Origin of the sequence: Catalinimonas locisalis, assembly GCF_038039535.1 — a bacterium.
GTDB lineage: Bacteria > Bacteroidota > Bacteroidia > Cytophagales > Cyclobacteriaceae > Catalinimonas.
In genome coordinates this window covers 1-57,671 of the sequence record NZ_JBBPHP010000004.1, presented here as the reverse complement: position 1 = coordinate 57,671, position 57,671 = coordinate 1, and the positions used below count along the sequence as shown (strand labels likewise).

36 protein-coding genes (1 of these 36 running past the window's edge) are annotated in these 57,671 nt (G+C 41.9%); 29 read left to right on the top strand and 7 right to left on the bottom strand.

All coding sequences use genetic code 11. The annotated features are described in order from the left end of the window. Positions 1-1,070: the 5' portion of a ligand-binding sensor domain-containing protein gene (locus WJR50_RS07545; protein ID WP_341292638.1), read on the bottom strand. The gene continues 22 nt to the left of window position 1, outside the view; only the first 1,070 of its 1,092 coding nucleotides appear in the window; the start codon lies at positions 1,068-1,070; the stop codon falls past the left edge of the window. A gap of 591 nt (positions 1,071-1,661) precedes the next feature. After that, complete coding sequence (locus WJR50_RS07540; protein WP_341292637.1) at positions 1,662-3,029, bottom strand: NAD-dependent succinate-semialdehyde dehydrogenase; 1,368 nt, start codon at positions 3,027-3,029, stop codon at positions 1,662-1,664. 239 nt (positions 3,030-3,268) lie between these two features. On the opposite strand from WJR50_RS07540, the gene hemE reads away from it, so the two are divergent. The 12 genes from hemE (at position 3,269) to WJR50_RS07480 (ending at position 25,393) form a co-directional block, all read left to right on the top strand. Next, positions 3,269-4,309 carry a uroporphyrinogen decarboxylase gene (gene hemE / locus WJR50_RS07535; RefSeq protein WP_341292636.1) on the top strand — a complete coding sequence of 347 codons (1,041 nt, stop codon included), beginning with the start codon at positions 3,269-3,271 and terminating at the stop codon, positions 4,307-4,309. A 24-nt stretch (positions 4,310-4,333) separates the two neighbouring features. Further along, positions 4,334-5,431: a glycoside hydrolase family 113 gene (locus WJR50_RS07530; RefSeq protein WP_341292635.1), complete on the top strand. Its 1,098-nt coding sequence runs from the start codon at positions 4,334-4,336 to the stop codon at positions 5,429-5,431. 107 nt (positions 5,432-5,538) lie between these two features. Further along, positions 5,539-5,844, top strand: coding sequence for a carboxypeptidase-like regulatory domain-containing protein (locus WJR50_RS07525; RefSeq protein ID WP_341292634.1), 306 nt, complete (start codon positions 5,539-5,541; stop codon positions 5,842-5,844). A gap of 578 nt (positions 5,845-6,422) precedes the next feature. Then, entirely contained in the window at positions 6,423-9,605 is a 3,183-nt protein-coding gene (locus WJR50_RS07520; RefSeq protein ID WP_341292633.1) for a SusC/RagA family TonB-linked outer membrane protein, read from the top strand. Positions 9,606-9,616: 11 nt separating this feature from the next. Next, entirely contained in the window at positions 9,617-11,134 is a 1,518-nt protein-coding gene (locus tag WJR50_RS07515; RefSeq protein WP_341292632.1) for a SusD/RagB family nutrient-binding outer membrane lipoprotein, read from the top strand. Positions 11,135-11,163: 29 nt separating this feature from the next. Next, complete coding sequence (locus WJR50_RS07510) at positions 11,164-11,496, top strand: hypothetical protein (protein WP_341292631.1); 333 nt, start codon at positions 11,164-11,166, stop codon at positions 11,494-11,496. 557 nt (positions 11,497-12,053) lie between these two features. Next, positions 12,054-15,242, top strand: a complete 3,189-nt coding sequence (locus tag WJR50_RS07505; protein ID WP_341292630.1) for a SusC/RagA family TonB-linked outer membrane protein — start codon at positions 12,054-12,056, stop codon at positions 15,240-15,242. A 17-nt stretch (positions 15,243-15,259) separates the two neighbouring features. Further along, positions 15,260-16,738 carry a RagB/SusD family nutrient uptake outer membrane protein gene (locus WJR50_RS07500; RefSeq protein ID WP_341292629.1) on the top strand — a complete coding sequence of 493 codons (1,479 nt, stop codon included), beginning with the start codon at positions 15,260-15,262 and terminating at the stop codon, positions 16,736-16,738. 208 nt (positions 16,739-16,946) lie between these two features. Next, on the top strand, positions 16,947-17,405 hold the full coding sequence (locus WJR50_RS07495) for a hypothetical protein (RefSeq protein ID WP_341292628.1): 459 nt from the start codon (positions 16,947-16,949) through the stop codon (positions 17,403-17,405). Between the two features lie 1,790 nt (positions 17,406-19,195). Continuing rightward, positions 19,196-22,621 (top strand): SusC/RagA family TonB-linked outer membrane protein, encoded by a 3,426-nt coding sequence (locus WJR50_RS07490; RefSeq protein WP_341292627.1) that lies wholly within the window; start codon positions 19,196-19,198, stop codon positions 22,619-22,621. 60 nt (positions 22,622-22,681) lie between these two features. Continuing rightward, a complete protein-coding gene (locus WJR50_RS07485) occupies positions 22,682-24,424 on the top strand; it encodes a SusD/RagB family nutrient-binding outer membrane lipoprotein (RefSeq protein ID WP_341292626.1) in 1,743 nt (580 codons plus the stop codon). A gap of 12 nt (positions 24,425-24,436) precedes the next feature. After that, positions 24,437-25,393, top strand: coding sequence for a hypothetical protein (locus WJR50_RS07480; protein ID WP_341292625.1), 957 nt, complete (start codon positions 24,437-24,439; stop codon positions 25,391-25,393). 153 nt (positions 25,394-25,546) lie between these two features. Here WJR50_RS07480 and WJR50_RS07475 read toward each other — a convergent pair whose 3' ends face one another. After that, positions 25,547-26,809: a monooxygenase gene (locus WJR50_RS07475; RefSeq protein ID WP_341292624.1), complete on the bottom strand. Its 1,263-nt coding sequence runs from the start codon at positions 26,807-26,809 to the stop codon at positions 25,547-25,549. A 173-nt stretch (positions 26,810-26,982) separates the two neighbouring features. Between WJR50_RS07475 and WJR50_RS07470 the strand changes: the two genes are divergently transcribed. The 3 genes from WJR50_RS07470 (at position 26,983) to WJR50_RS07460 (ending at position 32,750) form a co-directional block, all read left to right on the top strand. Then, positions 26,983-27,555, top strand: a complete 573-nt coding sequence (locus WJR50_RS07470) for a redoxin domain-containing protein (RefSeq protein ID WP_341292623.1) — start codon at positions 26,983-26,985, stop codon at positions 27,553-27,555. A gap of 540 nt (positions 27,556-28,095) precedes the next feature. After that, positions 28,096-31,347, top strand: a complete 3,252-nt coding sequence (locus tag WJR50_RS07465; protein ID WP_341292622.1) for a SusC/RagA family TonB-linked outer membrane protein — start codon at positions 28,096-28,098, stop codon at positions 31,345-31,347. Positions 31,348-31,376: 29 nt separating this feature from the next. Beyond that, complete coding sequence (locus WJR50_RS07460) at positions 31,377-32,750, top strand: SusD/RagB family nutrient-binding outer membrane lipoprotein (RefSeq protein WP_341292621.1); 1,374 nt, start codon at positions 31,377-31,379, stop codon at positions 32,748-32,750. 39 nt (positions 32,751-32,789) lie between these two features. Here the strand turns inward: WJR50_RS07460 and WJR50_RS07455 are convergent, their stop codons facing one another. After that, positions 32,790-34,484 carry an amidase gene (locus WJR50_RS07455; protein WP_341292620.1) on the bottom strand — a complete coding sequence of 565 codons (1,695 nt, stop codon included), beginning with the start codon at positions 34,482-34,484 and terminating at the stop codon, positions 32,790-32,792. 86 nt (positions 34,485-34,570) lie between these two features. After that, positions 34,571-37,207, bottom strand: a complete 2,637-nt coding sequence (locus WJR50_RS07450; protein WP_341292619.1) for a M14 family metallopeptidase — start codon at positions 37,205-37,207, stop codon at positions 34,571-34,573. A 341-nt stretch (positions 37,208-37,548) separates the two neighbouring features. Between WJR50_RS07450 and WJR50_RS07445 the strand changes: the two genes are divergently transcribed. Together WJR50_RS07445 and WJR50_RS07440 are read left to right on the top strand one after the other, a co-directional pair. Further along, positions 37,549-38,883 (top strand): sensor histidine kinase, encoded by a 1,335-nt coding sequence (locus tag WJR50_RS07445; protein WP_341292618.1) that lies wholly within the window; start codon positions 37,549-37,551, stop codon positions 38,881-38,883. 135 nt (positions 38,884-39,018) lie between these two features. Next, positions 39,019-39,501, top strand: coding sequence for a YybH family protein (locus tag WJR50_RS07440; protein ID WP_341292617.1), 483 nt, complete (start codon positions 39,019-39,021; stop codon positions 39,499-39,501). 125 nt (positions 39,502-39,626) lie between these two features. Here the strand turns inward: WJR50_RS07440 and WJR50_RS07435 are convergent, their stop codons facing one another. Then, on the bottom strand, positions 39,627-40,271 hold the full coding sequence (locus tag WJR50_RS07435; RefSeq protein WP_341292616.1) for a PQLLE family protein: 645 nt from the start codon (positions 40,269-40,271) through the stop codon (positions 39,627-39,629). Between the two features lie 600 nt (positions 40,272-40,871). Here WJR50_RS07435 and WJR50_RS07430 point away from each other — a divergent pair. The 8 genes from WJR50_RS07430 (at position 40,872) to WJR50_RS07395 (ending at position 47,649) form a co-directional block, all read left to right on the top strand. After that, positions 40,872-41,681 (top strand): hypothetical protein, encoded by an 810-nt coding sequence (locus WJR50_RS07430; RefSeq protein WP_341292615.1) that lies wholly within the window; start codon positions 40,872-40,874, stop codon positions 41,679-41,681. Positions 41,682-41,873: 192 nt separating this feature from the next. Continuing rightward, the gene (locus tag WJR50_RS07425; protein WP_341292614.1) at positions 41,874-42,884 is read left to right on the top strand and encodes a TraB/GumN family protein; all 1,011 of its coding nucleotides are present in this window, start codon (positions 41,874-41,876) and stop codon (positions 42,882-42,884) included. A 132-nt stretch (positions 42,885-43,016) separates the two neighbouring features. Continuing rightward, on the top strand, positions 43,017-43,874 hold the full coding sequence (locus WJR50_RS07420) for a carboxypeptidase-like regulatory domain-containing protein (protein ID WP_341292613.1): 858 nt from the start codon (positions 43,017-43,019) through the stop codon (positions 43,872-43,874). A gap of 169 nt (positions 43,875-44,043) precedes the next feature. Then, the gene (locus WJR50_RS07415; RefSeq protein ID WP_341292612.1) at positions 44,044-45,051 is read left to right on the top strand and encodes a gliding motility protein GldB-related protein; all 1,008 of its coding nucleotides are present in this window, start codon (positions 44,044-44,046) and stop codon (positions 45,049-45,051) included. Between the two features lie 142 nt (positions 45,052-45,193). Then, positions 45,194-45,442, top strand: coding sequence for a hypothetical protein (locus tag WJR50_RS07410; protein WP_341292611.1), 249 nt, complete (start codon positions 45,194-45,196; stop codon positions 45,440-45,442). 146 nt (positions 45,443-45,588) lie between these two features. After that, positions 45,589-46,167 carry a hypothetical protein gene (locus tag WJR50_RS07405; RefSeq protein ID WP_341292610.1) on the top strand — a complete coding sequence of 193 codons (579 nt, stop codon included), beginning with the start codon at positions 45,589-45,591 and terminating at the stop codon, positions 46,165-46,167. A 240-nt stretch (positions 46,168-46,407) separates the two neighbouring features. Further along, the gene (locus WJR50_RS07400) at positions 46,408-47,247 is read left to right on the top strand and encodes a metallophosphoesterase (protein ID WP_341292609.1); all 840 of its coding nucleotides are present in this window, start codon (positions 46,408-46,410) and stop codon (positions 47,245-47,247) included. Positions 47,248-47,313: 66 nt separating this feature from the next. Next, positions 47,314-47,649: a DUF3291 domain-containing protein gene (locus tag WJR50_RS07395; protein ID WP_341292608.1), complete on the top strand. Its 336-nt coding sequence runs from the start codon at positions 47,314-47,316 to the stop codon at positions 47,647-47,649. A 57-nt stretch (positions 47,650-47,706) separates the two neighbouring features. On the opposite strand, the gene WJR50_RS07390 is transcribed toward WJR50_RS07395, so the two are convergent. Further along, positions 47,707-47,841 (bottom strand): hypothetical protein, encoded by a 135-nt coding sequence (locus tag WJR50_RS07390; RefSeq protein ID WP_341292607.1) that lies wholly within the window; start codon positions 47,839-47,841, stop codon positions 47,707-47,709. 607 nt (positions 47,842-48,448) lie between these two features. On the opposite strand from WJR50_RS07390, the gene WJR50_RS07385 reads away from it, so the two are divergent. The 4 genes from WJR50_RS07385 to WJR50_RS07370 all read left to right on the top strand — a co-directional run. After that, entirely contained in the window at positions 48,449-50,965 is a 2,517-nt protein-coding gene (locus tag WJR50_RS07385; protein WP_341292606.1) for a M14 family metallopeptidase, read from the top strand. Positions 50,966-51,607: 642 nt separating this feature from the next. Further along, positions 51,608-54,979 (top strand): PAS domain S-box protein, encoded by a 3,372-nt coding sequence (locus WJR50_RS07380; protein WP_341292605.1) that lies wholly within the window; start codon positions 51,608-51,610, stop codon positions 54,977-54,979. Between the two features lie 109 nt (positions 54,980-55,088). Then, positions 55,089-55,730 carry a response regulator gene (locus tag WJR50_RS07375; protein ID WP_341292604.1) on the top strand — a complete coding sequence of 214 codons (642 nt, stop codon included), beginning with the start codon at positions 55,089-55,091 and terminating at the stop codon, positions 55,728-55,730. Positions 55,731-56,364: 634 nt separating this feature from the next. After that, positions 56,365-57,671, top strand: a 1,307-nt coding sequence (locus WJR50_RS07370; protein WP_341292603.1) for a PAS domain-containing protein, incomplete at its 3' end; no start/stop codon positions are given.

Sequence of the window (57,671 nt, the reverse complement as noted above, 5' to 3'; positions counted from 1 at the left end):
ACGCTCTGATCTGAGAAATTGATATCTGTAAAACTGGTAAAGGCTTCTCCATCATATCGGAATAAACCCGTATTCCTTGTGCCCACCCATAGATTTCCGGATTTATCCTCCAAAATTGACCAAACACCTTCATTGAGTAACCCATCTTTTGCTGTTAAACAGGTGAAAGTTTTTCCATCGTAACGACAAATTCCACGGCCTCCTCCTCCAAACCAAAGATTGCCTTTTTTATCTTCTACAATTTGGGTAGTAGGACCATAAGGTAATCCATTAATTCTTGTAAATGATTTTCCATCATAAACATAAGCACCATCCCAATTGCTGAACCAAATATCTCCTTTTTTGTCAACCAAAGCAGGCCAGGCCCAATCGTCACCGTTAAGTTTAAGATTGGTTATGGATTTGCCATCGTAACGAAATACACCGGAGTTAACCCGGCCACCAAACCAAATATTACCTGCTTTATCTTCTAAAATTCTTTCTACATTATGGTTACTGCTCATAAAGCCACCTCCATCTTCATTAATAATGAATGGAGTAAAGGATTTTCCATCGTAGACATACACACCATCAATCGTAGCAAACCATAGTTTCCCACTATTGTCTTGCATGATGTCAAATACATTATGAGTGGCGTGATACTTATTGGGCGGTAAATCAGGGGGTAAAGGGATTTGAATATGGTTAAATTTGTCACCATCGTAAAGACAAATTCCTGCGGCTGTGCCTATCCAAATCTTACCATCTTTATCTTCCAAAATACAGTGAATCGTATTACTATTGAGCCCATTTGTTGTGGTATATTGTATAAATGATTTTCCGTCATATTGATAAAGGCCTTCGCCTGTTGTGCCGAACCAAAGATTCCCTGCTTTGTCCTGAAGACTAGTGTTAACATTGTCACCTTTCTGTGAGCCTTGGGTTTTTATAAGTTTGGGCTGTCCAACAGATATTACTTTTGATTCACTTACCATCTCTTTGGGTAAGTCTTTTTTGATTTGTCCGTCACAGGAAGTGAGCTCAACTGCCAAGGAGAAAAAAAGAGTCAAGTTGAGTAGCTTTCGTGTCATGCTGTTACTTTTAAATTGATGCTATTAGCTATATAACCTCAACATACTGCCTTTACATACAATATATCAAATCAAGATAATACAATTTAATATACTTTTAGTGGGTGGTCGTATCAAAATGCGACTGGCAGTAGTATACTGAAGCTAATGAAATAGAGCAGAGAGAGTAATTAATTATCCTTTCAACCGATAGAATAATATTTTTGCGGTGCCAAAAGACATCGGACTAACTTTTAGCCATTTTAGGGTATGAAAAAATAACGTATCGCCGCGGTAAATAACAAATCATGAGAGAGGAATAACATACCCCTGTGTGTGATTAAATTTTTGTATGATTGAGGTAATAAAACAGATGTGGTATTCATTTGTAGCAGGCGCACAATAACATATTACTACGATAAGTTATTGCACGCTAACTTTTAGCCCTCAAAACCGAGTATGGAATAATAAAGAGCTAACGATAAGTTATTTGCTTCTACTTTTTACGCTGCTCAGAGTCACCTGCAAGCGGCCTCCGCTGTAGGGACTCTGAGGAAGCGTAGAAGAGAAATGACTACCAATCATTCCTCATTATTCATTAATCATCTAACATCATTTCTCCAGCCACACCGTCTTCTGGTTCACAAACTCACGTATACCCAGGTGAGAGAGCTCTCTGCCGTAGCCCGATTTCTTTACACCCCCAAAAGGAAGTGCCGGATGTGAGGCCGTCATTTTGTTGATGTACACTGCCCCGGATTCTACCTGACGTACAAAGTGTTTACCCTTCTCAATGTCTTTCGTCCATACACAGCCGCCTAGTCCGTAAGGAGAATCGTTGGCAATGAGTATGGCTTCTTCCTCGTCTTTTACCTTAAAGACTGAGGCTACCGGCCCAAACATTTCCTCATCATAGGCAGGCATTCCCGCTTTCAGATTACCTAAAATAGTTGCGTTGAAGAAAGCACCTTCTTTATCAGGTCGGTCGCCACCCAGTAGTACTTCCGCACCTTTTTCAACAGACTTTTTTGTCTGTTCCAATAGTTCGTTTGCCAGATCCTCACGGGCCATAGGTCCATAATCCACGCCATCTTCATTAGGGTCGCCCTGCTTAAGCGCTGACATCTTTTGTTTAAATATCTCTATAAACTGATCGTACACTTCCTGCACCACAATGAAGCGTTTGGCAGCAATACAGCTTTGTCCGCAGTTGATCATTCGGGCTTTGACAGCTGTAGTCGCAGCTTTTTCAATGTCCGCATCGGCCAGCACAATAAAGGGATCGCTACCCCCCAGTTCCAGTACTGTCTTCTTTAATTCTTTCCCGGCTTTGGCAGCTACTTTACTCCCTGCCCCTTCACTACCGGTCAGTGTAGCTGCTTTAATACGTTCGTCGGCCAGCAGATGGTCTACCTTTTTGCTGGGAATCAGCAGGGATTGAAAACAGCCCTGGGGGAAGCCCGCTTCACGGAAGACTTCTTCCAGCGCCAAAGCACACTGAGGAACATTAGAGGCATGTTTCAGTATACCCACATTGCCCGCCATCAGGGTAGGAGCGGCAAAGCGGATCACCTGCCAGTAAGGAAAATTCCAGGGCATGATCGCCAGGACAGTACCTATAGGATCATAGGCAATATAGGCTTCTCCTTGATCAATCTTCAGCGGTTCATCAGCCAGAAACTGAGCGGCATTATCGGCATAATAATCACAGCAGAGGGCGCATTTCTCTACCTCAGCTATGGCTTCTTTCTTGGTTTTGCCCATTTCATCAGTCATGATCTGGGCATACTTGTTTTTATTGGAGCGCAACACATCGGCTGCTTTATGCATGAGCTTGCTCCTTTCTTCAAAAGAAAACTTGCGCCATTTGCGGTAAGTACTGTCTGCGGTCTGCAGCACTTCTTCTATCTGTGCATCGCTATGTTCCTCAAATTCTTTGAGTAGTTTATTATTTAGAGGATTGATACTTTGTATTGACATAAAAAAATAAGTTTGTTGTTAAAAATGAGATGCTAAACAGTGAGCAATATATAATGTACAGAGAACAATGAACAAAGAACAATGTTGGAAGAGACTGTTATAGTTTCTGGTGTTATAGTTCTTTCGTTTTAAACCATAACACCATAACACCATAACACCATAACACCATAACCCTAAAACACAAAGAACTCTTAAACTCCGAACTTTGAACTTACAACTTTGAACTAATATCTTTGAGCATGCAATTAAAGAACGACTTATTACTCAGAACCATCCGGGGAGAGCAAACGGAGCGCACGCCGGTATGGCTGATGCGGCAGGCTGGAAGAATATTGCCGGAATACAGAGCTGTCAGAGAAAAGATGAATGGCTTTGTAGAACTGGTCAAAAACCCGGAACGTGCCGCGGAAGTGACCATACAACCGGTAGATATTCTGGGGGTAGATGCTGCGATCATCTTCTCGGATATACTCGTGATTCCTGAAGCGATGGGGCTTCCTTATGAAATGGTGGAGAAAAGAGGTCCCTACTTTCCTAAAACTGTGAACTCCGCTGCGGATATTGATCGCCTTAAGGTAGCTGATATTTCCGGCGACCTGGCTTATACACCAGAAGCCATTAAAGTGACCAAGCGTGAGCTGGATGGGCGGGTGCCTATCATTGGCTTTGCCGGTGCACCCTGGACGATTTTTGCCTATATGGTAGAAGGCTCAGGAAGCAAAACTTTTTCCCAGCCCAGGGCCATGCTGTACAAAGAACCGGAACTGGCCCATCGTCTCTTGCAGATGATTACCGATAGTACCATTGCCTACCTCAAAGCTCAGATAGAAGCGGGAGCTAACCTGGTGCAGGTATTTGATTCCTGGGCAGGTATTCTTTCTACCCGACAATATGCAGACTTTTCACTATCTTATATCTCTCAGATTTGCGACGCGATTACTGAAGTGCCGGTAACCGTTTTTGCCAAAGGCGCATTTACCAGTATGCCCGCCATGCCCCGGCTATCCTGTGAGACGATAGGTCTGGACTGGAATATGGATATAATGCAAATGCGTTCTCTCTTTGGTGAGACAAAAGTGTTACAGGGCAATCTTGATCCGGCTACGCTCTACGCAGATTATGCAGTGATTGAGCAGGAAACAAAGAGGATGCTGGATGCTTTTGGCCCTTATCGCCATATCGCAAACCTGGGGCATGGAGTATATCCTGATATTGACCCTGAAAAGGTAAAACACTTTATAGAGGTAGTCAAAGAATACAGCACCCATATGCGCAGCTAATATTTACGCTAATGACTGTCTGATATGCAAAAGAAAGAAGTAAGTACACTGACTAGCTGGCCTGGGTTTTTGGATCAACCATTCCCTGCTGGCATGAGGCAAATACAAATTATGCGCTTATTTCTTTATTTGATCTTTCCCTTTTTCCTGGCTTGTGAAAGTGTATCCCAGCACTACCTGGGAGATAAGATTAACGGGGTATGTTTTGTGGCTCCCCGAGATTCAGTGGGGGAGCAGACGATGGTTTCAGTGAAGTCTATCAGTGCGGGCTGGGTGGCTATCGTACCCTACGCATTTTCTCTGGAAGAAGATCCTATAGTCAACTACCGACTGGAAGGTAAATGGTGGGGTGAAACCAAAGAGGGTGTAGAGCATACCGTCCGTTATGCCAAGAGCCTGGGGCTTAAAGTGATGCTCAAACCTCACGTATGGATCAGGCGTCAGGGCTGGCCGGGAGATTTTAACCTCAAGACCGAGGAAGAGTGGCAGCAGTGGGAGCAATCCTACACCGAATACCTGGATATCATGACGGATATTGCTGTCAGTGAAAATGTGGAGATGATATGCATAGGGACAGAGTATCGCATACCTGCTCGTGAGCGGCCTGACTTCTGGCGAAAACTGAGTAAGAGAATCAGAGAGCGATATGCGGGAAAGCTAACCTATGCCGCCAACTGGGATAATTTTGAGTACATCACCTTTTGGGATGAGCTGGACTTTATAGGCATAGATGCTTACTTCCCCCTTTCTGACAAGAAAAACCCTTCTGTCAAAGAACTTCTGAATCATTGGGAAGAACCTCTGGAACTTATAGAAGAAGTGAGAGAAGAGTATAATAAGCCCATATTATTTACAGAATACGGGTATCGTAGTGCGGACTTTGCTTCACGCGGCCACTGGCATAACGAGGAAGAAGGCTTGGTGAAAAACATGGAAGCACAAAAAACAGCCTATGAAGCACTATATCAGACTTTCTGGCATCAGCCCTGGTTTGCCGGAGGCTTCCTCTGGAAATGGTACCCCTTTGTGAACCGTGAGAGCCGCTGGGATCGCTGGGAAACAGATTTCACTCCCCAGGAGAAATCAACGGAAGAAGTAATCAAACACTATTATTCACGATAGCCTGATATACTTAAAAATTGCTTTCTCTGTAAAAAATTGAACATTTTTGTGATCATCCTCCTTACCTAACTAGTAGTATTTACTTTTTAAACTTAATCCAGGAAAACATGAAGAAGTCGGTGAATATTTATTCTATAGCATTGGTCGTTGTATTGGTTGGTATTTTTGCTTTCACCATGATACCCGAGGCTACAATAAGTGGTAAAGTGACCTCTGGAGGAGATCCTCTGCCGGGGGTAGATGTGAGCGTACAAGGCTCCAACCAGGGAACTGTTACCAATATGCAGGGTAATTATAGCCTGGAAGTGGGAGGAGAGGCTGATACGCTTGTCTTCTCTAGTCTGGGATACAGAACCCAAAAGATTGGTATCGGAGGGCAAAGCACAATTAATGTTCAGCTACAGGAAGAATAAGGCAGTAGTTAATATTTAGCAAAATAAATAGCTGTGAAGTAGAAGTTTTTCTACTTCACTTTTTTTTGTCTACTCCACAGTGATGAAAGTGAGTAGCGGAAAGGAGCAAAGTAGAAGTGAAGAAAAAAGTCGGTTGATAATAATTTCATTTTCTGAAAGAATATTTGACAAATATTCTTCTATAAAAGTAAGTAAATGAAAGAAATAATGGCGTTCTGACAAAATTTTGTATATACATCTCATATCCCATTTTAAAAGCTGTGCTCTACCTTTTTCGTGTAATACAAAAAAAATTAAGCGAATTAATAACAATTTGCTTAGATAGCTAGATACAAAGTATATGTTTTGCATTCTGACATCAAATGCTAAGGCATCCAGTATGTCACATTTCTTTTTAAAAACTTGGAAAGTACATAAATATTGATTAAAAAGTAATTCTTGATTTTTTATTGATAAATATGGCGCAGTAGTTTTACTGATTTTTGATCTGCCACCATGCTTTTTTTGTAGTTCAATAATTTTTTGCTGCCCTCAACTTAGGATTCATTTCTATTTTTTTACAGATAAATTGTGTTGTTATGGGAATTAATTGTACCAGTTTTGTCACTACCCACACCCAAAGAATATTCGTGGTGGTAGTGGCATTTTTATTTTTATGCTCGTCGGCGCAGGCGCAGCAGGTGATTACCGGACAAGTAAGTTCGGAAGAAGGTGAACCCTTACCAGGGGTTAATGTGATTGTAAAAGGAACTACACAGGGAACAGTGACAGATCTGGATGGAAACTACCGGGTCAATGCTTCGGAAGGCGCTGATTCACTTTCTTTTTCATTCATCGGATATCGTACCCAGAGTGTAGCCATTGGCAATCGCTCTAATATTGACATTCAGCTCACACCAGATACACAGCAGTTATCTGAAGTAGTGGTTACCGCTTTGGGTATTGAGCGTGATGAGCGTGCTCTGGGTTATTCAGTACAGGAGATTGAAGGAGAAAGCATTACCAAAGCCCGAGAGGTAAACGTAGTAAACTCTCTCTCCGGTCGTATTGCCGGGGTGCAGGTGAATGGTGCTTCCGGTAATATGGGAGGTTCTTCCCGTATCCTTATTCGTGGAATCAACTCCGTAGCAGGTAACAACCAGCCTTTGTTTGTGGTAGATGGAGTGCCTATAGATAATTCAAACTTCACCTCTACCGATCAGGCCAGAGGTAGCGGTGGTTATGACTACGGTAACATGGCTCAGGATATTAACCCCGATGATATCAAGTCTATTTCTGTATTGAAAGGCCCCAGTGCAGCGGCGCTTTATGGTACCCGTGCTGCTAATGGGGTAATACTGATCACCACCAAGAAGGGTGAAAATCAGCAAGGAATAGGGGTAAGTGTCAACTCAAGTGTCACCCTAGACGAAGTATTTGTATTACCTGACTACCAGAACGAATATGGAGGAGGTAATGGCCCTTTCACGCAATTTGAGGGAGAAGATGTAGCCTATTTTGCCTTTGACGAAAGCTGGGGTCCTCGTCTGGATGGACGTCCCGTAAGACAATGGTATAGCTTTTACGAAGGTGATCCTGACTATGGTTTGAGAACCCCCTGGGTGGCACATCCTGATAATATTGAAAACTTTTTCAACACTGGGGTTACATTAAATAACAATATTGCTTTCTCCGGTGGTAATGATGTTACCACATTCAGACTATCCTATACAAATGTGAACCAGGATTTTGTATTGCCCAACAGTGAGCTGAAGAGAAATACACTTAGCTTTTCTGGTTCTGCCAAACTCACGGACAAACTAACCGCATCTGTTTCAGCCAACTATGTTGTAAACAGTGCCTTGGGTAGACCGGGAACAGGTTATGATGGTAACAATGTGATGCAGCAGTTTAATCAGTGGAGTCATCGGCAGATGAGTATGGATAAGCTGAGGACCTACAAGACATCCGAGGGTATCCAAAGAACCTGGAACATTACTAGTCCTACAGATCTTACTCCCAAGTACTCTGATAACCCTTACTGGACGCGCTATGAAAACTACCAGAATGACAATCGTGAGCGTTTATTCGGTAACTTTTCAATGAGCTACGATTTTACAGATTGGCTTAACCTAACCGGTAGGTTGATGACAGACTACTATACTGACAGAAGAGAAGAGCGAATAGCGGTAGGTTCACAGGCAATACCCGAATATTCAGAAGGTATCCGTGAGGTAAAAGAAACCAATGCAGACCTTATACTGACTTTTGACAAGAGAATAAATGAAGTATTTACCTTAAATGCCTTTGTTGGAGGAAATATCAGGTATAATACCTATAACCGAAATGTAGGAACTACCCAGGGCGGACTGAACGTGCCAGACTTTTATAGCCTGATCAACTCGGTAGGTTCTGTATTGGTAGATGACTATTTTGAAGAAAGGCAAATCAATAGTGTTTTTGGTAATGCTTCAGTAGGCTTTAGAGATATGTTGTACGCTGATTTCACACTGCGTAACGACTGGTCTTCTACCTTACCGGTGGATAATAATTCTTACCTCTACCCCTCAGTATCAGGTAGCTTTGTATTCTCCGAGCTTGAGCCGTTGGTAAACAGTAGCATTCTTTCTTATGGTAAACTGAGAGCCGGCTGGGCACAAGTAGGTAATGATACCGATCCCTATCGTCTGGCCTTGACTTATGCGCCTAAAGAAAGTTTCGGGACCAATCCCAGGTTTACCGTGCCAAATGCACTTAATAACCCTCTTTTGAAGCCTGAGATAACCCGCTCATGGGAAGTAGGAACTGATCTCCGCTTTTTTAATAATAGGGTAGGGCTTGACGTAACATACTACAGTTCAGTAAGTACTGACCAGATATTTACAGTAGATGTTTCTGGGGCTACCGGTTACGGATCACAGATTATTAACGCTGGTGAGGTTACTAACAAAGGAGTGGAATTACAACTAAGAGCAACACCGGTGGAGACAGAAAACTTCCAGTGGGACCTGATTGTGAACTGGGCCAGAAACAGAAACAAGATTGTGGAACTGGCTGAAGGAATTGATACCTATACACTGGCCAATGCCCCTTTCTCAGTAAGTGTGGTAGCCCGTGAAGGTGAGCCTTATGGAGCAATCATGGGTTTTGACTTTATGTATGACGATGAAGGAAACAAGATCATCAACTCCAGCGGGACTTATGCGGTAACCAGTGAGCAGGTGCCTTTGGGTAATGCTATGCCCGACTGGACAGGCGGTATTACTAATAGGTTTAGTTTCAAAGGTATCAGTGCAAGCGTGCTGGTAGATGGAAGAAAAGGCTCCGATATATTCTCAATTACCAATATGTTTGGAAAATATAGCGGGATGCTGCAGGAAACAGTAGACGGAAATGTCAGAGAGTTAGGAGTAGTCGCTGAAGGGGTAGTCAATGTAGGTACCGCAGAAAACCCTGAGTACGAACCTAACACTACCCGTTTGCCTGCGATCAACTTTTTCCAGGGCTTGTACGGTAGAGATGCAGCGCATGTGTATGATGGCAGTTTCATTAAGCTTCGCGAAGTTACGTTGGGCTATACCTTACCCAACAGTGTATTGGAAAACAGTCCTTTCAAAAACATCACACTGTCTCTGGTAGGGCGTAACCTTGCGATTCTGTACAAAAAAATACCACATCTGGACCCCGAATCTACCCTTAGCTCCAATAACATTCAGGGTATAGAAGGTGCTCAGTTACCTTCCATCAGATCCTGGGGATTCAACTTAAGCTTTGATCTTTAATAATGCTTACCATGATGAAATATATAGTAAATCATATTAAAATATTTGTTCTTGCTACGCTCATGCTCAGCATAAGTGCCTGCGAGGATTTTGAGGAAATGAATACTGATCCCAATCAGCCGCCGGTAGTACCCACTACCTCCCTGCTGACTTCTGCGCAAAAGCAATTGATGGACCATATTTGGGATGAGTGGCATAATGGACGTTTCGGAATGCTCTACGCTCAGTACTGGGCTGCCAATGAATATACTGATGAAAGCCGTTATCAACTTCGTCAGGGGGTCAATAATAACTATTGGCTGTATTACTATGCCGGAAGAGATGCTGCCCTGGCAGGTGACCCTAATGGTGGAGGAATCCGCGATTTGCAGGAGATAATCCGCCTTAATGAGGAGCGCCCTACCGATTTTTCGGCTTATGGTGATACTGAAAATCAGATCGCAGTTGCTAAAATCATGAAAGCCTGGATGTTTCAGATCATCACGGATATATGGGGTGATGTACCTTATGAAGAAGCCTTACAGGGTTCTGATCAGGTAAGCCCGGCCTATACGCCACAGTCAGAAATTTATGCTGACCTCCTGGCAGAGCTAACTGAAGCAAGCAGTATGATCAATGTAACTGAGCCAGGCTTTGTGACCGGTGACCTGATTTATGATGGGGATATGGAGAAGTGGAAAAAATTTGCCAATTCTCTGAAGATGAGAGTTGCCATCAGGATGGCTGATGTAGCCCCTGATATGGCATCTGCTGCAATCAATGAAGCTATGCAGGCAGGCGTATTTGAGGAAAATGACGATAATGCATTGCTGCGTTACATGACCTCAGTACCCAATAATAATCCTTTGAATGAGGATCGTAAAACAAGAGCGGATTTTGCTACAAGTGAGCCTCTCATTGATTATTTAAAAGAAACCAATGACCCTCGCATTGATTATTACGCAGCGCCTAATGCCAGTGGTGAGTATGTAGGGCTTACTTATGGACTTACTCAGGCTCAGGCAGGTGCTATACCAAACAGTGCGGTTTCACAACCCAGTGAAGAAGTATTAAGTGCGGAGGCGCCTGGTGTATACATGGATTATGCCGAAGTACTGTTTACCATGTCCGAAGCAGCCGCCAGAGGATTCATAGGCGGTGATGCTGAAAGTCTTTACAACCAGGCGATTACTGCCTCTATGGAATATTGGGCTGCCCAAGGTGGCGATGCGCTTGATGCTGCCGCTATAGAAGACTACTATACCAATCAGGCTCCTTATGATCCGGCAAACTGGAGACAATCCATCGGCGAACAGAAGTGGCTTGCGCTATATATGCAGGGCATACAGGGCTGGACCGAATGGAGAAGACTGGACTTTACAGGCATACTGGAGCCACCAGCTGCCGGTGCTTTAGTAGGAGACGGAATTCCACTACGGGTAACTTATCCAGTAGATGAGCAAAACCTTAATCGGGAGAGCTATCAGGAAGCCATTGACAGACAAGGGCCTGATTTACTGAGTACCCGGCTTTGGTGGGATGTAAACTAACAATCATTAAAACTGAAAAATAGCAGATTATGAAAATGTATAAAATATTATCAGCCCTACTGTTGAGTACTCTCTTTGTGTTTTCATCCTGTGATGAAGCAGAAGAAAATATTGACTGGAGAGCAGGTGATTCATTGATCATACAAGGTAGTGGCGAAGTGGCAGTGGGTGCTTCCGAGGAACCTTATTATGTAGAAGGTTTTACGATTGATAAATCTTATAACTGGACACTGAACGGAGATCCGATAGAAGCAGCTGACGAGGGGCAGTACATATACGCAGATTTCCCTACTGCTGGCACCTATACCATCATGGTGTCAGATGGAACATACGAAGGAGAAATGACAGTGATGGCTGAATAAATAACATACACCAATATTGAAGGAAAGCCTCCGCATATGTTGTGGAGGTTTTTTTATGAAAAAGCTAAATTTTTCATGGATTTTAATATCCTCTAAAACATTCTGAAAGCATTAAAGTTAAAACCTGAAACAGATAAAGTTTAAATTATACCCTGTAAAAATTAAACTTTGATCACACAAAGTGTAGTCATTATTCTATAAGTAAATATTCTGTGTAACTTACTATTAATGAAAAAAAGCTACTTTTCCTTAGGTATTTTGCGTAATCATTAAAATAATAAAGAGTTTTTATGATTATTCAAAAATTAATTATTCTGCATGCATACTTGTTTTTTTGAATCATAACTATAAGTTTGCAAATATTTTACATAAAAACTTAACCTTTATTTCTCCATATATATAAGTAAAATAAACTAGACTTATAATTTTCTTTGTGGTAATGATATATGAATACTGCTTTGTAATGAGCATCTCGTAGAGCCTGGATTTAAGCAGATGCATCCTGAATAAAGCACACCAGATTTGCTTTTTTTTCTTTCAACATAAATCATATCAATATGCGTTTAAACACTACCAAACGCGTATCATCAGTAAAAACACATCTCTTAAGGAGTAGTGTGTTAAGTCTGATGATCGCCCTTTTTAGCCTGACTACTGCATGGGCACAAAACACTGTATCCGGTACGGTGAGTTCTGCAGAAACAGGAGAAGCCTTACCAGGCGTTAATGTTATTGTAAAAGGTACTACAGTAGGTACTGTCACAGACATTGATGGAAACTATAGACTGAACGTGTCGGATGATGCTACCACGCTTGTTTTCTCATTTATCGGTTTAAGAGAGCAGGAAGTGGCTATTGGAGATCGCTCTACTATCAATGTAGAAATGGCAGAAGATGCCCGTCAGTTGAGTGAAGTAGTTGTAGTAGCTTACGGTGAACAGTCCAAAAGAAAACTGACTAGTTCTATTGGTGAGATTGACAACACTACTATAGAAAGTCAACAGTTGGTTTCTGTGGGTACAGCTTTACAAGGAACGGTACCGGGAGTAAATATTATCAGTGGTTCCGGCCAACCTGGTGAAAATCCTACCATTCGTATTAGGGGTATTTCTTCCATCAACTCCAGTTCTGACCCTCTCATTGTGCTGGATGGCTCAGTCTATAATGGTAATCTCAACACGATTGACCCTAATGATATTGCGTCCATGTCGGTACTTAAAGATGCTGCCGCTGCCGCGCTGTATGGTTCCAGAGCAGCTTCTGGAGTTATATTAATTAATACCAAAAGGGGAAAAGCAGGAGAAACGAGAATAAATTTGCGGGCTTCTACCGGTGTTTCCAGTAGGGCAGTTGCTGAATATCCTTTTATCACTGCTGAACAACAGATGCTTCTGGAGTGGGAAACTTTGTACAATGATGCTAATATAGCAGGTAATCCTAATCCGGGACAAGCTGCTTCTGACGGCTTACTGGGCCGTATTGGATACAATCCTTATGGAGGTCTTGATGCACCTATAGGACCTGATGGGCAGGTTTTGGCTGGAAAGTCGTTGCAGTGGGCAACTGATTGGGAAGATGCCTTACTTCAGCAGGGTAGTCGTCAGGATATAAGCTTAAATATCTCAGGAGGTTCCGAAAAAACACAATTTTACTTTAGTGGGAGCTATCTCAAGCAAGACGGTATAGTAATTAATTCAGACTTTGAACGCTTCAATGGTAGAATAAACCTTGATACTGAATTAAACGATTGGTTGAAGGCTGGCTTAAGACAATCTGTTTCCACTTCAACGCAAAATTTTCCTGTACAATCTGGTAGTTCATTTTCCAGTAACATACAGTATATCCGAACTATGGCCAGCATCTATCCTATCTATCGTAGAGATGTAGATGGCAGTCTATTGTTGGATGCCAGTGGTGAACCTATATTTGATGACGGTCAGAACTCAGGGCTACCGATCAATGTATCCAGACCTGTACTGCAGCCTTCCAATGCGGTAGCACAAACCACTCTGGATCAGGATGAATCAGAACGTTTCTTTAGTACAACCTCCGCGTTCTTGGAAGCTAGCTTCTTAAACAACTTCAAGGCAAGAACCAATTTTGCATTCAATAAATATTTCTATGATCAACGTGAATATACCAATCCTGAAATTGGCTCTGCCCGTACCGTAAACGGACGTCTTCAGCGCGCCAGAGATATTACTACTGAGTGGACACTGACCAATAGTCTAAATTACAATAAGCAATTTGGTGGAGGTGATCACAGTGTAGATGTGTTATTGTTGCAAGAGGCGTATAGCTTTAGACTCAATGAACTGGATGTGGGGAAAACAGGAATTCCTTTTGGAGGGCTTTACCAACTTGGGTCTGCTGCTACGCTGGAAACTATTGATGGCGTGCAAAACAGAGAGAGAATCGGTAGTTTGATGGCACGTGCTGAGTATGACTATAAAAGTAAATACTTTGTTCAAGGTTCCATTAGAAGAGATATTTCATCCAGGTTTGCTCCTGAATCAAGAGAAGGTGTTTTCTATTCCCTTTCTGGTTCATGGGTCATCAGTGATGAAGCCTTTATGGATGACTTGGACTTCTTCAGCTTTCTTAAATTTAGAGCTTCTTATGGTGAAGTAGGTAACTCTTTCATACAAGACAGCGATGATAATCAAGTGTACTTCCCGGCAGAAAACATTTTTCAGACAGGCTTTGATCAGCTAAGTACTCCTGGGATTTATTTAGGCCCCTTAAGAAATAACCAGATTACCTGGGAGACTTCTGCAATTACCAACTTAGGACTTGATTTCGGCTTGTTTCGCGATAAAGTTAGTGGTAGTGTAGATGCCTACCTTAAAGATACTCGCGGCTTAATATTTGCTCGTCCATTGGCCAACTCATTAGGGGTAATCGGAGGTGAGATACTTGAAAACGTAGGAAATCTACAAAACCGTGGCATTGAGGTAAGCTTAAACTGGGATGTGATCAATAATGAAGAGCTTTCCTGGTCACTGGGTGGTAACATCGCTTTTGAAAGAAACGAAATTACCAGCTTACCTCAGGAAGAAATTATTAGCGGTAGTTTTATCCGCAGAGAGGGTAATTCAGTATATGACTTTTATATACGCGAATGGGCAGGTGTAAATTCTGCTACTGGTGAACCTCAGTGGTATATAGATTCCTTGAATACTGAAGGTGATGTAGTGGGTAAAGCGCTTACCACCGATATCAATGAAGCGGTAGCTAATAGAATTAATGCTGGTACCGCCTTGCCCTGGGGACGCGGGGGACTGAATACTCGTTTGAGCTATAAAGGATTTGACCTAAGCGCACTTTTCAACTTCAGCTTAGGCGGTAAAATCCTGGATCTGGATTATGCTGGCCTGATGGAAGGGGGACTAAGACCTGGAAACCAAAAACATGAGGATATCCTGAACAGATGGCAGAATCCGGGAGACGAAACTGATGTGCCCAGACTCAACTCAAGTGATCAGGGTGCAGTGAGTTCTACCAGATTCTTGTTTGATGCTACCTACGGACGTCTCCGTAATGTGACTTTGGGATATTCACTTCCTGAAAGTGTTATCGCTAATACTGGTTTCCTCAGAGGACTGAGAGTATATGTGAAGGGAGATAATCTGTTGACGTTTTTCTCAAGGGAAGGACTTGACCCTGAGCAAAGTATTAGTGGAGAGACTGACAACCAGTCTTCTATCTACAGAATTATGTCAGCAGGTATAGAAATAGATTTATGATATTAATCAATAGTGAAATGAAAAATATATTCATATTTACCTTACTCTTCAGCACTACCTTGCTGATGTCTTGTGAAGAATGGGTGGATGAGCCCCAACCTGAAGCAGAAGTAGGTGCAGATGCCGCGTTTTCTTCCGTAGAAGGGGTTGATGCTTTTCTGGCTGGTACTTATCGTACACTACGAGGATTTAATGACGAACTCGTAGGAACTACGGGTAGTAATGACGACTCTGAAGGCTTCGGTTCAATCATGAATACCCGCACCGTGAAGGGTAATGATTTTGTGCAGCCTGCTTTTCAGTGGATGGCTTTTGAATACAGATATTTGGAAAGAGGCAGCCCACAAAGCCGAAAGGTTAATATGATATGGGACATGAGTTATGAACTGATCAACAGCATGAATTTGCTGTTAGAAGGTTTGGAAGGTTCACCAATCAGTGATATAGAAAAGACACAACTTGCGGCCGAAGCCCGGGCAATTCGTGGATTTGCTTATTTTCAGGCGATCAAAGAATATGCACTTCCTTATCAGGCAGGCAGGAATAATGTAGGGATTCCAATATATACTGAGCCTACTACTGTTTCTACTGTAGGTAAAGCCCGTAGCTCAGTAGGAGATGTTTATGACCTGCTGCTCAGCGACCTGGAATATGCTTCTGATAACCTTGATCTGGAGAGAGAATTTAACTGGAAAATCAACAAAGCTGTTGCCGATGGCATATTGGCACGTGTTTACCTGGAAATGGGTATGTATGCCGAAGCTGCAGAAGCAGCTAACCGTGCGCGTACTTCTTTCGGTGGCTCCTTAGATGCTGCTAGTTATACCACTGGCTTTCGTGATGTAGATACTCCTGAGTGGATGTGGGGTATGCCTTACTCCAACGATCAGACAGCTTACTTTGGTAGCTTTGCTTCTTTCTGGGATGGTACTCGTTATACGCCTGCTATCAGAGCAAATCCTACCTTTGTGGAGACTTTCTCTGATACTGATATCAGGAACTTATTTACGTTGGAAGATGATAGCTTGTACAGCACCAGCAAATTTGTGGCAGACGCTGATTTTGGAGAAGATGTAGTACTCATGAGGGTTGCTGAAATGTATCTTATTGAAGCGGAAGCACTGGCGCGTCAGGGTAATTTTGGACCTGCTGCCGATTTGCTTTATCAGCTACAGAGTAATCGTGATCCAGCCTTGACTGCACCTTCGGGAAATACTGGGCAGACTCTGATTGATGAGATTATGCTGGAGCGCAGAAAAGAACTTTATGCCGAAGGTCTGGCTGATTTTCCTGATAAGAGGAGACTACAGCAGGCATGGCAACGAGATGAAAACCATCCTGAAGCCTTTAGATTTGCATTTGAGCAGAATGACTTTAAGTTTTTTATGCTACTGCCGCTTAGCGAAATTGATGCCAATGAGGCTATTGACCAAGAAGATCAAAATCCTAACAGTAATGAAGCTCCCTGGCCTCAGCCAGAAAGTAGTGATAATTAATGAACATGTAATTGACTAACAAAAAAAGCCGTTTCATCTGATTGAAACGGCTTTTTTTGTTTTGGACTGGTACTATATATGAAATATTCTAGGATAAACTTCCCCAAACCTACCCCTGTAAGTTTATCTGCTTTCGCTGCTGCTGTTTAAGCGGAGACTTGCAGTAAATTCATTTTGTTAAAATGATTTTCCACTAAAACATGGACGAATGAAAAGTAACAGTAACGTGGTATCCGTGCAGATACCGGACAAGGATATGGAAGCCATCCTGAAAAAGGCTGAAGAATTGCAAAACTTGCTGGCGCCTTATCTGATCGCGCTTAGCCCTGCCGATCGTAAAAAGGGACTCAAAATGAGCGACAAATCGCTTCCCTTCGTAGAGAAAGCAGCGGAGTACGCCGTATCCAAGCCCGCCTTTACCCCGCCCTTTATGGAAGTGGAAGAACTGGCCGTAGACCTGAAGGCTTTCAACGACCTTACAGTAGTGTATCGTGAAATTGACCAGATTTGTAAAGGGCTGAGCGATACCATTATGCAATCGGGTAGCGAAGCCTTCGGCGAAGCACTGGCCTACTACAATGCCGTAAAGCAGGCCGCCAAGATGAACCGTCCTCAGGCCAAAGCAGTGTACGAAGATCTGAAGAAGCGCTTTGAACACAATGGTTGAGCATCATTGTACATATATTGACCACTATCTTACAGCCTGGTAATTTATTCCAGGCTTTTTTTATGTCCAGCTAGTTCCTCTTCCATCCTGTACTCAGATATAATGAGTTCAATTGTGGGCTTCATCAGGCATAATGAGCATTGACAAAGGTCTCCCATGGCTAACTGAAGGCCTCATTGGCTGTTCATCAGGCCTAAAGAGCCCAGAAAAAGATCAATTAACCCCTAACTTAGGGCCTGCGACCCCTGATTCAGGCCTCATGACCCCTAACTTAGGCCCTGCAAGGCCTTCATCAGGCCTAAGAGCCCCTAAGTCAGGCCCCCAATGGCCTACTTCAGGCCTTTATCACCCTGAGTCAGGGCCCTTTTGCCCTGACTAAGCCCTCTCATCATCTTTTTTGCCTGTTTATGCTACTAAGCACTGCTGTTGAAGAGTTGAAAGACTTGCGCTTCAGGCTCAGTATGATGCTTAATGTCCTTGCCAGGAAAAGATGTTTTTGCGGAAAGCATACAAAAGAAGGCCGTTTGCTTCGCCAGATACATATGGAGTTGTAAAGTTTAGAAATCCCAATGATTGACCCCTACAGATCTATGGATGCTTAATTTATCTGATAAAACCTTACCTATTGAAGAAGAGAAAAAGATAAAAAATTGACAAAATTTTATCTAAGCATTTAGTAATGGGATTAAAAAATATTTTAAAAATTTAAATTATAACAAAATTTTATTTCAAATAATAAATTATATATCCAATAATGTTGTCTATTAATTAATATTTGTAAAATTAAATATATTGTAAATTACCTTAAAAAACTTACTTTTGTAGCATGCAGATTTGAGTAGAGGCAAAAATGCGACAGAAATACTCATATAATTTCTTTTTGAGCTTTTCCTCATAATGGAGAAGCTCATTTTAGCAGATCTGCTGTAGAACGGATACTCGGAACAAACTGCTAAAATAGCAGAATATTCGGTTGTAATTTTCTGTAAAGGGATGTCATCTCTGCAATAGGTAATTCGGAAGAAGATAGAATTGGATAAGATATATTAAACGTTCAAAGCTATTGGTTTTATTATCTTCTCTGAATCTTGGCAAGTTTTCCAAATCATTGGCATAAACACTAGTGCATTGAAAGCAATTTGTCCAAAATATTTCTTATTAAGTATGCTGAAAACACTTACCCTTCAGGAAGAAGAAGTTTGAGTAATATCCACTATTGGGCTTGAGTCTATAGGGACTGAAAAATTTAAATACTTCAAAGTAAGGTTTTTAATAATTCTAAGAAGTAAGCAAAAACAAAAGAATCATTTTTATTAAGAAATTGATCTTATATAAGTTCAGCATAAAAAGACAGCTTATAGAAATCTTTAAAATATCATTAATACTTGCGTAAATTTTAAAAATTACTGTAGATTAAGACTTGTTTTAAAAAATATATAATTTGTATAATGTAATTTTATCAATGAATTTGTGGTATAGCCGATATATTGATAAATGTCGTTATTTATTTTCCTCCAATTAATTTTAGTTTTTGCTTTAAAAGTAAAATTAAATACCAAAATAATTGGTGTGTAAGATTGAATTTTAAAATTTAAAATTTACTTTTACGATGTTTTTTTTAGGCATGTAAGATTTATCTATTTCTGACTAAACTATACTCAATATTTGAACTTTTGCTTTAGAGTATAAATCAGTAAGTAGAATAGTCTAGTCCGCATTAGTATAACTTACCTGTCCCTTATTCATCTGGAATTTCGTGGTATGTTTAATTTTAACTAAATGTCAGTTTTATGAGAGGTAATTCTACTAGCCTCCCCGCATGGGGAAACCTCATCAGAAAGTTGGGAAGCCTGATGCTTGCATTAGTAATTGCGCAAACTGTATATGCGCAGGAAAGTGCAGTTTCAGGTACCGTAACTTCTGCTGAAGATGGAACACCGCTACCCGGTGTGAACGTAATTGTGAAAGGTACTACTAAAGGTACTGTAACAGACATTGATGGTAACTATCGTATTAGCGTGCCTAATGATGCAGAGGTTTTAGCATTCAGCTTCATTGGCCTGCTTCAACAGGAGATTGAGATCAATGGTCGCTCAGTGATTAACGTAGTAATGGAGTCAGATGCACAGCAGCTTTCTGAAGTAGTAGTTACTGCCATTGGTATTGAGCGTGAAAAGAAAGCCTTAGGGTACTCAGTAGCCAGTGTAGACAACGAGCAGATTGCCCAGGTTTCTGAGCCTGACCCCTTAAGAGCAGTGCAAGGAAAGCTCCCCGGCGTAAACATTACCGGTGGTGGTGGTGCTCCCGGTCAGTCTACCAAGATTAACATTCGTGGTATATCATCCCTTACAGGTAATACCCAGCCACTCTTTGTAGTAGATGGTATTCCTTTTGATAACTCTACCAACGCATTTGATCCTACCGACCCAGGTGCCAGTGCCGCAGTAGATAACTCTGCTTTCTCTAACAGAGCTTTTGACCTTGATCCTAACAACATTGAGTCCATGACTGTATTGAAAGGTGCTGCTGCCGCTGCCCTTTATGGATCAAGAGCTACCAATGGTGTGGTGGTAATTACTACCAAAGCTGCTAAGAAAAATACTAAGAAAGGATTGGAAGTGACGTATAGCGGTTCTTATAACGTAGAAAACGTTTCTAACCTTCCTGATTATCAGGATGTATATGCGCAAGGTTCTAACCAGTTATATAACGCAGGTTTTATCGGTAACTGGGGTGCGCCCTTCCCTAATCATGTGGACCGCTTGAATGAGCAATATGGAACCAACTATTCTCAGATCATTTATGGTGGTGAAGAAGGCGTAGTACCAGCGACTCCTGCCGGCTTTATCCCTCATCCCCTGATCATGACTTCAGTGGGTAGAGATCAGGGATACGATTTGCTTTTCCCTGAACTGGTAAAAGGATATATCGTGGATGGCGGTTTCGTTACTGACCCCAATGACCCTCTGTGGGGAACAGGTACGCCCGTAGGTATAGATGTGCCTTTTCAGCCTTATGATATTGTTGGAGGCTTCTTTGATCAGGGCCGTGTAATTGAAAATAGTGTGAACATCACTTCAGGAGGAGAGAATGCCAGCCTTACCGGAAATATTTCGCACATGAGCAATCAGGGTATCGTACCTAATTCTGAAGCTAATCGTACCAGTTTGAGTTTTGGTGGTAACGGACAGTTGGAGAACGGACTTTTTATCTCGGGTAATGTAACTTATGTAAACACTACCCAGCAGACACCCCAGTCCGGAGGTAGCTTCTACGCTGATTATACTACGGCTACTTCTACTTCATTATTCCAGCGTCTGTATTACCTGCCTCGTAACTATGACCTGAATGGTTATCCCTTTGAAAGTCCTATTGATGGATCAAACGTATTTTATCGTGCACTTGACAACCCGCTGTGGATTGCCAAGTACAACAGCTACAGCAGTGATGTGAACCGTGTATATGGTAACATGACTTTATCTTACGATATCGGTGACTGGCTAAACCTGACCGCCAAAGGTGGTATCAATACATACGGTGATGCACGTAGAGACATCGTAAGAAGTGGTGGAGCTTCTCTTCCCGCAGGTAGAATATATACAGAAGATGTAACCTATACTGAGCAGGATTATAACATGATTGCCACTGTTACCAAAGATATCAATGAGTCTTTTGGTTTCCGTGGTATCGTAGGTTTCAATGTGAACCAACGGGAAAGAGGCCGTAGAAAAGTAACCGGTTCAGGTATTATCTCGGATGGTTTGGAAGGCTTATACAGAGTGGATGCCACTACCCAGACTACTGTTAACTGGGATTATAACGAATTGCGCCGCTATTATGCAGCTTATGCAGACTTGCAGTTCTCTTATAATGATTACCTGTTCCTGAACGTAGTAGGAAGAAATGACTGGTCATCTACCCTACCGGTAAACAATAGAAGTTACTTCTATCCTGGTGTAAGTGCTTCATTTGTAGTGACTGATGCATTTGACATAGGGGGTAATATCCTGAACTTTGCTAAAGTACGTGCTGCCAGAACTCAGGTGGGTAACGAACCTAATCCATACCTGACAGCTACTTACTACAGCATATTGCAACCTGCTACCATTGGTTCTACCGACTATAACCGGGCTACCTTACAGGATGCATTGGGTAACGTTAACCTGAAGCCTGAGTTTACAACCGAAACTGAGTTAGGTGTAGAAGCTCAACTCTTTGACGGTCGTGTTGGATTGGATGTAACCTGGTTCAACCGTAGTTCAACCGATCAGATTGCCCAGGCCAAATTACCTGCTACCAGTGGTTTTGATACTGAGTGGGTAAATATTGGTGAACTACAGAACCGTGGATGGGAAATTGGTTTAGATCTTACGCCTGTACGTACTTCCGGTGGCTTTACCTGGAACATCTATTCTGCATTTACCAAAATCAAGACAGAAGTTATTGATGCAGGACCTGCCGGTGAAATATTCGTAGGTGGACCTCTTACTACTTTAGGTACACTGCATAGAGCAGGCTTACCTTATGGACAGATTTATGGTAGTGTGAATGCTCGCGATGATGAAGGCAATCTGCTGATTAACAAAAATACAGGATTACCTTTCGCTCTTCCTACCAATGATGTAATTGGCGATCCTAACCCTGATTTCTTACTGGGTATCACTAATACCTTTACTTATAAAGGCTTCACCTTGAGAGCTTTATTAGACTGGAAGCAGGGAGGAGATATTTACTCTGCTACGGCCGCTTCATTATTACTTAGAGGTCAGTTGCAAATCTCTGAAGACCGTGAAGGTTTGAGAGTAGTACCAGGCGTGTACGGTAGCCCTCAGACCTTTGAGCCTGTGTTGGATGAGAACGGTGACAAAATCGTAAACACTACTCCGGTTACCGCATTTGACTACCACTTCACCAACGGATGGGGTGCTTACGGACAGGATGAGGTAAACGTATATGATGGTACTACCATTCGTTTGAGAGAAGTTGGCTTGGGTTATACACTCCCTGCCAGCATATTAGAAACTACACCTTTCGGTTCTGTAAGAGTGATGTTTACCGGACGTAACCTCTGGTTCAGAGCACCTAACTTCTTAGAAGGGCTAAACTTTGACCCTGAAATACTGGCAGAACCTGCGGGTTCTAACGTACAGGGCTTTGACTACGGTGCTTACCCTACTACCCAGCGTTACGGTGTTAACTTAACTGTTACATTCTAATAACCGACACAATTCAAAGCTGGCAGTGAATGCTGCCAGCGATGTAAAACTTTCTTCTCTATGAAAATAAATTATATAAAATACACACTTTTGTTGGTGTTGTCTCTAGGGATCGGTAGCTGCGAGCTGACCGACCTTGACATCAATGAAGATCCAAACAATCCGACTGAAGCTTCATTAAATCTGTTGCTTTCCAATGCACTGCTTACAGGGTCGGAGGAGTTTAGTCATGACATCAATTCTAACCTGCATAGTTTTGTAGGTATTTTAGCTGAGCAGGGTGATGATGGTTTTGATTTGACCAATAACACCTATAATCCGGAGTGGCAGGAACTGTATTTTGGTCCTCTTAAGGATGTACAGCAGATTGTTAATATTGCTGAAGAGCAGGGGAATAACCCTTATTACCTGGGTGTAGGCCAGTTACTAAAAGCTTATTATTTTAGCCTGATGGTAGAGCTTTGGGGAGATATTCCTTACTCTGAAGCTTTAAGAGCTGATGCGGAAGAGGTGATTAAGTATCCTGCTTATGATGATGATGCAGCTATCTATCAGAACCTGATGGAACTTGTTGATGCAGGTATTGCTAATTTACAGGAAAATAGTGTGGTAGATGTTAGTGGGGACCCTATCTACAATGGTGATATTGATAGCTGGATCACAATGGGCAAATCGTTAAAGCTTCGTTTGCTGATGAATACCCGCCTGGTGCAGGATAATAGTGCGGCCATTTCCGCACTGATTGAAGAAGGAGATTTGATATTGGATGGTACTGATGACTTTACTTTCCAGTTCAGTAGCATTAATAACCCAGAGAACGAAAATCGTCATCCCTGGTATGTTGATGGCTATACGACCAGTACTTATAACTTTACGTATATAGGCCATCAGTTTATGGTAGAGATGCTGGACTTTGAAGACCCTCGTCGTCCTTTCTACATCAAGCGTCAGACTACTACTATTTTGGATCAAAATGATGCTTCTGATCGTCAGACTACACCCTGCTCACAGATTACCGGTTGTGTCTATGGCTACCTGGTACTTAACCCTACTATGATAGACAGACTGTATACTGATAAAGGAAAGTTCTTTGATGCCGATGCTGAAGACTTTTTGGCAGGAATTTTTGGGCGTGACCGTTCTGATCCATCCGGTATTCCATTAGATGGAGCTATTAGATCAGCCATTGGTGTTTATCCTGCAGCAGGTCTTTATGATGATAGTCCTGAAGGTGCAGCCAACAACCGAGGAACCGGTGCAGGTCTTTTTCCGATGATTACCAGCGAGATGGTGAAATTCTACATCATGGAAGCTATACTTACCGGAAACCATGCAGGTACAGAAGCAGAAGTACGTGAGATGCTGGAGGAAGTAATTCGTGAGCACATCAATAAAGTGTATGCTTTTGGTGTGGAAAATGATCCCAGTGGAGTGCCTGCTCCAGATGCAGCACTTGACCCTTACATTAATAAGCCCATTGAGGAAGCCACTGATGCATACGTAGACCTTTGGTTGGCAAGGTTTGATAATGCGCCTACTACTAACGCTAAACTGAATGTAGTACTTAAGCAGGCCTGGTTTACCAACTTCGGCAGTGGAATTGAAATTTACAACGCTTTCCGTAGAACTGGTTTCCCTAATGACTTGCAGATTCCTCTACAGCCGCAGCGTGATTTCGCTCTTAGGTTACCTTATGCTCAGGATGATTTGAACTTCAACCAAAGCGTTACTGCTGAGCAGGAAGGGGTAGTATTTGATCTTGATAAAATTTTCTTAGACGAAGTTGACGGAGAGGGAGAATAAACAATAATTACTATGAAGAAAAATTCAATAATATACATAATGATGGTGGTTATGGGTTTGGTGCTTTTTAGCACTGCCTGTGAGGAACCTGAGCTTAATCCGTATGTGGAGCCTCTTCCTGGAGTACATGCTTTCGGGCAGTTTGCTGAAGGTTCGCCAACAAATTTTATCGTAGAACAAACTGATACGGATCTCAATATAAACCTTCAATGGATCTCTGTAGATAGAGAATTGGAAGTGGAAAAAATTGATGTGTTCGTGCTTTTTGATGAAAGCTATGTGGATGAAGATGGTAACCCATTGGTTGCTGAACATGGCGGTAATGAAGGTGTATTTTATACCACTATAGAGGGTGGAGAACTGCCTGCGAATCGTGAAAATACTACTGTTTCAATCTCACAGGATGATGTGTTAAGCCTTTACCAAGGAACCACATATGACTATGATGAGGATGGTACGGCTGAAGATGTTTTTAATAATGAATTCAAGCCTTCCAGAAGTGAGGATGCACCATTTATTTCAGGAGACAGCTTCTCTATACGCTGGATACTCTATACTACTGATGGGCTGGTATTTGACTCATGGTCACCCTCAGTATGTACTGAGCTTCCCGGAGCCAACTGTTCAGTGAACTGGATTCTGGAATGTGGTCAGGTAATCAAAGAACCAGCACAGGATTATACCATTACCTTTAATGACTCTTATGGTGATGGCTGGAATGGAGCTGCAATTAGTGTTATTGTAGATGGTACTGCTACTAACTATACCTTAGAAAGTGGTTCAACAGGTACTCAGGTGGTTACAGTACCTGAGGGCACTACTTCATTATCATTTGAGTTTGTATCTGGTGATTTTGACTCTGAAGTTAGCTATTCTATTGTAACTGAAAAAGGTAATTCAATAGCTGCTGGTGGCCCTTCTCCTCCGGTAGGAGCAATAACTTTAGACTTATGCGTAGAAAATGAATAAATAGAAAACACAAGCTTATTTATCAGGAAGGTACCCCAAAAGGGTACCTTCTTTTTTTAGTATTTAGTGTTTCAAGACTGAATTAAAGCATAAAGAGTTTACAGTTTCAGAAGTAACAGCCTGACAGAGAAAGTTCTCATCCAGAATACTCGGCTATTTCTTTACTGTATTATTAACCTCAGCCTCCACATAATAAATGATGAAGTTCATCATCTCATCCGTAGTGTTCCAGCCGTAAGTGACATCTTTGGGGGGGTAGTTGGGGTTTTCAGGATTATTGATGGTGTTGTCATAAGTTGCTTCCGCATAAATTACTGAGCCAGCGGGTACGTTCAGTAATTCTTCAAAAACATAGGTAGACTGCCAGTTAAAATCCCAGTCATCAATCTTAACGAAGGGTACCAGGTCACCGGCAGGAGTAATAGCAAAAGCACGGAAGGATTTACCCAAGGTGTGCATATGCGGCAGTACCGAAATCACATTTATGGGTTGCTCTAGTGGCGCAGTGCGCATATAAAACGTAGGTTGGGTTTCTGCTTCCAGATAGAAAGGCTGATTGGTAATGTCATTTTCACGCAGGGTCATGATTTTAACCTCTTTCTCAATCGGTTCATCTGTGAAATATAGGTTGATACTAGACTGATCCTGTGCTTCTTTTCCTGAAGGAGCATAATGAATATTAAGGATCAGGTCACTATTTTTCTTCAGTAACTTACCGGTATTTTCAGGATAGATGAAAGGCATGTTGCCTGGTACCCAGCCGTACAAAAACTCTTCGGCCAAAGGAATTTTGTAAAATTCCTGTACTTTAGGGTCAAGTTCAGAAAGACCATCAATACCTCTGATGAGATTAGTAGTATCCAGCATTATGCGGCTGTGATGTACATATTGCCGATTACCAGGACGAAATTCAATAGCTTTGAGGTACACATCTTCCGGCAAATTGGTAGGCAGTGAAAAGAAGCGGAATTCTTCGGTAGCAGTTGGCGGAATATCAAAGGGTTCATGCATAGTGAGGACCAGATCTGGGTCGGCTCTCATCTGGGAATTCTGCTGAAACTCAGGAGGGGAAGGCTTATTTCTTTTCTTACCTTCAGGAGCACCAGCATCAATCCAACTGGCAATCAGGTCTATTTCCTGTTGTGTGAGTAAGCGTTCATTTTGAAAATGCTGAAACTCAGGGTCAGCCTTCCAGGGTGGCATATAGCGGGTTTGTGTGACATGCCTGATAAACTTAGAACGTTTGGCTACATCTTCATAAGTAATCAGGCTGAATGGACCTACCTCTCCTGGCCGATGGCAGGGCGTACAGTTGGTATGAATTATAGGAGCAATATCTTTATTGAAAGTGAGATCCTGAGCTAAGCTTACGTACGATAGGCAAAATAACAACCCGAAAAAACTTACTCTTTTCATGTCAAATATTGACTTTTTGTCGTTCCAAAAACTTAAGTGAAATATTTGGCAATCAGTGGTTTGACACCAATATTAATTTGTAATATATTAAAAAAATGAAAGATTTCCTGAAGAGTAAAAAACATATGCATAAAAGTGTTTCTGCCAGTATTTACTTCCCAATTTGGCTTTGCATGATATTGTCAATTTCCGTACAGGCTCAAACCAACTCATGGATTGATATAAACTTACAGTCAGCCCAGGGAGATGAAGCCTCTGTAAGCAAACTTTTAGGAGATCAGGGGGCTGTCCTTTTGTTTCTTGACCCCGACTGTCCCGTCTCTCAGAAGTATGGGGCTACCATCAGAAAGTTATCCCGTAAGTTTGAAGAAAAAGGTATACAAACCATTGCCATCTATCCGGTGGTCAATATTGATGAAGATAAAGTAAATACTTTTGCCAATGAATATCAGTATGAGTTTACCCACCTCCTGGACCCTCAGATGGAACTAACCAAAAGTATACAAGCCAGTGTTACCCCTGAAGCTTATCTTTTGGACAGTAAAGGAGAGGTTATTTATCATGGGGCGATTGATAACTGGTACTATGCGTTGGGGCGTTATAGAAGAGTGGTTACCCGGCACTTTTTAAAAGATGCGGTAAGCGCATACTTACAGCATGAGCCCATAACGCAAAAAGAAACTGAAGCCATTGGTTGTATGATTGGTACCGGAATGAACAAAGGAGATAAAGGCATGCATCATTGAGCCGCCAATGTTGTAAATAAAAGATTGGTTAATCAATCCATCGGTTGGAGTTATATCTGTCTCTCTCTGCTCAGTTTTTCATAGCTTGCTCGTAAATAAAGCTGAGTAATTCCCTTCAATTTGAAAAAAAAATTTATAAAAAAATAGGTAAAATTTATTCACATATTTCTTACTTCTGCGCTGTTAAAAATCATTTATAAAAAAACAGTTTTTTTTTAATAAAAGGCTGCTTTTCCACAGCATTCATGCGATAGTTTTTATTAAGCGGGCTGAATAAAAATTAAATCAGCAAATATGAATATGAAGCCATAAGTTGAATATTTGGAATCAAAATTTGCTTTTTGTTAAAAGCATGGCAATAAAATTAACTTGAAATTGTCATTTTTAAAACTACATTTATCCCCCAATATGAAGGATAAAGCAACTGGAAAAGCCAAGCCTATACGTCTCAGCGCTTTCATTTCTTAGTATTCTTACCCTCCGGCTTAAATTTCCTGATGCTCTCTTCTTCAAGGAATTTTTTACCTAAACACTAAATCTATGAGCTGGAACTTTACTCATCTATCCTTTGAGGATAAGCCGGGCAGATGCCTGTGCAGTTTGCTATTGGTAATGCTTTGCTGTATAAATGGATTTGCGCAAAGTCTGACTGTTTCCGGTCAGGTAACAGAGGCTGATGATGGTGCCCCTCTACCAGGGGTAAACGTAATTGTGAAAGGAACGACTACTGGTACGGTCACAGATATTGATGGAAATTACAGAATCAATGTACCCGAGGAAGGGGAAGTGCTCACCTTCAGTTTTATTGGTTATATCAGCAAAGAGGTTGAAATTAACGGACGCAACACCGTAGATGTAAACCTGGAATCTGATACCCGCCAGCTTTCTGAAGTAGTAGTGACAGCAGCAGGTATAGAAGCCAACAAACGTGAATTAGGCTACTCAATCCAGAATGTAGATGCTGAAGAGATTACCAGATCCCGGGAAACCAACTTCGTCTCGGCTCTCAGCGGCAAAGTGGCCGGTGTGCAGGTTACCAGTTCAGGTGGGGCGCCGGGTTCAGCTGCCCAGATCAGGATCAGAGGTAATAAATCTGTTCAGGGCAGCAATAGTCCTCTCTTCGTTATTGATGGCGTACCTATTGATAACTCCACATTCAATACCGCAGACTCACCGGAAGATGCAGTGTCCAATTTAGGATCAGGAGGGGTTACAAATTCCAACCGGGCCATTGATATTAACCCGGATGATGTAGCCAATATTACTGTACTGAAAGGGCCTGCTGCTACAGTTTTGTATGGTATCAGGGCTGCCAACGGAGCGGTAGTAATTACCACCAAAAAGGGGCAAAGGAATACCGGAGCTAAAATTGATTACTCTTTTGGTTATACAATTGATCAGGTAAATAAACTGCCCGACCTGCAAACTACCTATGCTCAAGGTTCGGTGGTAGATGGTGTTCCTACTTTTGAGTCGCCAATGAACGGTTCCACCCAGTCTAAGAGTTGGGGACCCAGAATAGACGACTTACGCTATGCTGACGAAGCTACCATCTGGGACCCTTATGGTTTGATTGTACCTGCTGGTGACCCAAGCGCTACCAATAGAGTGGCACGTGCTTACAACAATGCTGAGTTATTTTTTGAGAATGGCTCAAATGCTTCCCATAACCTGAGTGTATCCGGAGGAACAGAAAAAACAAGTTATTTCTTTTCTATGGGTAGGCTGGATCAGACGGGGGTAATGCCTAATAGCTTCTTTGACAGAACTAGTTTTAGGGCAACTACCAGCGCCGAGATTTTTGAGAACTTTACTGCTACTTTATCCGCTAACTATATCAACTCCGGAGGCAAGAGAGTCCAGAATGGTTCAAATACTTCGGGGGTAATGCTGGGCTTATTGCGTACTGCACCCTCATTTGACAATAGTGCGGGCTACCTTTTTGAAGATGGAACGCAGCGGGCTTATCGTGGAGGAAGCATTTATGACAATCCTTTCTTCACCGTTAATAAAAACTATTCTACTGATGAGGTGAACCGTATCATTGGGTATACCCAATTGGCTTACGATGTATTGCCCTGGCTAAATATCACCTATCGTCTCGGGGTTGATACCTATGGTGACGATCGTATTTTCAGAAATGACATCAATTCTTCCAGCGTGCAGGTGGGCCAGGTAATCAACCAGACCATTCGGAGCAAGGATCTAAACTCAGATCTGCTACTTACCGTCAATAAGGATTTTGAGAAATTGAGCCTGAGTGCTACCATTGGTCATAATTACTTTAACAAAGATGTGCATATCAACCGGATAGATGGTCAGGGGCTGGCTTCTCCGGGTTTCTTCAATATGGCCAGTGCTACTTCGGTCAATGTGTCGGAAGGAGTGACCCGACGGAAACTTGTAGGGGTATTTGGTACAGTCACCTTGAACTATCTGGACGAACTGTTTATCAACCTGAGCGGACGAAATGACTGGTCTTCTACATTGCCTAAAGAAAATAACTCCTTTTTCTACCCGGCAACCAGTGTGGGTTGGGATTTCTCCCAGACTTTTGGCATCAACAGCAGCATCTTTTCTTATGGTAAGTTAAGAGCTTCCTGGGGGCAGGTAGGTAATGATGCACCCTTTGCGGTGACTAACAACGGCTTTGTACAATCCCGGGTAAGAGATGGATGGACGACTCCTCAGGGAGTAATATTCCCGGCTTTAGGCTTAAATGCGTTCAATGCAAACTCATTGTTAGGCAATGATCAGCTAAAGGCAGAAACTACAACCACCATTGAGTTTGGCGGAGACTTCCAGTTTTTTGATGGCAGAATTGGTTTAGACATCACCTACTTTGATGCGAGGACTACCGACGCTATTCTAAACGTAGATATACCCAGTGCCAGTGGGTGGCAGCAGCGGGCAGTAAACTCCGCTGAGTTGAGTAACAAAGGTATAGAAGCCGCCCTTACTGCCAATATTATCAATAGAGAAAATTTCACCTACGATGTTAATCTGAACTTCACCCGTATTCGTAATAAGGTGATCAAACTGGCTGAAGGTATTCCTTTCATCACCATTGATCCCTTTGGCACACAGCGCATCGCTGAAGGCGAGCCCTTCGGTATCTTCTACGGCACGCGCTTCCTGCGGGATAATGAAGGTAATATGGTGATCAACCCTGCCAACGGTCTGCCTTTTGAAGATCCTACTGAAGGTATCGTGGGAGATCCCAACCCGGATTTTCTCTTAGGGTTCAGAAACTCCTTCAATTTTAGAGGAGTCAATCTCAGCTTCCTGCTGGATATCCGCAAAGGAGGAGATGTGTACAATGGTACCAAAGGTGTACTGAACAACTTTGGGGTAGGCGCTGAAACACTGGATCGTAATGAGGTGGTTGTGTTTCCCGGAGTCTTGGGCGAAGTGGCTGAGGATGGTAGTGTGAGCCCAACTTCTGAGCAAAATAATATTGAGGTAGTAAAAGGGGGGACTGACGGTGGCGCCAACTACTACGAAAACTATGGCTTTGTAAACCTGACCGAGTTGACTATTGAAGATGGTTCATGGGTACGTCTGCGGGATGTTACGCTGAGCTATGACCTGCCAAGTAGTCTGTTAGATAACACCTTTTTCAGAGGAATTAACATCGGACTTACTGCTCGTAATTTGTTCTTATTCACTGACTACACAGGTATAGATCCGGAAACCAACCTTACCGGTGATTCCAGTAATGTGATTGGGTACGACTATTTCAACAACCCTAACACACGTAGCTACGGTGTAAGTGTCAATCTTTCTTTCTGATCAACCTTTGAAATTAAATGCTGAATACGATGAAAAATACGCTATATAAAAGATTTTTGATGGGCTGCCTCACACTGAGTTTCTCTGTAAGCTCCTGCGAGTTTGGCGATACCAATGTTGACCCTTCAGTACCTACCGATGTCTCTATGGCTGCGCTCTTGCCTTCCGGGCAAACGGCGATCTCCTGGGTAATCGGCGGTGAAGTGGTGCGCTTTAGTGGGCTGCTTACCCAGCAGTTTCGTGGCATCAACGCACAGCAACTAGACAACTGGAAATACCTCATTCGTGAGGCTGATACCGATGGCCTGTGGCAGCGCATGTACCACAATTCTTTAAATACCATCAATATCGTGATTGAGAAGGCGCAGGAGCAGAATGCACCCCACTATGAAGGTGTAGCCAAAGTATTGATGGCAGCGGGTATTGGCACATTTACCGATGCCTTTGGGGATATCCCTTATTCAAGCGCCTTTCAGGGTGATGAGGGAGAGTTTACCGTTGCCTATGACAGCCAGCAGGAGTTGTACAATACCACCATCCCTCAGCTTTTGGATGATGCAATCGCTAAGCTAAGTGCTGAAGAGAGCGCAGGAGGAAGTCCCGGAGCTGATGACCTTATCTTTGGTGGTGACCTTGAGCTGTGGATAGCGGCTGCCGAGTCCCTGAAGCTGCGCTATACATTCCAGGCAGCCAAGCAGGACCCTAATGCTTATGAAGAGGCATTGGCGATGCTACCCGACGTAATTTCTTCTAATGAAGATGATTTTGAAATGTATTTTGGTACGCTTGCCAACGAGCCCAATCCCCAGTACCAGTTTACCCAGAGTCGTTCGGGTAATATGCGTATGGACGATTATTTTGTCAATGCGTTTACAGAAAATGATACGCGTAAGCCTTTATTCGTGGGAGGAATCAATGATTTTGAGTTTAATGGGTATTATACTTCTATCAATTCACCGGTAGTGCTAATGAGTTATGTAGAGATAAAATTCATTGAGGCAGAATCACAATTGATGAAAGCTTCACCTGATGTAGCAGCAGCCAAAGCAGCGCTGGACGAAGCTGTATCAGCCTCATTTAGTAAAATTACAGGTGTGGCTACTTCAGCTGAATATCAGGCGAATCTGGATGAGCGCTGGAATGCTGCAACAGATAAGTTACAGATACTGATCAACGAAAAGTATATTGCCTGCTATTCTCAGAGCATCCTTGCATGGAATGATTACCGGAGAACCGGCTATCCTGAACTGGAGTTTATTGAAGGCGGAACCAATGCCTTTAATGCTAATGGTGAGATTCCTCGCCGATTGCCATATCCGCAGGAAGAACGCTTGCTAAATCTGGAGAATCTGCCTATCAAGACGCCTAATTTACAAACCCGCTTTTGGTGGGATCAACAGTAGACGAAAAGGAGAGAGGCTGATGAATTTCAGCCTCTTTTTTTATTTACTGGCAGTTACATTGGTTTCGTTGATAAAATACTCAGGATGCTGTTCATCATGTTCAGTGGTTTCCTGAAAAGCTTTGGCTACTTCCAGTATGGTAGCTTCATCATAGAGTTTACCCACAAAAGTGATGCTTTGCGGATGCCCTTTATCGTCAAAACCATTGGGCACTACTACTACCGGATGACCAGTCATATTAGTGATCTGCAGTTGTCTGAAGCCTTGGGTAGGTGCTACAATCACATCTACTTCTTCCATCAGTTTCTCCATCTCCTGAATCAGCTGATAACGATAGCGGTTGGCCATGATATACTCTACTGCTGGAATAAACCTGGACTGTCTCAGGGCATTGGGCCTGGCACCTTCATCTTGCCTTACCATAGCATCGTCCAGATTGTAGCGGGTAAGATCGTCAAAAGCAGCTCCGGCTTCAGCATACATGATCAGAGAAAGCACTTTTACTGGAAGCGCAGTGCTATCAGGCATGCTTACCGCCTTCATATTTGCACCCAGGCTACGAAGTTTCTCCAGGCTGGCGTCATTATTAAAGTTGACAGTATCTTCCTCAAAGTAATCTTCCAGGAAACCAAACCTGACATTGGAGAAATCAACCTCACCATCGTAGTTAAAGGGCAAAGTACGGGTAGTTACATCCAAATCATCTTTCCCATGAATAGCATCAAACACTATGGCACAGTCTTCGGCAGTACGACAAATTGGCCCTACCTTGTCCAGACTCCAGCTCAAAGTCATGACGCCATTTCGGCTAACTCGTCCGAAGGTAGGGCGTAAGCCGGAAGCCCCACAACGGGTAGAGGGTGAAACGATAGAACCCATCGTTTCGGTACCGATAGAAAAGCCTACCAGTCCGGCAACCGTGGCAGAGGCTGATCCTGCGGAAGATCCACTCGCTCCCTGCTCCAGATCCCAGGGGTTTTTGGTGGTACCGCCAAACCAGACATCTCCTCTGGCAAGTGCCCCGGATGTAGTTTTGGCAATCAAAACCGCACCCGCTTCTTCCAGTTTTTTTACGACAGTAGCCGTGTAGTCTAGTGTCTGATCTTTGTGAGTGGCGGAACCCCAGGTGGTTTTATAGCCTTCTACTGCCAGCAGGTCTTTTACACCATAAGGAATACCGTGTAGGGGTCCTCTATAATTACCCTGACTGATTTCTTCATCTGCTTTGGCTGCCTGTTGCATCGCCAGATCTTCTGTAATTGTAATCACACTCTGTAGCGTGTCATCATATTTTTTGATACGATCAATGTAGAGTTTAGTAAGCTCGGTAGAAGTGATTTTCTGATTTTTGATCAGCGAAGCCAACTGCATGATACTGTAGAAGGCAATTTCTTCACGGCTTGCCGGAAGTGCCACATCATCAGGTATATTCCACTGATGTAATACAACATTACTATCAGGTACAAACCCCTGGGGAAGAGGGTTGAATAGCAAGGCAGGAGGTACTTCATTCTTCAAACGGTATTCATGCATGAACTTATAACGCTCTACATTATTGTTAATATCTTCAAGCATAGTGTCTATCTCCTGCTCTTCAAAATCTAAGGCAATAAGCTTTTGAGCCGCTTTGATATCAGCTTTTGTTACCGACTCAGATTGTTCGGGAACCATGATGATATAGCAGAGTGTAGCTGTGATAGCCGCAGTAAGTAGGGTAGTGATAAAATATTTCATAGGAGGAATCTAAATGGCTGTATGATTAAATGACCGTACCGCTAAGGCTATCTCAGCGATACAGTCATTCATCATTTAGAGTTGGCTTATTCGCTTTCAGAAACAGCAGGCTCTACCTGAACAGTAGGCATGCTATCAATCGTACCGCTGTAGATGGCATTGAAGATCAGCTTATAGGTTCCTCGGGGCTGCCCTCTGAACTGGGGGCGGAAGCCGAAAAGTACTACATTCCCTTCTCCATGCTGAACTCTGAGCGCAGCGCCTTTGCCACCGATAGCTTTTTTCTCGCCCAAAGCCCAGCCGCTCATCAGCAAATCATCTTTGGCATAGCTTACCAGGGTTTCAACCAGCGGTTCGGGAGCTTTCTCAATATCTTCTTTTCCACCCTCTCCTTCACGTGACTGTCTTACAATCTCAAAGGCCCTGCTGCGAGAGAATGAAGCCGCTACTGTATCCTGCATACCATAAGTGAGTGGATGTCCGCTTTTGACCACAGCTTTGATCAGGGAGCCGGGAATAAAGAAGCTTTTGCTATCCAATCCGGAAGTTACATTCTTTACCGGCAAGCCAAATTGCTGGATAGCAAAGTCACTGGCCTCGTCAAAGGTAATGAGTGTACCGCCTTTCTCTACATAATTCTGCAAAGCAAGCGTGCCTGCCAGTCCCATTCCTCCGGTGTATTCTTCAGGCATAGTATTGGGTGCATGACCATGTAAAATTTCTCCAGGACTCTGATCCGGAATGATGATGGCATGATATTGTGATAAATCTGCGTTTCGCATTTCTTCATCGTGCAGGGTGTCGTAGTCAAATTCATACTGATCCAGCAACCAGCGGGTCCAGCCTTCGTCCATGTTGGCATCCCACGACTTGTACAAACCTATCTTAGGTTTTTGTAAGGAGTAAAGGCTGGCACTGGGCTCTGAGTTTACCGCCATGAAATCCAGGCCCAACTCTTCCGCTAAAGTATTGAGCTGCACCTCAGTATTGCTTTGCTTTTCTATGATGATAGTACCGGCTTCCATGTCATTGGAAGCTTCGCTCAGCCAGTACACTTTTTCTCCTTCAGCTAACAGTTTATTCACTGCCAGAGCACTGCTGTTATCCCGGTGAGAAAGGGCATAGCCGTAGCTTCCGCTATTCACCTCACCCTGAGGGAGGCTTACAAATTCATCTAGCTCGTCAGTTCTGGCTTCAAACTCATCCTCTACTTTCACGGCTTCCACGCCCATCTGAAGCGGTAGCGTCCATCCGGCAAGATCATAAGGAGTTTTAGGAGGGCCACCAGGATAAAGACGCAGATCAGGGTATTCCTGCTTCTCCAAAAGGTCTTTCACATAAGGACGAAATGGCTGTGCTCCGTACAATACAAAGTCACCTTTCTTGAAGGATTGTCCTCCTGCCTCAAAATCCCGGCTGGCCTGATGAACTTCTACGCCTCCCTGCATCAGGATATTCACCAGATTGTAAGCTTCACCGCTGTCCCACTGCTCGGCAGGGATAACATAGGCAAAAGCATCTTCTTCATTTTCAATGGCATCTCTTCCCATTTTGTACATATCGTACAGCCACTTTTCTTTTCGGTCGGCACCAATGCTCAGGGTAGCCATACCCGCGGTAAGCATATACTCCACGGCATCGCGGAAGTGTGATTCTCCACCTTTCCAGGGGTCAGGATAATTGATGGCTGTACCATCGGTAGGGATGCCATTGCCCACTGTTTTGGGCAAAGAGTCGGGCGGGTAAAAACGAGGAGTTGGGGTAGTATGAGAAGTTTCGGTAAGTATGCCTATCTGATTATGGTAATAAGGTGCCGTACGCAATCCCCCATTCCACCACATGGTAAAGGTAACATCTGATACCACGCCCGGCATATTTTCACGGGCAAAGCGGCTGGCCATTTCGTTGCCTACCATATTAACACCATGTACTACATTGGGGTGTATGTTCGGATTCACAGGTTTTGAGAAAGGAGGAATAAAGATACGGGTCCAGCGGGGTGAACTCTGGTGCTGATTATGGATGATCTGAGGATACCACTCACGAAACAACATATTCGTTACGGCACGGGTCTCTGGCTGGGTATTCATAAACCAGTCGCGGTTGTCATCATGCCCTACATAATAATGATAGAGCACTGGTGGGTTGGTAGTTTCATAAGGAGTATCCAGGTTCTTCTTATACCAGTCAGCGACAATATCCAGGCCATCAGGGTTGATGTTGGGCATCAGCATAAAGATGACATTCTCTCTGATCTTCTGCATCTCGGGCGTTTCTTCAGTCACGACCATATAGGCCAGCTCAGGAGGAAACTGAGTGGCGGCTTTCTCGGTTGAATGTATACCTCCATCTATCCAGACAATCGCTTTACCTTCCTGAGCGAGCTTTTGCGCCTCTTCGTCAGAAATACGGGCACGTGCCATTTTGGTGCTGATCTCTTTCCAGCGGTCCAGTTGTTGCAGGTTTTCCTCGCTGGAGATAAACATCACGTACATCGGTTTGCCCAGCACAGAAGTGCCAATCTCCTGCATCATGGCGCGATCACTGCGCTCATCCAGAAGCTTAAGATAATCGGTGATTTGTGTATAATCGGCAATTTTATAATCTGCTCCCATCTGGAAGCCAATTTCCTCTTCGGGTGAGGGAATATTTTGTGCATAGGCCGTAAAAAAGGATGTGAGCCAAATGCATAAAAAAGTTAAATAATGTATCTGTTTTTTCATAGAGCAGTAGTATATGATTTTACTTTTTTACAGAAAACATGAATTAAACAAATTCTCAATATAGATAAAAATATATCTTTGCAGCAGTGGTATTTTGTCGGGTTTTGTGAAGAGTAATCATGCAATAGTACTAAGTGGAAAGCGTTTAAGTTTAAACTATTCTTAATTCTTTGGATAAGTTTACAGTCATAATTAATGTTATCATCATAAAAGACAGTGTCATATCTTTCAAATCTTATAATTGGGAGTATATTAATTTAAAATAGTGATATAAGAGTGAAGTGGGTGATTTTACCCACGATGGTATAAAATTTGGTGTCTATACAACAAATAATCTGATATTGGAGAAGAAACGTCAAGGATTTTCATTTCTTACGATAAGCAAAGAGGAGAGGCAAAAGTTTTTGCAGTATAATTATACTGAAGACAAGTATAATTTCAGCAGAGGCGCACTTGTAGGAGGGCTTATCAATCTATGTATGCTTCCGGTTGAGTTTATAAGGGTGGCTGATTTCAGTATTACCTTCTGGTTCAGGCTCTCAACTACTGCTTTTTTTCTGGTAGTTTATTTTCTTGTGAAAAACTTTCGGGGTTCTGCCCAGAGCTTTCAGTGGCTTTCTCTATCCATGATCCTGCTGGCTGTTTTATCAGGAATTCTCAATGATTACTTCACTGAGGTCTATGATCTTTTCCTCTCCAATTTCCTGACAGGGGCGATTTTCTTTCTGCATGTGCTGAGTGGATTGTACTTTAGAAAAGGACTGGCACTGAATGTAATCATTCTGCTATTATACACTGCGTATGCCCTCAGCCTGGGGCAGTTCAATGGGCAGCTGATCACCGAACTGCCTGACCTGATTAGTATTTCGTTGTTTGCTGCTTTCTTTGGCTATCTGGTACAGAAAAACAAGTATGAACGTTACCAGCAATCGCTGATCATTGAGCAGCAGTATGAGGAGATTCGTAAAGAACACGATGAATACCAGAAGCTGAACACCGTCAAGGATCGTTTGCTGTCTATCTTATCTCATGATGTACGCTCCCCCCTGGATTCCCTGCAGGGCTTTGTACATCTGCTGGAAAACAAGCTCCTGAACCGGGAAGAGGTGGACGAACTATTGCCCAGCCTGAAGGCTAAGCTCAGCCGTACTACCGAGTTTGTAGGACATACCCTGCTCTGGACAAAAAACCAGATCGGGGGATTTACGCCCAAGCTCACACTGATGAACGTAAAGGATCTGCTGCAGAAAACAGTAGACCTGTATGAACATCATCTTAAGGAAAAAGAAATTCAGGTGAAGATTGACTGTGCCGATGAGCTTTACATAGAGGCTGATGAAGAGATGGCGTATATCGTAGCCAGAAACCTGCTCAACAATGCCATCAAGTTTACGCCCCGTTCCAAAACCATTGTGCTGGCGGCCCATGAGGAAGAGCAGCATATCGTGATCAGTGTGATAGATGAGGGAATAGGGATTTCTGAGGAGCAGATAGAACATATCTTCAGCGTTATTCAGCAGCCCTCCCTGGGTACAAGAGGCGAAAAAGGAACCGGGCTGGGCCTGAGCTTGAGCAAGGAGTTTATGGAAAAGATAGGAGGCGATCTCACCATTGAATCCAATAACCCCAAGGCCGGCGCTACCAGTCGCATGTATTTTCCCAAGGCAGAAGATTAGTGCGTTGATGAATCACTCCTTTTTGTTGCTCTTCTGTTGAGAATACTATTGAGTCCCCCACCGGCCCTGCCAAAGCATATTTCCTTCTGATAAGTTTTTATACCTTTGCAGGAGAATTCTCTAATCATCTTTCTCATGCATAGTATATCGTTTACATTTAAACTGTTTGCCCTCTGTTTCATCCTCTATAGTGCTGCCTGCACTTCCGAAACTCAGCATACTACTGTCAGTTCTGCTGAAGATGTGGAAGCCATCACCGCAGTGAGTGCCGCCCGGGCGGAAGCCTTCAACAACAGCAATTCTGCGGGTATTGCCGAGCATTTTACCGAAGATGCGATACTTATGGCTCCCGGAGAAGCTGCCAGGACAGGCAGGGCAGCAGTGCAGGACTATTACCAGTCTATTTTTGATGACTACGAAGTGACGCTGGACAGCCATTACGAAGAAGTGGAAGTCTCGGGAGATATGGCTTATGGCAGGGGAGAGGCTACCGTTACGCTGACGCCCCAAGGCGGAGGAGAAACTACTTCCTCCACCTCCAAATACCTGAACATCCTTAAGCGACAGCCCGACGGAAGCTGGAAAACTACCCACGACGTCTGGAATGCCAATGAATAGCTTCTGAGAGCTGGTAAATCTTTGAGATTTGCCAGGTCTGTAAATTATTTGTTCCTCACCAGTACTTAGCTTCTGGGGCTAGCTTTGTCAAAGCTCAAAGCTTTGACAAAGCTGCTTAACCCTGATTACTTACTCCTTACCAGCAGGCCTAAACCTTCCAGCAACTGGTCGTGCTCGTCCAGAGCGAGGCGGGCGGCTTTGGTAAAGCGGCGCACCCACTCATCCATTTCTTTCAGCGCGATGTTACGCAATTGGGTAGCCATCTGTGCTTCACCCTGCAAGCCTTTACAGCTTCTGTGGGTATCAGCGATAGCTTCCATCATGGCCTGTGCCTGCGCCAGTTCCTCCGCAGTGACTCCCATAGCCACAAAGCTGTCGGGCAATAGCTGTATTTCTTTATAGAAATAACGGGCCTGCTCCATCCATCCGGCAAGGTTACGCTTGCGGGGCACATCCAGTTGCAGATGTCTCTGTTTGCCCACATCATTACGTAAGGCCAGCTTAGCCGACTTCACATGATAGGTGTATATCTCCCAGGCGTCTGCCTGATCCTTCTTGAACTGCTCCGAAGCACTAAGTTGTAAGCCGTGTTTGGAGTTTTTGTCTGTCTGAAGGGCCACCACATTATCTATCATAGTATTGGCCCGCTGCAATTCCTTGAGGGGGTAACCTACCTTTGCCAGTTCCTGGCTTACGGTCGGCATGCTCATCGCTCCGCGGATAAGCAACCGGGCATCTTCTATCCGCTGAGGGATAGCTTTGGATTTCATCTTTACCATTGTGGTTTTTATTTGTTTAGAGAGGCTGAAGATCAGTAGATTAAGCGAATTTTGATCGGCCAAAGAGCCATAAAACTTACCTGTACAGAAAATCACTGTCAATGCAATGCTGCATCCTGACTGAAACCTTCAGACCAGAGGTGATGCAGTGCTGCAAGTCCACTAAAACAGTTGGATGAGGGGTGATGTAGTGCTGCATGGGCATTGAGACAGTTGGATCAGTGGAGAAACAGTGCTGCAACAGCATTGAGACGCATGGATCATAGGACAAACGACGCTGCAGATGTACTGAGCATGTAAGTTCAGTGGACATGCAGCACTGCAGGTGTACTGAATCTGTAATTTCAATGGGCATGTAGCGCTGTTTTGCCATTTTTTCTACCTGACCAAAGGAAAAACGACAGGCTTCTTACACTCCATGAAAAGGTGGAATGTAGAAAAAGCAAAAAGGGTAAAAATACCCTTTCCGCTAAATTGTTAAAATTTCAGAAATGCTTTATCTTTTTGGGGATGGAAGGTACATATAGATGTAATTATGCAAGAACAAAATCTATTTAGCCCAATGAAGACAATAATGTTTAAATTTGACAAATGAGGATACGACAGTCGCAAGTAAAAGATGAAATAGAAACGTTCAAAATAAGGAAAGAAGCCTTACATAATATTTTAGCTCCTTGGTTTAGTTTGGTTGAAGCCTCTGAGCTTTCTGATTCTGATAAAAAAAAGACCAATGACGAGCTTTTCATTTTAGCAAAGTTTATTTGTGAGTTTAAAGAACCATTAAGAATTATAGAAGGAGTTAGGGAGTGCCCTGATTTTATTGTTTCATCAGAGAGAAAGAAAATAGGTATAGAATTAAGTCAAATAATCTTAGACTTTGAAGACAAACAAAGAAGAGGAAAGATAGAAAATATATTTAAACGCACAGAGGAATTACTCAACACAAACAAATACAATGCAATATATGGTGGAATATATGAAATTGAATTCACCTCAATAAAAATTAAAAGGAAAGACTCTTTAAAAATTGTAGAAGAACTAAAGTTATTGTTTGAAAATCATCACCCTGCAAATCTTAAATTTATTAAAGCAGTTAGAAAGACATCTCCACATGATTTAATAACAATTTCATACGGGGAACCATGGATTGTAGGTGAGTTTGATCAAGAAATCTTAGATAAAGCAATTGCGAAAAAGGAAAATAAACTGAAATACTATGAAGATAAGACAATACAAGAACAATGGCTTCTATTATTCACCTCAGGTATCGGAAAGGCAGGAGATTTTTCTTTTATTAACGATAAAACATTATCTAAAAACTATAATACTAGTTTCCATAGAATTTTCTTATTTGATTCCATGAGTGGAACAATCCAAAAATTGAATGAGGAATCTCATTAGAAAAACTGATTTTACCTTTCTACCTCAAACTTAGCCCATTATGAAAGGTGAAGTGTTAATGTAGATAAACTTGTAATTCACCACAAGTTTCCGCTGCGCTCAAACTTGCGGTAGGGTAGGGAAGGGTAAAATACTTTCTCTCAAATTCAGTAAACCGTAGCTGGCCCCATTTCAATACGAAATAACATGCGTATGCAATCTGTTTTATTCATAACACTTAGCCTATTACTAACCGCTACTTCTCTCTTTGCGCAGGATACGGTCTATTGTGTAGACCTGGAGCGTCCTGTTTTTGAACATTATGATCTCTTCAACGAAGATATTCAGGATAAAAAGATCATCATGTTCGGGGAGATGCACTATTTAGAGGCTAACTATATCATGCAGGCTGAACTACTGATGTATTTGAACAAAAACTTTGGGGTAAGACATCTACTGATTGAGTTTGGTCGTGCCGAGGCTTATCTGTATAACCAATATTTACAGACCGGAGATGAATGGTATCTTGGGTTTACTTCTCCTGGATTTAGCAATTATGAGGAGTTTTATTTGAACATGAAAAAGTTGTATGACTACAATCTGGGGCTGGATAGCCATAAAAAATTACAGGTGCATGGGCTTGATTTAGAAAGAGAACCGGGAGTTTCAGCTACACTGTATTCTCTTTTATCCAATTATTCAGATCATCCTCAGCTGGCAGCGTTTCGGGATTCAGTGAAGACCCGCTTAGATACCATTGGGGTGGAAAGGGATATCAAAACATATATTTATGCTCTCAGAGCAAGCATATCTAGGCTACCTCTACCGGATGATAAAAACAAGGAAGTGATTGACAAAATCCTTGCTAACAATTCCTTTATTTCCGGCATGGAGAAGCGGGATCGCCTGATGGCGCAGACATTTATGGAATTAGATACGACCAATGAGGTCTATTTAGGACAGTTTGGTTTTGGACATACTATGCTTAATAGCAGGAGCGGAGGTCTGGCTAATATATTGAACAGTCTGGAAGCATATCAAGATAAGATACTGGTCATTAATTCTTATCCTACCAATACCGACTCTCCTTTTGATGATTTGAGTGATTGTCCGGTATTCCTGTACAGGTTTGATCCTTCGGATGAAAAATTAGGAGGGTTTGCGAAGAGAGGACCATGGGCATTGGTGCTTAAAGACCCATCAAGATATAAGCGGATAGAATGAAATCGCTCTCCCTAAAGCGCATTTGCCATGCTTTCTTTTATGAAGATTGTATATTTCACCCTATGTTTCCGCTACCCTCATAATACAGTAGGGTGATAATTAAGTCAATTAGGATATTATCAGAGAAAAGATATGCTACACAGAATTGTATTGATTTCAGTTTTACTCCTCATAAGTTTCAATCTTGTAGGACAACCTACCATTGAAGGTATCATCAAAGATGGTAAATCTATGAAAGGATTGGCCTATGTCAATGTCGGAGTAGTGGGAAAAAATGTAGGAACAGTAACAGATAGTAATGGTAAATTTCAGCTTATTATTGATGAAAAATATGATGATAACGAGCTAAGAATCTCCATGGTTGGGTATGAAAGCAAGACATTTAAGGTCGCGGAATTCAAACAACTTATGGGTAATGAATCTGAAATAACTTTAGATGAAGCAGCTTATCAAATGGATGAGGTTTTTGTTTATGGGGAAAAATTTAAGGGACGAAAGCTAAGAGAAAGAATACTGGGTAATGAGACTGAATCTAGAAATAACAAAACTGGGTTTGACGCTAATTTACTGGGCAATGAAATGGGCATTGTTATTAAAACCAAAAGAAGACCTACATTCATCAAAGATTTTAGCATTTATATCACTGATAATGATTACAATACTTTTAAGTTTAGAATCAACTTTTATAACCTCAGGAATGGATTACCCGATCAGAATATTCTGAAAGAAAATATTATTGTAACCAGCAGTATGAAAGAAGGTAAATTAACAGTTGATCTAAGCCAGTACAACATTGTGGTAGAAGATGATTTTTTTGTTTCCATGGAATGGATTGAAGATATGGGAGATCATGGCCTGTTCTTTTCTACAGATATTTCAGGTGCTGCAAGTCCTACTATAACCAGAACAACAAGTCAGGGAAAATGGAGGGAAGTAGGTAAAATGGCATTTGGGACAGGTATAGGCATTACAACTACTGTGCAGTATTGATAAAATGGTTTTTTAACATTGAAACAAACACTACAGCTAGTAAATGAGCAGGCTGCACCATCAAGGGAACCAGCAAGAAAAATTTTGTTGGGAAGAAAATAAATTATCTTCTCTTAATCTCAATTAGTAAACCGGTAAAGTCTGTGATTACATTTAACCATAACCTATCATGAAAAGATGGCAAATTTCAATTGCTTTGTGCTGCCTATTCTTTACAGTTAAACATACTGTTTTTGGGCAGGAGGGAGCTTCCCATCCTGAAGAGGCAAGAATCATTACCTCAGATATCAGCAACTTCTGGACAATGTATGATCAGTTGCCCGAGGCAGAGAGCAAAGAAGATACTATACAAATGCTCCATGATTTGTATATCAGTAAGGCCAGTAGTGCTTTGCAAGAATATTTTGAAGCCGAACAAAGAGAAAATAAAAAAAATATAGAAGAAGAATACCTGGCAGTGCTCAGGCAGTATCCAAAGTTTCTGGCATCCATCCGAAACAATACCGAAAGCATTGAGAAGAACAAAGACAGCATCTACAAGTATTTCAGACAGGCTAAAGCGCTTTATCCTGACTTTGAGTTTCATGATACCTACTTTTGTATCGGTTTCTTCAATTCTGCCGGAAGATCTATGCCTAAAGGTGGATTGTACATAGGAACTGAAATGTTCGCTTTGTCAGATGAAGCCGTATTGGATGAGTGGGATAATAGCCCCTGGTTACGATTCTTTCAACCCATTAGCCACATTCATAATATAGTGCTTCATGAACAGGCACATTTTCAGCAGTTGCCTCCGGTAGATAATGACTATAATTTACTTTATAATGCTATCAATGAAGGGGCTGCTGTATTTCTGGTAGATATCGTTACCCATGGTAAAGGAGTTACCAACGGTGGGGCTGTGAGTGAGGCTGCATTAAACTATGGAGATGCAAACGAACAGGAAGTATGGAGGCGGTTCAAAGCAAATATGTATGCATATGACCAATCGGATTGGTTTTACAATGCTGATTCCGAAGCGTGGCCGAAGGATATGGGATATTATGTAGGTTACAAGATTTGCCGGTCTTACTATGATCACGCAAAAGATAAGCCGCTGGCGATAAAAGAAATCCTTGAAGTAACTGATCCGGCCACATTTCTGGAAAAGAGCAAGTACACAACTAAATTTGAATAAGGTCTATGCCAAATTCCTCTCCTTCAAGTTTTGCCCAGTATGGAGGGCGAATTGTAAATGTAGATGGGCTTATAATTCACCACATTTACCGCTGCACTCAAAATGCAGTAAGGGGGAAACCGTTACTATAAATAAAGAAAAGATGGATGATAAAATTAGGTTGGAATTGACAGACTTTAACGTGCTTTCAACTGGTGCAGATGGGGGGCATTATTATGTGACTTCCAATATTCAATATAAAAACCAGAGTCGTAAGATTGTGATTTTCTTCGCCAGTAAGTCTGACGAAAAAAGGCTTAATAATTTAAATAAAGTTAAAATTGAAGGGACTTTAGTTGATGAAGGTGTACATAATTCACTGAATCTATTAGAAAGTAAACTAATTGATTAAGGATAAAAAAAATATACTCTACATCAAGTTTAGCCCGGTATGGAATACGAAGCGTAACTTGGAGTTAAACATGCCATTCACCACAAGTTTACGCTGCGCTCGAAATGCGGTAGGGAAGGGTACTGATTAACTATGTTAAAAATTATATGAAGAAAACGAGAGCAGGCATTACACTATTATCCACTTTATTGTTCATCATATGTACATGGCAAACAGTATTGGGACAAAATAACGTAATTATAGGAAGAGCATTTGTTTTGCCAGTTTCCTTTTTACCTTACTCGCTGTGCATTGGCTACGAAAGAATAATCCGTCAGGATGTGGGGGTACAATTACTGCTTAACAATTTTGGTTCTGATGGAAGAAGTACCGATGCGGACGCTGATTTTTTTACAACCATAGTTCCAGAAGTTAAATATTACTTCAATGCTGAAAAAAGATCATCTTCATTCTACAGCGCTTTCTTTGTAGAACTGCTCAGGAGAAAGATAATTCCCTCGGGAGAAAACTATAATGCCCCCGAAATTACCAGTAAACAGATAAGTCCTGGTATACTGGTGGGAAAAAATGCAGAGATTAGCCAGAAGTGGCATTTAGAGTTGTATGCCGGAGCGAAATACAGATTTGGCAGCGAAGAAGAAGACTATTCGCCTTCAGTGAAAGTATCTTCCAAGATCCGTGAATGGGGAGTACGCATGGGGGTTAATATAGCCCGTAGTTTTTAGATATTACCCTCTGGCTTTAGCATGCTGTTCTGCAATGGAATTAAAGCATTTAGATCAAGTCAAGTTTCAAACTTTATACGTATCTGTAAACTTCAATTCCAGGGCGAAAGCTGAAATAAATTTGAGCTAGTCGCGAGGGTGAAACAGAGACTTGCAGAAAGATGGGGAGTTTGCTATGCCTGGTAAGGCATGATTAATGCTGCCAAAAGACTAGGACATAATCTCAGTGAGTGTAGCAAGATGAACAGAAGAAGTTTTTTGAAAGGAACGGTAGCAATGGGAGGGCTGGGCCTGAGTACAGGTTTGTATACCTGGCAGGTAGAGCCTTTCTGGCTGGAGTTTGTGCAGCTAAAGATGCCCATCAGACATCTGCCGGATACTTTAGAAGGTAAGCGACTGATGCAGATCAGCGATATCCACGTGGGCAACCGCTTTGACCGCAACTACCTCATTGATTCCTTCAGGGAAGCCCAGAAGCTGGCTCCCGATTATGTGGTGTACACCGGAGATTTCGTCAGCTACGAATCAGAAGAGCAACTGGAGCAGTTGAAAGAGGTATTTGCCCATGCTGTACGTGGGAAGGAAGCCACGCTGGGCATATTGGGCAATCATGATTATGGTTATAATTGGTCGGAACCTGAGGTGGCAGAAAAGATCGTGAATATTCTGCATAATCAGGGCATTGAAATTCTGCGCAATGCTCAGGCTTCTCGTGCGGGTCTCAATTTCATTGGTCTGGATGATTACTGGGGGACTAACTTCAACCCCAGTCAGGTAATGGAGAAGGTAAACCCTAACCAGGCCAATATTGTGCTCTGTCACAATCCCGATGTAGCCGATGAGCCGGTATGGAATAATTACCAGAGCTGGATATTGTCGGGACATACGCACGGTGGGCAGTGTAAGCCTCCCTTTCTGGAGCCTCCTATGTTGCCGGTAAAGAACAGAAGATATACCGCAGGAAAAATTGGATTGGAAGATGGCAGAACTTTGTATATCAACCGGGCCTTAGGACATCTGTGGCAGGTTAGGTTTAATGTAAGGCCGGAAATCACACTCTTCACCCTGGAGAAAGCGTAAAGTCAATGTGTGGCTGTTTTGTAGCGTAAAATCTTTTATCTTCATGCGAAGAAATTCTATAAACGCATGAAAGTCACCATCACATCTATTGAGCTAAAAAGTCCTTTTAAGTTTTTTGTGCTTTCCAAAAACGCTATGTACATTCTTCGGCAGCTTCGGGCTACGAATTGTGTGCAGATGAAGAAGAGGGGCTTCTGGATGAAACACTACACCATGACCTTGTGGAACAATGAGCAGGAGCTGAAAGAATTTGCCGGAAGCGGTGCCCATCTGCAAGCGATGAAAGCCAGTAAAAGCATAGCCAGGGAGATTCGTACCCTCACGATTGATGCTGATGTGCTCCCGGATTGGAAGACCGCCATAAGCCTGCTGGCTTCCGCTAAGCCCATTCGGTATGTGTAATACCTGAAGCCATATGCTTCCTATTGATATGTTGAGTATGATAACTATAAGCCTTACTTATGCTGCTTTGCCATCGACACGATCCAAAGCACCCATTATGCCATTGATTCCATCACCCGGATAACCATAAATGCGGGAAATACCCCATTCGTGGATTCGGTCTATTAAAAAATCACCTACTTGCTTGCTCATAGAAAAATGTATTTAAAACAAGATTTAAAATTTAAAAAATGGCTTTCAGAGTATACAAGGTTATAAAATGCTTTTTGTTTATTAATGAAATTGAGAAATGATAGTTATTGCTCATGTAAATAAGATAAAGGATCTATACGGCTAGGGATTTCATCCTGGTTAATTTCACTTAAGATGAATTCGGTATATTTCAGGTAAATGGTTACTATAATGGCTGCATGGCCTTGGCTTTGTGAAAGAAAATGAATCCCTTCTTAAATTTAATTGTCAATATGTCAGTCTGGCTATTTTTTGAGTAAGAAATAATTCTAAAGGGTACACATTGTTAATTTGAGAACCTCCGGATTTATGGAGTCAAAGCAGGAATAGTTATAATTGGCTACGAACTTATACACCCTACTCACAATGCAGAACTAAGTGCAACATGTAACTTAACAGTTCAGGCTGATACTGTATGAGCTCATTTGTGGAAATCTGAAAGAAAAGAGGGTCTTTTCTAGAATACTCATACAAAATCATAATTTTACTGCTAAAGAAATTTTTATCACAACGTACTATGAGGAACTATAGCTTAATGAAATACCCAAACAGTTTAATAACCCTATTATTGATTTTATTGTCATTTGCTTCCTATGCACAACATGACTACTATTTTCCTGAAGGGGAGCAGTTTGACTCCAATATTCCTAGTCCGGAGTCATTTTTAGGCTATCCCATAGGTGAGCGTCATACGCGCTACGATCTGGCTATCGCGTATTTGAAAGAACTGGCCAGCGCATCAGAGCGGGTGACTTTCCAAAAGATAGGGCAAACCAATGAACTACGCCCCCTGGCGATTGTCACCATCACTACACCTCAAAACCATGCTAATCTTGAAGAAATAAGGCAGAATCATCTACAATTGGCTGATCCTGCTCAGCCTTTGCCTGATTTGGAGGAACAACCTATATTCATCCATCTGGCATATAATGTGCACGGAAATGAAGCATCAGGACTGGAAACTTCTTTGCTTACTGCCTATTATTATGCAGCTAGTCAGGAGGAAGAGGTTAGTTCTTACTTGGAAGAAGCAGTGATCTTCATAGATCCTGCACAAAACCCGGACGGGCGCGATCGTTTTGCCAATTGGGTAAATATGCATCGGGCGAATCCGCCGGTAGCGGATCCACAAGACCGGGAGCACAACGAAGTATGGCCGGGGGGGAGAGGTAACCATTATTGGTTTGACCTGAACCGCGACTGGCTTCCTGCTGCGCATGTAGAGAGTCGCGCCCGACTGGATTTTTATCATCAGTGGCTGCCCAATGTGGTCATAGATTTTCATGAAATGGGAACCAACTCTACCTATTATTTTGAACCCAGCCCTCCACTGGGCTCAGAAAACCCCTTGGTACCTCGTCGACAGTATGAAGAATTGAATGTGTTATTGGCCCGCTATCAAGCTGAAGCACTAGATAGTTTAGGTTCACTGTACTTTACCAAAGAAATATTTGATAACTTTTATCCCGGTTATGGCTCTACTTATCCGGATTTTCAAGGAGGAGTAGGAGCCACCTTTGAGCAGGCTAGCTCACGGGGGAACCGACAGGAGAGCACGACCGGAATCCTCACTTTTCCTTTTACCGTTAGAAATCATTTGGTAACCGGTCTGGCTACTGTAAGGGGCGCAGTGGAAAATAAGCAAACCCTGCTGGAATACCAGAGGGAGTTCTATAACTCTGCTCTGACCGAAGCCGGGAAAAATCCCGTAAAAGCCTATGTCTATGGAGAACCTGACGATGCCAACCGTCTGAACAGGTTTACAGAACTTTTGCTCAGACACAAAATCAAAGTTTATGCACTTGAAGAGGAAGTTAGCCTCAACGGACAGCAGTTTGTACCTGGTAATGCTTATGTAGTACCCACTGAGCAGGCACAATATAGACTAGTTGCCTCTATTTTTGAACGCCGGACCGAATTTGTAGACAGTGTATTTTATGATGCTTCAGCCTGGACCATGGTGCTGTCCTATGGACTTCCGCATGCAGAGATCCGGACTGGCAACTTACCCCTGGGTAGGCAGTTGGAGAGTGTTCCTGAAATTAATATTCCTGCCATTCAGAAAAGTAGCTATGCTTATTTGATGGATTGGACAGACTACAATGCCCCGGCCGCTTTGCAATATTTATTGGATCATGAAGTACTTGCCCAGGTGGCTATGAAACCGTTTCGTGCTCAAAGTGCCAATGGTACAAGGCAATTTAACAGAGGCGCTATTTCTATTCCTTTGCAGGTGCAGTCAATGTCAACTGACTCCGTCTACGCACTGATCCGCACTGCCGCAGAACGTTTTGAAGTTCCTTTTTATACTACTGCTACGGGATTTAGCTCGGAAGGCATTGATCTGGGAAGCAACAATTTGCAGACCATAGAAGAACCTAAGGTGTTGATCCTGACCGGTGAAGGTATTCAATCTACCGAAGTGGGTGAAGTGTGGTTCTTACTAGACCAGGTGGGGCTGCCGCTGACCAAAGTTGAGGCCAGTAACTTGTCTACCCTCTCACTGTATGATTATTCAGCAGTGGTCATGGTAAATGGAAACTACAGTAGATTGGCTAAATCAGAGGTGGAAAAGCTTTCAAGGTGGGTTAATGATGGAGGAACTTTAATCACTTTCAAAGGAGCAGCCGAGTGGGCTATTGACCAGCAACTTTCTGATGCCAAATTACTTGAAGATACAACTGAAGCTCCTGCACAGCGCTTCAACTACGAAGACGCCAGAGAAAGAGAAGGGGCTAAAGCCATTCGGGGCTCTATTTATATGGCTGACCTGGACATTACCCATCCCTTAGGCTACGGCTACACTCGCCGGGCTATACCCGTGTATAAAAATAGTGATGCCCTGTTTGCTTTGAGCAAAGTGCCTTACAATACAGTTGCGCAATATGTTTCTCAGCCCCTGTTAAGTGGTTATATTTCCGCTGAGAACCTCGGCAAACTCTCAAACACTGCCTCTTTACTGGTCAGTAATCAAGGGAAAGGAAGGGTAATACTTTTTGCTGATAACCCTAACTTTCGAGGGATGTGGCTGGGCACCAATAAACTGTTTTTGAATGCGCTGTATTTTGGAAATTTAATTGATTAGTAAATTATATCTGAAGGTCATTTTGATTGAATTAAGTTACTTTGCATAGTATATTAACTGATAATGCGATAATACATCGTGTTTTCTATGATAAAGCGTGAGGCTCCTAAGTCATTGATTTTCTCTTCAATTAAGCCAAAGTATCTTCTCAATGGTACTTTGGCTTATCTTTCTACAGAATGGAGTTATTAAAACTTACCTCCTAAAATTTACTTTACACTAAGAGGTTTTTGCATAAGCTTAAACAATCTCCCCCTCATTATTCTTTCCCCAAAAGGTAGTGACTTATTACGACTCTTGTCGGAAATACCTTATATTGAATAACATTAAGGCTATCCTAAAATTTTAAGAAATTATTCCATAAAAATTCTGGAGGAAAGGCAAATTTATTAAATATTATTGTGTTTAATTAAATTATAAAAACTTTAAACAATATATTTAACGTTCCGTTTTTAAATGTCTCAGTGTTTAGGTTAAAATTTTGTATTTAATAAAATGAGTGATGATTCTGCTGGTAACTTAAGGCAAAAGACTAAAGATGAGCTTGCTTCAATTATTCTTCAATTGCGTAAGCAAAACAGTGACAGTGAGAAAATAAAATCTGAAGAAAATTGGGCAAAGTTGTTTTTAAATAAAATGCACTTGCCCATATTATTAGTCAACCCACAGACCCGGGAAATTGTCTATCAAAATGAAGCCTTAAGCAAAAGTAATATCGTCGGTGAACAATTATTGAACAATGCTTTTTTTATAGAAAAATTTAAACAGTCCCCTGTTTTCTTTCAATGGAAATATTGTCAGTTTGAAAAGGAAGATTGCGAGCTACAGGTTTATGTTCAGGAGATTGAGGTGGAGCATAAGAAGTATTTTCTGCTAAAATTCTGGCCGGTTTCTGAAGAAAACAAAAAGCACCCTGTTAATCTGGAGGATAAACATTTTCTGGTCAATGCCTTAAAAATTCAAAATGTAGGCATCTGGTACTTTGATCTGAAGAATAATGTTTGCTACATGAATGAAAGCAACCATATTAAGTTGGAATTGCCGTACAGAGACAAGCCCTATTCACTTGAAGAATTACGCACGCTAATTTATCCGGAAGATCTGGACGTTTTTTATAGCCTGGAGAATTCCATTTATTCTATCAGAGGAATGATAGAATTTGAAGGGCGTCTGGTCTCATTTGTCCACAAAAAGGTGTCTCACAACTCCTTCAAGTTCTTTCCGATCATAAAAAACGATGAGGTGATCGCAATCTGGGGGACTGTATCAGAAGTGAGTAAAAGGAACTCAGGTGAAAATCACGTACGCGTGGATGCTACTTTTACCCAGCAGATGGACCAGAGCCTGAAGAAGAAAAACAATATCTTAAATGTACTGGAAAAGAATGTAAAGGTTGCCTGGTGGTATCTGAACCATGAAAAGAGCTTTATGGAGTTTTCTGATAACTGGGAAGAGGTTGCGTATCTGAGCAGAGACCGTTTTCATAAAGTTGAAGATTTTCTTAGTACTGTACATCCCGAGGATAAAAAGCACTTAGAAGGCGTAGTACGTAGAATATTCTCGGGAGAGCCTAATACTCAATGTACCTATAGGTTGATACATCCGGAAAAGCCGGTTAAGCATATTTATGCTGCCAATGTTATTATTAACCAGGAGGTGTATGGTATACTGCATGACATTACTGACCTTAGAGTCTCGCAGTTCAACCTGATTGCTGCTGAAGCAAATTACAGAGAGGTGTTAGACTCATTGGATGAAATGATTATTCGCTTCAAACCTGACACTACACTTACCTTTGTAAATGCGGCATACGCAAGATTTTTTAAGAAGAAAGGAGAAGAACTCATTGGGACTAAATTCTTAGATATAATTCCCGAGTACGTTCGTAATGAAGTAAAGGTAAAGCTTGAAAAAATAACTAAACATAAGAAAACGCTATCAGACATTCATAAGATTTATGATGACGGTATCAATTCAGTTTGGCATCGTATTACCGATTATCCAATACTGGATGAAAATGGAGAGCTCAAAGAAATTCAGACCATAGGGATTGATATTACCGATAAGGTAATAGCAAATAATAAGCTGCGCGAAAGTGAGCAGATGTACCGCATGCTGGCAGAGGGATCTAGTGATATTATTTTTTTGCTGGACAAAGAACTTAAGCTTTCCTACATAAACCCTGCTGTGTATGATGTAATGGGGTATAAGGAAGAAGAAATCTTATCAGTACCGCTGGATAAGATAGTCACGCAAGAAACTATCAAAGAAGCACAGATGATTTATGGGATTAGCCTGCAGGAGAATGTTAAACAGAAATTTAATCCTGCAGTGAGAACCTGGAAAACACCATTGATCAGGAAAGATGGTAAAAAAATCTGGGGAGAAATTGCGATTACACCCCTCACAGATGGAATAGATAATTTTACAGGGCTATTGGGCATTATCCGGGATATAAGCGACAGAAAACAATATGAAGATCAGCTTCTAAGTGCTAACAAAGAACTGGCGGACCTGATTGAGGAAAAAAACAAGTTTCTTTCTATGGTGAGCCATGATATCAAAACACCTCTTAACTCATTGATGGGAATGGTTTATCTGCTCAAAAACCAGTTGAATCCTATTCCTCAGGCTGAGATTCTGGAAACGCTGGATTTTTCAGCTAACCATCTCAAGTCTCTTGTTAATAATCTATTGGATTTATCAAGTCTTCAACAGCGGAAAATTAAATTAGAGGAGCGTACTTTCATGCTTTCCTGGCTACTAAAAAATTGTATAAATGCTTTTCATTTCCACGCCTCTGATAAAAACATTGAACTCAGACATGAATTTTTAAATATAGATGATGTCAAAGTAATTGGAGATCCGGATCGCTTATACCAAATCATCAACAATCTTTTGTCTAATGCTATCAAATTTACTGAGCAGGGAAGTGTGGATCTGATCGTTGCTCTAAGTGCTCTGAATAATAATAGGTACTCCATATCTGTGGTAGTAAAAGATACAGGACCCGGTATAGAGAAAAAATATTTATCCAGAATTTTTGAGCCTTTTGTAAGAGTACATACCGATACCAAGGATGGAAGTGGTTGTGGCTTAGCCATCGTTAAAGAATTGGTAGACCTTTTTGATGGTACTATCAAAGTAGAAAGCGAGGTGCAGAGAGGAACCAAATTTAAAGTAGATCTTGAACTGCGCTCCGCTTCCGGTAATGAAAGCCACGGTTTCTTACAGAGCGATCTTGCTGTGGCTGAAGCTTCACTGGAAGGGGTGAGTATTCTTTATGTTGAAGATCTGGAATTCAATCAGAAATTACTTTCCACATACGCAAAGCTATGGAAGTTTGATCTGCACATTGTAGACAATGCGCTGGAAGCTATTAAGATACTTTACAAAAGGAAGTTTGACATTATTCTAATGGACATTTTTTTACCCAGTTTACAGGGCGATGAAGCTACCAGGATGATCAGGAAAGCTGAAAAGCAGGGGGAAATTGATGCTAAAAATATCATACTCGCAGTTACTGCTCTGGAGGATATTTCTAATCCTGAATGGTTAGGCAAAAATGGTTTTAATGATATCATACCTAAACCTATAGACCCTTCACTTTTGTATCAAAAACTCAAGTGGTGGTCCAGGAAACAGTCACCGGATTTGGACACATATGCGGAGCAAAATTCCCCCCAGACTAAGCTTTTTCACAATCTCAAATCTACCTTTAATGCTGAACCAAAACATTTAAAAAGCTTACTGAAATCTTTTAAGGACGATTTGGATACCCAGATGGAGTCTTTAAGTCTATCAATACAGACTGATGACCAATCCTCCTACAGTAAAACAAGACATAATCTATCGGCAATGTTAGCGATGCTTAATGAAATAGAACTGAAGCAGTACCTTATAAATAACAAAAACATTCCGAAAACCATAGCGGAAAAAGAAGAAGCTCAGCACATAATCAAAGATCATATTACCCGAATCCAGACTTTAATAGCTTTAGAAATTGAGAAGTAAGCTGGCTGCATGATATACTTACATTTCACTTGTGGTTTTTGCTTATTTACATAGCATATTTTCACTTATTACTTAAATCCATTATTTTAAATAAATGCTTACGCAGGAAATGCAATCAAATCAAAAACGCATATTGATAGTGGATGATCACCAGATCATCGGAGAACTGATTACTCTACTAGCAAAAACAGAATCAGAAATTGGCCAGGTAGATTATACCACAAATATTGTGGAAGCTAAAAATGCGCTAAAGAACAATCATTTTGACTTAGCGATTGTGGATCTGACTTTAGAAGGAGAAAATGGGCTCGCCCTTATAGATTTTATCAAAGAAAAATACCCGCAGACAAAAATCATGGTATTTTCCATGCATCTGACCAGTTATTTAGTAACAGAATCTCTTACCAGAGGAGTGGATGGTTATGTGCCTAAGTCAAGCTCCCTGGAAGAGTTCAAAGCTGGTCTGAAAGCTATTTTCAATGGAGAGCGTTATGTAAACAATATGGTCACTGAGTCACTGATCAGTGGTTTATCAGAATTAAAGCGAGAAAAAGAGCTGGATGGTAGAGCTACTAAACTTACCACCAGAGAAAATGAAATACTTCAGGAAGTACTGAAAGGAAATAACAATAAAGAGATTTCCAGCAAACTGCATATTAGCCTGCGTACCGTTGAAAATCATCGGGCGAATATCCTGAGAAAAATGAATGTAAGTAATTTCTATGAGCTATCACATCTGAAAAAAGTATAGGTGAATAGTTGTTAACAATACCCTCAAAGGCCTTTAAAATTTAAATTTTTTTGAAGGCTTTTGAGTGGGTGTTCAAGTAAAAAAAATGCTTCCAAAAGGATTTATCTAATCTGTTCCCTCATATTATTGTTTTAGAGACCAGTTCTTACCCGACAATCTTCCTGCTTAGCTTTCCCATGCTTAGAAATACCTGAATTTTTTAACTATTTATAGGTAAGGGATATTACTTACCATAGCACATTAATATAATTATTTAAACTATTATTATAATTAATCTACTTATACCTCTTTCACTTTTTCAAACTTTACGCTCGGTGTTAGTATCCCTGCTTGTTTAACTAATTTTTTAAATGCTTGCACTCTACTTTTACGATAATTGATTTTATAACTATTAATACTTCAAATTGAAACACGAGATCAGGCAAATTATAAACAAAATAAAGAGCACTATACAGAATACTCATGATAGCGCTATTTTTTCAATTGTGTTCAAGGGCTGCAATAGAGAATAACAAGTTGAGTATTACCATCAGTAAATATTATACAGGGAGATAAAGAGGTCATTTTACCTCTCTTACACCTGATACAAACCAGAATTCCAAATAGATTTATCGGATACTAATCATTTATCAATATGAAATCTGAAACTAAACAAGGCTCCCAAGCAAAAAAGCCTTTGACTAAAAAGAAAATTACTTCTCAGAAAAAGACCATAAATCGTCAATCCACTTCCCCTACGATTAAAGAATTAAAAGCGCAGAAAGAAACGTTGGAGCAACGTCTACAGGAAATGACAGCGCTGCATGAGCAGGTGAAGGTAGCTCAGGAAGAAATTGAAAATACCATCCGGCAAAAAGATGAGGTACTGGAGCAGGTTTTAGATTCAGTAGTGTCTATCAGTACTGACAAAATTATTACTTTCTACAATGCAGCAGCTGAGCGCATGTTTGGCTACAGCAAGGAAGAAGTGATAGGTCAGGATATGAAAATGGTCTTGCCAATAGCGTATAAAAATGCTCACGACCAGTATGTGGACTCAAATGTCAAATCCGAAGAAAGCAAAGTAGTAGGCAAAGGCCATGATCTGGAAATGGTGCGTAAGGACGGGAGTAAGTTTTGGGGAAGTCTATCTTTGACCAAGGTAAAAATAGGAGATGAACTGCAATATACTGCATTTATAAGAGATATTACCGAGGAAAAAGAAAACAAAGAAAAAGCGGATCACATACAGGCTGCTGTCAATACTGGTTTTGCTGCTATTGAGTTTTTACCTGATGGTACTATCCTCACTGCCAATGATAATTTCTGTAAGTTCATGGGTTATAAGGATGAAAGCGAAATTATTGGTAAGCACCATCGTATTTTTTGTGAACCCGAGTATGCTAACTCAGCCAGCTATAAAAACCATTGGGCTAATTTACAAAAGGGGGAAGTCAGTACAGGTGAGTTTGACCGTCTCACCAAAGATAGTGAGCGTGTTTGGTTAAGTGCCTCATATACCCCCATACAGGATGAAAATGGAAAGGTGATAAAAGTCGTCAAGATCGCTACTGGTATCACAGATATGGTAAGTGCACGCCAGCAGGGAGAAAATATACAGGCAGCAGTGGATACAGGTTGGGCCTATATAGAATTTGAGCCCGATGGGACTATCGTATCGGCAAATCAGAATTTCCTAAATACCATGGGTTTTGAAAATCTGGCTGATATTAAGGGAGAGCATCATCAGATTTTTTGCGAACCACGGTATGCGGCGAGTAATGAATATAAAAAATTCTGGCAGGACCTTGCCAATGGAGAGGTTCAGAATGGAGAGTATTCTCGTCTGAGAAGTGATGGAAAGCAAGTCTGGCTCCAGGCAGCTTACACCCCGGTACGGGATTCTGTTGGCAATATTGTGAAAGTGATCAAGATCGCAACGGATATCACAGCGATTAAGGG

Bases quoted from the DNA above. Each gene is read 5' to 3' on its own strand.
- WJR50_RS07425 (WP_341292614.1), top strand. From the start codon at position 41,874: ATGCAATCTGTTTTATTCATAACACTTAGCCTATTACTAACCGCTACT.
- WJR50_RS07505 (WP_341292630.1), top strand. From the start codon at position 12,054: ATGCGTTTAAACACTACCAAACGCGTATCATCAGTAAAAACACATCTC.
- WJR50_RS07485 (WP_341292626.1), top strand. From the start codon at position 22,682: ATGAAAATAAATTATATAAAATACACACTTTTGTTGGTGTTGTCTCTA.
- WJR50_RS07515 (WP_341292632.1), top strand. From the start codon at position 9,617: ATGATGAAATATATAGTAAATCATATTAAAATATTTGTTCTTGCTACG.
- WJR50_RS07500 (WP_341292629.1), top strand. From the start codon at position 15,260: ATGAAAAATATATTCATATTTACCTTACTCTTCAGCACTACCTTGCTG.
- WJR50_RS07490 (WP_341292627.1), top strand. From the start codon at position 19,196: ATGAGAGGTAATTCTACTAGCCTCCCCGCATGGGGAAACCTCATCAGA.
- WJR50_RS07430 (WP_341292615.1), top strand. From the start codon at position 40,872: ATGAGGATACGACAGTCGCAAGTAAAAGATGAAATAGAAACGTTCAAA.
- WJR50_RS07480 (WP_341292625.1), top strand. From the start codon at position 24,437: ATGAAGAAAAATTCAATAATATACATAATGATGGTGGTTATGGGTTTG.
- WJR50_RS07450 (WP_341292619.1), bottom strand. From the start codon at position 37,207: ATGAAAAAACAGATACATTATTTAACTTTTTTATGCATTTGGCTCACA.
- WJR50_RS07420 (WP_341292613.1), top strand. From the start codon at position 43,017: ATGCTACACAGAATTGTATTGATTTCAGTTTTACTCCTCATAAGTTTC.
- WJR50_RS07465 (WP_341292622.1), top strand. From the start codon at position 28,096: ATGAGCTGGAACTTTACTCATCTATCCTTTGAGGATAAGCCGGGCAGA.
- WJR50_RS07400 (WP_341292609.1), top strand. From the start codon at position 46,408: ATGAACAGAAGAAGTTTTTTGAAAGGAACGGTAGCAATGGGAGGGCTG.
- WJR50_RS07455 (WP_341292620.1), bottom strand. From the start codon at position 34,484: ATGAAATATTTTATCACTACCCTACTTACTGCGGCTATCACAGCTACA.
- WJR50_RS07475 (WP_341292624.1), bottom strand. From the start codon at position 26,809: ATGAAAAGAGTAAGTTTTTTCGGGTTGTTATTTTGCCTATCGTACGTA.
- WJR50_RS07390 (WP_341292607.1), bottom strand. From the start codon at position 47,841: ATGAGCAAGCAAGTAGGTGATTTTTTAATAGACCGAATCCACGAATGG.
- WJR50_RS07440 (WP_341292617.1), top strand. From the start codon at position 39,019: ATGCATAGTATATCGTTTACATTTAAACTGTTTGCCCTCTGTTTCATC.
- WJR50_RS07525 (WP_341292634.1), top strand. From the start codon at position 5,539: ATGAAGAAGTCGGTGAATATTTATTCTATAGCATTGGTCGTTGTATTG.
- WJR50_RS07495 (WP_341292628.1), top strand. From the start codon at position 16,947: ATGAAAAGTAACAGTAACGTGGTATCCGTGCAGATACCGGACAAGGAT.
- WJR50_RS07510 (WP_341292631.1), top strand. From the start codon at position 11,164: ATGAAAATGTATAAAATATTATCAGCCCTACTGTTGAGTACTCTCTTT.
- WJR50_RS07530 (WP_341292635.1), top strand. From the start codon at position 4,334: ATGCAAAAGAAAGAAGTAAGTACACTGACTAGCTGGCCTGGGTTTTTG.
- WJR50_RS07470 (WP_341292623.1), top strand. From the start codon at position 26,983: ATGATATTGTCAATTTCCGTACAGGCTCAAACCAACTCATGGATTGAT.
- WJR50_RS07460 (WP_341292621.1), top strand. From the start codon at position 31,377: ATGAAAAATACGCTATATAAAAGATTTTTGATGGGCTGCCTCACACTG.
- WJR50_RS07410 (WP_341292611.1), top strand. From the start codon at position 45,194: ATGGATGATAAAATTAGGTTGGAATTGACAGACTTTAACGTGCTTTCA.
- WJR50_RS07375 (WP_341292604.1), top strand. From the start codon at position 55,089: ATGCAATCAAATCAAAAACGCATATTGATAGTGGATGATCACCAGATC.
- WJR50_RS07395 (WP_341292608.1), top strand. From the start codon at position 47,314: ATGAAAGTCACCATCACATCTATTGAGCTAAAAAGTCCTTTTAAGTTT.
- WJR50_RS07415 (WP_341292612.1), top strand. From the start codon at position 44,044: ATGAAAAGATGGCAAATTTCAATTGCTTTGTGCTGCCTATTCTTTACA.
- WJR50_RS07540 (WP_341292637.1), bottom strand. From the start codon at position 3,029: ATGTCAATACAAAGTATCAATCCTCTAAATAATAAACTACTCAAAGAA.
- hemE (WP_341292636.1), top strand. From the start codon at position 3,269: ATGCAATTAAAGAACGACTTATTACTCAGAACCATCCGGGGAGAGCAA.
- WJR50_RS07435 (WP_341292616.1), bottom strand. From the start codon at position 40,271: ATGAAATCCAAAGCTATCCCTCAGCGGATAGAAGATGCCCGGTTGCTT.
- WJR50_RS07520 (WP_341292633.1), top strand. From the start codon at position 6,423: ATGGGAATTAATTGTACCAGTTTTGTCACTACCCACACCCAAAGAATA.
- WJR50_RS07405 (WP_341292610.1), top strand. From the start codon at position 45,589: ATGAAGAAAACGAGAGCAGGCATTACACTATTATCCACTTTATTGTTC.